Annotated in this window: 35 protein-coding genes, 1 rRNA gene and 3 riboswitches; of the genes, 7 read left to right on the plus strand and 29 right to left on the minus strand. The window is 38.9% G+C overall.

Annotated elements, in window-relative coordinates; translation table 11 throughout:
- The 6 genes from ACFTQ7_RS19040 to rihC form a co-directional block, all read right to left on the minus strand.
- Positions 1-1,146, minus strand: a 16S ribosomal RNA gene (locus ACFTQ7_RS19040); the annotation flags it as partial.
- Positions 1,147-1,696: 550 nt separating this feature from the next.
- Complete coding sequence (locus tag ACFTQ7_RS19045) at positions 1,697-3,001, minus strand: NCS2 family permease (RefSeq protein WP_386830394.1); 1,305 nt, start codon at positions 2,999-3,001, stop codon at positions 1,697-1,699.
- A 133-nt stretch (positions 3,002-3,134) separates the two neighbouring features.
- Positions 3,135-3,236: riboswitch (purine riboswitch) on the minus strand.
- Positions 3,237-3,479: 243 nt separating this feature from the next.
- A complete protein-coding gene (locus ACFTQ7_RS19050; RefSeq protein ID WP_386830395.1) occupies positions 3,480-4,148 on the minus strand; it encodes an MOSC domain-containing protein in 669 nt (222 codons plus the stop codon).
- Positions 4,149-4,585: 437 nt separating this feature from the next.
- Positions 4,586-5,512: a ribokinase gene (gene rbsK / locus ACFTQ7_RS19055; protein ID WP_386830396.1), complete on the minus strand. Its 927-nt coding sequence runs from the start codon at positions 5,510-5,512 to the stop codon at positions 4,586-4,588.
- Between the two features lie 65 nt (positions 5,513-5,577).
- Positions 5,578-6,936 carry a C4-dicarboxylate transporter DcuC gene (gene dcuC / locus ACFTQ7_RS19060; RefSeq protein ID WP_386830397.1) on the minus strand — a complete coding sequence of 453 codons (1,359 nt, stop codon included), beginning with the start codon at positions 6,934-6,936 and terminating at the stop codon, positions 5,578-5,580.
- Between the two features lie 27 nt (positions 6,937-6,963).
- Positions 6,964-7,887, minus strand: a complete 924-nt coding sequence (gene rihC, locus ACFTQ7_RS19065) for a ribonucleoside hydrolase RihC (RefSeq protein ID WP_386830398.1) — start codon at positions 7,885-7,887, stop codon at positions 6,964-6,966.
- A gap of 219 nt (positions 7,888-8,106) precedes the next feature.
- Between rihC and ACFTQ7_RS19070 the strand changes: the two genes are divergently transcribed.
- Complete coding sequence (locus tag ACFTQ7_RS19070; RefSeq protein ID WP_386830446.1) at positions 8,107-9,093, plus strand: LacI family DNA-binding transcriptional regulator; 987 nt, start codon at positions 8,107-8,109, stop codon at positions 9,091-9,093.
- 476 nt (positions 9,094-9,569) lie between these two features.
- Entirely contained in the window at positions 9,570-10,022 is a 453-nt protein-coding gene (locus ACFTQ7_RS19075) for a tyrosine-type recombinase/integrase (protein ID WP_386830399.1), read from the plus strand.
- Positions 10,023-10,121: 99 nt separating this feature from the next.
- Here the strand turns inward: ACFTQ7_RS19075 and guaA are convergent, their stop codons facing one another.
- The 12 genes from guaA to ACFTQ7_RS19135 all read right to left on the minus strand — a co-directional run bounded on the left by guaA (position 10,122) and on the right by ACFTQ7_RS19135 (position 23,910).
- Positions 10,122-11,672, minus strand: coding sequence for a glutamine-hydrolyzing GMP synthase (gene guaA, locus ACFTQ7_RS19080; RefSeq protein WP_386830400.1), 1,551 nt, complete (start codon positions 11,670-11,672; stop codon positions 10,122-10,124).
- Positions 11,673-11,823: 151 nt separating this feature from the next.
- Positions 11,824-11,925, minus strand: a riboswitch (purine riboswitch).
- A gap of 35 nt (positions 11,926-11,960) precedes the next feature.
- Positions 11,961-14,147 carry a transglutaminase TgpA family protein gene (locus ACFTQ7_RS19085; RefSeq protein WP_386830401.1) on the minus strand — a complete coding sequence of 729 codons (2,187 nt, stop codon included), beginning with the start codon at positions 14,145-14,147 and terminating at the stop codon, positions 11,961-11,963.
- A complete protein-coding gene (locus ACFTQ7_RS19090; RefSeq protein WP_386830402.1) occupies positions 14,144-15,325 on the minus strand; it encodes a DUF58 domain-containing protein in 1,182 nt (393 codons plus the stop codon). Before ACFTQ7_RS19090 ends, ACFTQ7_RS19085 begins: the two co-directional genes overlap by 4 nt.
- Positions 15,322-16,266 carry an AAA family ATPase gene (locus ACFTQ7_RS19095; protein WP_386830403.1) on the minus strand — a complete coding sequence of 315 codons (945 nt, stop codon included), beginning with the start codon at positions 16,264-16,266 and terminating at the stop codon, positions 15,322-15,324. The genes ACFTQ7_RS19090 and ACFTQ7_RS19095 overlap by 4 nt, the downstream gene beginning before the upstream one ends.
- Positions 16,267-16,502: 236 nt before the next feature.
- Entirely contained in the window at positions 16,503-17,183 is a 681-nt protein-coding gene (locus tag ACFTQ7_RS19100) for an ABC transporter ATP-binding protein (protein ID WP_349661923.1), read from the minus strand.
- 169 nt (positions 17,184-17,352) lie between these two features.
- A complete protein-coding gene (locus tag ACFTQ7_RS19105) occupies positions 17,353-18,165 on the minus strand; it encodes an ABC transporter permease (protein ID WP_386830447.1) in 813 nt (270 codons plus the stop codon).
- Positions 18,165-18,617 (minus strand): nitrous oxide reductase accessory protein NosL, encoded by a 453-nt coding sequence (locus tag ACFTQ7_RS19110; protein ID WP_386830404.1) that lies wholly within the window; start codon positions 18,615-18,617, stop codon positions 18,165-18,167. The genes ACFTQ7_RS19105 and ACFTQ7_RS19110 overlap by 1 nt, the downstream gene beginning before the upstream one ends.
- On the minus strand, positions 18,614-19,885 hold the full coding sequence (locus ACFTQ7_RS19115; protein ID WP_386830448.1) for a right-handed parallel beta-helix repeat-containing protein: 1,272 nt from the start codon (positions 19,883-19,885) through the stop codon (positions 18,614-18,616). The genes ACFTQ7_RS19110 and ACFTQ7_RS19115 overlap by 4 nt, the downstream gene beginning before the upstream one ends.
- 60 nt (positions 19,886-19,945) lie before the next feature.
- The gene (locus tag ACFTQ7_RS19120; protein WP_386830405.1) at positions 19,946-20,584 is read right to left on the minus strand and encodes a nitrous oxide reductase accessory protein NosL; all 639 of its coding nucleotides are present in this window, start codon (positions 20,582-20,584) and stop codon (positions 19,946-19,948) included.
- 377 nt (positions 20,585-20,961) lie between these two features.
- A complete protein-coding gene (locus tag ACFTQ7_RS19125; RefSeq protein WP_386830406.1) occupies positions 20,962-21,282 on the minus strand; it encodes an NAD synthetase in 321 nt (106 codons plus the stop codon).
- A 320-nt stretch (positions 21,283-21,602) separates the two neighbouring features.
- Entirely contained in the window at positions 21,603-22,427 is an 825-nt protein-coding gene (nadE, locus tag ACFTQ7_RS19130) for an ammonia-dependent NAD(+) synthetase (protein WP_386830407.1), read from the minus strand.
- Positions 22,428-22,449: 22 nt separating this feature from the next.
- Positions 22,450-23,910 carry a nicotinate phosphoribosyltransferase gene (locus tag ACFTQ7_RS19135; RefSeq protein WP_386830408.1) on the minus strand — a complete coding sequence of 487 codons (1,461 nt, stop codon included), beginning with the start codon at positions 23,908-23,910 and terminating at the stop codon, positions 22,450-22,452.
- A 312-nt stretch (positions 23,911-24,222) separates the two neighbouring features.
- Between ACFTQ7_RS19135 and ACFTQ7_RS19140 the strand changes: the two genes are divergently transcribed.
- Together ACFTQ7_RS19140 and ACFTQ7_RS19145 are read left to right on the plus strand one after the other, a co-directional pair.
- Positions 24,223-24,564, plus strand: a complete 342-nt coding sequence (locus ACFTQ7_RS19140; RefSeq protein ID WP_197142910.1) for a P-II family nitrogen regulator — start codon at positions 24,223-24,225, stop codon at positions 24,562-24,564.
- A 13-nt stretch (positions 24,565-24,577) separates the two neighbouring features.
- Positions 24,578-25,873 (plus strand): ammonium transporter, encoded by a 1,296-nt coding sequence (locus ACFTQ7_RS19145; protein ID WP_386830409.1) that lies wholly within the window; start codon positions 24,578-24,580, stop codon positions 25,871-25,873.
- 93 nt (positions 25,874-25,966) lie between these two features.
- On the opposite strand, the gene ACFTQ7_RS19150 is transcribed toward ACFTQ7_RS19145, so the two are convergent.
- Positions 25,967-26,467 carry a methylated-DNA--[protein]-cysteine S-methyltransferase gene (locus tag ACFTQ7_RS19150; RefSeq protein ID WP_386830410.1) on the minus strand — a complete coding sequence of 167 codons (501 nt, stop codon included), beginning with the start codon at positions 26,465-26,467 and terminating at the stop codon, positions 25,967-25,969.
- Positions 26,468-26,571: 104 nt separating this feature from the next.
- On the opposite strand from ACFTQ7_RS19150, the gene ACFTQ7_RS19155 reads away from it, so the two are divergent.
- From ACFTQ7_RS19155 to ACFTQ7_RS19165, 3 genes are all read left to right on the plus strand, one after another.
- Positions 26,572-27,303 carry an ABC transporter ATP-binding protein gene (locus tag ACFTQ7_RS19155; protein WP_386830411.1) on the plus strand — a complete coding sequence of 244 codons (732 nt, stop codon included), beginning with the start codon at positions 26,572-26,574 and terminating at the stop codon, positions 27,301-27,303.
- Positions 27,300-28,052, plus strand: a complete 753-nt coding sequence (locus tag ACFTQ7_RS19160) for an ABC transporter permease (RefSeq protein ID WP_349661933.1) — start codon at positions 27,300-27,302, stop codon at positions 28,050-28,052. Before ACFTQ7_RS19155 ends, ACFTQ7_RS19160 begins: the two co-directional genes overlap by 4 nt.
- Before the next feature lie 78 nt (positions 28,053-28,130).
- Complete coding sequence (locus tag ACFTQ7_RS19165; protein WP_386830412.1) at positions 28,131-29,105, plus strand: proline dehydrogenase family protein; 975 nt, start codon at positions 28,131-28,133, stop codon at positions 29,103-29,105.
- 125 nt (positions 29,106-29,230) lie between these two features.
- On the opposite strand, the gene ACFTQ7_RS19170 is transcribed toward ACFTQ7_RS19165, so the two are convergent.
- The 10 genes from ACFTQ7_RS19170 to ACFTQ7_RS19215 all read right to left on the minus strand — a co-directional run bounded on the left by ACFTQ7_RS19170 (position 29,231) and on the right by ACFTQ7_RS19215 (position 44,356).
- Entirely contained in the window at positions 29,231-29,785 is a 555-nt protein-coding gene (locus ACFTQ7_RS19170; protein ID WP_386830413.1) for a methyltransferase, read from the minus strand.
- Positions 29,786-29,980: 195 nt separating this feature from the next.
- Positions 29,981-30,592: a response regulator gene (locus ACFTQ7_RS19175; RefSeq protein WP_349661936.1), complete on the minus strand. Its 612-nt coding sequence runs from the start codon at positions 30,590-30,592 to the stop codon at positions 29,981-29,983.
- A 16-nt stretch (positions 30,593-30,608) separates the two neighbouring features.
- Positions 30,609-31,757: a sensor histidine kinase gene (locus ACFTQ7_RS19180; protein WP_483869441.1), complete on the minus strand. Its 1,149-nt coding sequence runs from the start codon at positions 31,755-31,757 to the stop codon at positions 30,609-30,611.
- 138 nt (positions 31,758-31,895) lie between these two features.
- On the minus strand, positions 31,896-32,927 hold the full coding sequence (gene desA / locus ACFTQ7_RS19185; RefSeq protein ID WP_386830414.1) for a Delta(5) desaturase DesA: 1,032 nt from the start codon (positions 32,925-32,927) through the stop codon (positions 31,896-31,898).
- A 413-nt stretch (positions 32,928-33,340) separates the two neighbouring features.
- The gene (locus ACFTQ7_RS19190; protein ID WP_386830450.1) at positions 33,341-33,841 is read right to left on the minus strand and encodes a GNAT family N-acetyltransferase; all 501 of its coding nucleotides are present in this window, start codon (positions 33,839-33,841) and stop codon (positions 33,341-33,343) included.
- 79 nt (positions 33,842-33,920) lie between these two features.
- Complete coding sequence (metH, locus tag ACFTQ7_RS19195; protein WP_386830415.1) at positions 33,921-37,352, minus strand: methionine synthase; 3,432 nt, start codon at positions 37,350-37,352, stop codon at positions 33,921-33,923.
- Entirely contained in the window at positions 37,345-39,192 is a 1,848-nt protein-coding gene (locus ACFTQ7_RS19200; RefSeq protein ID WP_386830416.1) for a bifunctional homocysteine S-methyltransferase/methylenetetrahydrofolate reductase, read from the minus strand. Before ACFTQ7_RS19200 ends, metH begins: the two co-directional genes overlap by 8 nt.
- A 96-nt stretch (positions 39,193-39,288) precedes the next feature.
- Positions 39,289-39,388, minus strand: a riboswitch (SAM riboswitch).
- A gap of 125 nt (positions 39,389-39,513) precedes the next feature.
- Entirely contained in the window at positions 39,514-40,902 is a 1,389-nt protein-coding gene (locus tag ACFTQ7_RS19205; protein ID WP_386830417.1) for a protoporphyrinogen oxidase, read from the minus strand.
- A 281-nt stretch (positions 40,903-41,183) separates the two neighbouring features.
- Entirely contained in the window at positions 41,184-42,473 is a 1,290-nt protein-coding gene (locus tag ACFTQ7_RS19210; protein WP_386830418.1) for a protoglobin domain-containing protein, read from the minus strand.
- Between the two features lie 596 nt (positions 42,474-43,069).
- Positions 43,070-44,356, minus strand: coding sequence for a sel1 repeat family protein (locus tag ACFTQ7_RS19215; RefSeq protein ID WP_386830419.1), 1,287 nt, complete (start codon positions 44,354-44,356; stop codon positions 43,070-43,072).
- Positions 44,357-44,463 lie beyond the last annotated feature (107 nt).

Raw genomic sequence — 44,463 nt, forward strand, 5'->3', positions numbered from 1 at the left:
AATGATGGCAACTAAGATCAAGGGTTGCGCTCGTTGCGGGACTTAACCCAACATCTCACGACACGAGCTGACGACAACCATGCACCACCTGTCACCGTTGTCCCCGAAGGGAAAACCATATCTCTACAGTGGTCAACGGGATGTCAAGACCTGGTAAGGTTCTTCGCGTTGCTTCGAATTAAACCACATGCTCCACCGCTTGTGCGGGCCCCCGTCAATTCCTTTGAGTTTCAGTCTTGCGACCGTACTCCCCAGGCGGAGTGCTTAATGCGTTAGCTGCAGCACTAAGGGGCGGAAACCCCCTAACACTTAGCACTCATCGTTTACGGCGTGGACTACCAGGGTATCTAATCCTGTTTGCTCCCCACGCTTTCGCGCCTCAGCGTCAGTTACAGACCAGAAAGTCGCCTTCGCCACTGGTGTTCCTCCAAATCTCTACGCATTTCACCGCTACACTTGGAATTCCACTTTCCTCTTCTGCACTCAAGTCCCCCAGTTTCCAATGACCCTCCACGGTTGAGCCGTGGGCTTTCACATCAGACTTAAAGGACCGCCTGCGCGCGCTTTACGCCCAATAATTCCGGACAACGCTTGCCACCTACGTATTACCGCGGCTGCTGGCACGTAGTTAGCCGTGGCTTTCTAATAAGGTACCGTCAAGGTACAGCCAGTTACTACTGTACTTGTTCTTCCCTTACAACAGAGTTTTACGATCCGAAAACCTTCTTCACTCACGCGGCGTTGCTCCATCAGGCTTTCGCCCATTGTGGAAGATTCCCTACTGCTGCCTCCCGTAGGAGTCTGGGCCGTGTCTCAGTCCCAGTGTGGCCGATCACCCTCTCAGGTCGGCTACGCATCGTCGCCTTGGTGAGCCGTTACCTCACCAACTAGCTAATGCGCCGCGGGCCCATCTTATAGCGACAGCCGAGACCGTCTTTCAGTATTTCACCATGAAGTGAAATAGATTATTCGGTATTAGCCCCGGTTTCCCGGAGTTATCCCAAACTATAAGGTAGGTTGCCCACGTGTTACTCACCCGTCCGCCGCTAACGTCAAAGGAGCAAGCTCCTTATCTGTTCGCTCGACTTGCATGTATTAGGCACGCCGCCAGCGTTCGTCCTGAGCCAGGATCAAACTCTCCATAAAAGAAATTTGATTAGCTCAAATTGTTTTGCTGGCATCATGTTTGATGTCCAAAATTTTGTTTCGTTCACTAACTCAAGGTTAGCTACTAAAAACTTTATTGATTACGTTTTGCTTGTTCAGTTTTCAAGGTTCATTTGTTTGTCGCATTTAAGTGACTTTCTATATTTTAACATGTTGTTAACTTTATGTCAACTATTTATGTTAATGTTTTGTTGTTGTTGTTGATGTTTCTTTCGTAACAACGCTTATAAATATATCACCTTAATAGTAAGTTTGCAAGCGGATTATTAAAGTAAAACTATTCTAATTAAATAAAAAAGGAGTTTCTTCTATAATATGTGAATCAACTTCAACTACATATGAAAGTGATATGCTTTACATTGACACTATAACCGCTGATCTCTCATATTAGTAGCTTCCCTTTTTCTAGTCATTAAAATCCTTTTATATTTTTATAGTTTTTAATTCTCCAATAAGAAAGCACCTACAATTGTTAGTTTCATTTCTAACAATTGTAGGTGCTTTTTATATTTCTATTGTGTATTTATAATTAGCGTACCCAGATAAAGTATGCAAGGAAGACAAAGAACAATCCGTACATCATAGGATGAATTTCTTTTTTACGACCCGCTAAAAGCATTGTTACTGGATAGAATACAAAACCTATAGCAATACCAGTAGCAATTGAGTAACCAAGAGGCATCATAATTACTGTAAAGAAAGCAGGTACTGCAATTTCGAATTTATCCCAATCAATTAAACGCAATGAGGATACCATCAAAACACCTACAATAACTAGAGCTGGTGCTGTTACCGCTGGAGTTACCACAGCAAGTAACGGTGAGAAGAATAACGCTATCAAGAACAGAATTGCCGTTACAACAGCAGAGAAACCTGAACGAGCACCTGCTGCTACACCAGAAGTTGACTCTACATACGCAGTAGTTGTTGATGTACCAAATAAAGAACCAATTGTTGTTGCAAGAGCATCCGCCATCAATGCACGGCTTGCACGTGGTAATTTATTATCTTTTACTAATCCCGCTTGTGTTGCAACTGCCATTAAAGTACCTGCTGTATCAAAGAAATCCACAAACAAGAATGTTAAGACAACAACTAAAAATTTAACGTTTAATAATGAATCGAAGTCATGAAAAATTGGATCTAAAGCTACCATAAATGTCGAATCCACGCTCGGAATAGCTGAAACAACCGCTGCAGGTGGATCAATCACACCAGTAATTATACCAACAATTGCTGTTATAACCATCCCTAAGAAAATACCAATACTGCGTAGTTTAATAATAAGAATAATTGAAAGGACAATCCCAAATACAGCTAGTAAAGTTGAACCAGTGAATGTTCCTAATGTAACTAATGTAGCTGGGCTATCTACGAGGATATCCGCTCCTTGTAACCCTACAAATGTTATAAACAAACCAATACCTGCCGAAACCGCATATTTAAGTTGGACCGGAATTGCATTAATTACTGTTTCACGAATACCCGTTAGTGAAAGAAAGATAAAGATAATCCCTGAGAAGAAAACACCTGTTAAACCAGTCTGCCAAGGAATACCGTAAGCTCCAACTACAGTGAAGGCAAAGAATGCGTTTAAGCCCATACCAGGAGCAAGGGAAATTGGGAATTTAGCGAATATACCCATAATCAGAGAACCGACTGCAGCTGCTAATGCTGTAGCTACGAATACAGCACCTTTATCCATCCCTGCATTTTCTAAGATGCCAGGGTTAACAGCTAAAATGTAAGCCATAGCAAGGAATGTAGTAATACCACCTATTATTTCGCGGCGATAATTAGTTCCTAATTCATCGAACATGAAATACTTTTTCATTTTAAAGAAATCCTCCGTATGGTCGTCTTCAATATCGAAAACAAAAAAGACACACTGACTACTCTACTAGTCGCATGTCTACGATACATTTCATCACCGTTATTGTGAGAAATTAATTTAGTGTCTATACATTAATATATATAACTAAAATCGTAGTCAAGTTATTTACGGTAACTTGGTAGAAACTCACGGGCCTTATCCCCGACATTATACGACGACTTATTTAATTTACAATCGTAATATATCATTTCATTTTTTAGATTTCAACCCTATTTCCGAACATTTTTTATAAATATCACGAGAAAGTTCGTGTAAATTTCTTATTTGACCTCTTTCAGTAGATGACACATTTTAAGAAATCGTTTAGGACTTAATGCTTTATCGATAGTTATAAAATAAAAAATCCCCTAGAATTCATTCGAATTCTTGAGGATTTTAATACAGTGACTGTAGGAGTTCTCCCTTGATCAACATATATTTAATTCATCACTTTACTTTGCAAGAGCTGAATCCTTTTTTCTAATTTTTGTTTCCAATCTTCCGCTAATGCATCAACCGCTTGAATTCGTTTCATCGCTAGTGCGTCTTTGTTTTTAAAATACACTTCGTTGCAATGCAAAACTGAAACACACGCAGAATGCTTTTCCACTAATTCAATTTTTGAATCTGCACGGATTGTCCCTTCTTCCAGTACACGTGCAAGAAAGCCCGTATAACCTGTTTCAATTAAACGTTTGAGTAATATGTTCGCCTCAGTATATTTATCAATCGTACTACATGGTACACGTCCTTGGGTAATTTGGATGACAGCATCACCTATTTTATAAATATCGCCAATACAAACATCCGCTTCTAACATATTCGTTACTGTTAAATTTTCACCGAATGCCGCTGTCGGCAATGGTTTACCCAGTTCCTGCTCCCATTGTATGTAATGCTCCGCAGGATATAAGCAAACAGCGCGGTCAGGACCACCATGATGTTTTTTATCTGCTACATCGTCCCCCTCAAATCCACGAGCGGACAAATAAACTTCTTCCACTTTTCTTTTTTCAATCCCTGTAATCATTGAGCGCCCATTACTATAATGCAATTCTTTTGGCATACCAATAGCAAGTGTATGTATCATCGCTATATTGTTTTCCATTTCCATCCCCCTAAACTAAACAACGACATTGAGTCCTATTTATATTTATTAGTTTACTATACCCAGGCTGCAATAAGTCGATCCATTTTCCACTCATTTGTTTAGTACCGTCGTTTAGCTTGCCTAGTGTAGAAGTTTCAAATTTTTCTTCTCCAATAATATACGGCGGGTTTGCATTATTCCAGAGATGCTGGTATGGAATAATGGCTCGCAAATTTCTGGATAAGCGAGATGTGAAACGCACGTGTCACCCCTTACATGGTGCGTGGATTGAAAAGTATGAGCCGATTGACGAGGCGTCCCAAACCATTCAAAAGCATGACAAATTGGCCGCTCATTTCCGTAGCCGGTGTGCACGAACACCGAGCCTCTGAAATGAGCGGCCTTATGGGCATGTCTGCTATATGCTATTCATTCTTGCATGCGATCCACTAACCTTAAGCTTGTATGTCTATTAGCTCATGAATATAGGGAATGGATTGGAATGCTCCTTTGCGCTGTACGACAATAGCTGAGAAGCGGTTGGCAAACTGCACGGCCTCAATAATGTTATCGAGCGGCTTATCGCTATAGGCATCTAACTGTGTGCAGAACGCACCAATAAAGCTGTCGCCTGCTGCTGTCGTATCAATGGCTTGTACACGCTGTGCAGGAATCGGTATGGAGCCATCTCGATGGCAGATTAGGATTCCTCGTTCGCCAAGCGTCACGATAACCGAGCCGACGCCTTGCTGTATTAGCTTGTAAGCCCCTTCACTTATCGATTCGTTGCTGTCGGTGTCGCAGCCTGTAATGATGTGCATCTCACTTTCATTCGGAATAAGAAAGTCTGTCAACTGCAGTAACGATGCCGGAATTTGTTTGGCAGGAGCAGGGTTCAGCACGGTAATCTTGCCCTTTGCTCTGGCTAGTGCGAATGCGTGCTCAATGACTGGAACAGGAACCTCGAACTGAGCAAGTATGATATCAGCATCTGCAATCATCTGTTCGGAATGATCGATATCGGCTGGCGTAAGCCCCATGTTAGAGCCTGAATTAACCACAATCATATTGCTCCCACTGCTACCAAGCAATATGATAGCTTCTCCTGTTGGCAAATTAGCGTCTACATAAATATGATCAGTGGAAACCCCTTCTTGCTGCAGGGTAGTCACTAATTGCCGTCCGAACTCATCTGCCCCGACTTTGCCGATAAAGTTTACTTCAGCCCCTAATCTTGCCGCTGACACCGCTTGGTTAAAGCCTTTTCCTCCTGGTCCTGTCAGCTTGCTTGTTGCCAATATAGTCTCTCCTTGGCTCGGAAGCGACTCAAGCAATAGACTTGTGTCCATGTTGATGCTCCCAAGCACGCCTATTTTCTTCATCTCTTATTCACTTCCTATCCTTACAACACAACTTGCCTATACTTTGCCTAACCTCTTAATAGATATTAAGAGAACATGATATATGACAAGACTAGCGTACTGATAATGCCTACGATGATCGGTACAGATGTACGCTTCACTACAGCAATAGGACTAACCTTGATGATGCTACATACGACGATAATACATGCAGCAACTGGTGAAATCGAACGCACAAGGTTAGCGATTAATTGCATCGGAATAGTGAGCATCGCGCCATTAATCCCTACATTCTCCGCAATGTCAGGCAGCATACCTACAGAAGCGTAGAATACGGCTAAGCCGCCACCGCTAATCAGACCAATCAGTGCTGTAACGCCAGAGAATGCGAACATGAGAATCATGCCTGCACCATTAATATCTTTGACCGAATCGGTCAGCATTTCTACAATTCCGAGAGTCTGCAAGCCATTGACGAGCAAGCTTGCAGCGACAAGCAACGCCACAACCATCGCAAGCCCGTTACCCATGCCATTGAAGAATACCATCAGATCTTCGAATACAGGCTGAGCCTTGCGCTTGCGCAGAAGCTCGATAATTACCGTAACAATCAGTGACAGGAACGTAATTTCGACGAGTCCAATCTCGATTGATGTAATAAAAATACCGAATACGGTAATGAGAATGAGCGGCAGCACAGGCAGAATTCCATAATAAGCTGGCGGCAAGTCATCACGCAATACTTGAAGTTTAGAGTCGTCAATTTCACCTGTATTCGGATTCTTCTTATCCATATATTTCTGCCAGAAGTAATGAGCAACCGTCATGAGCAGCAGTGTAGGAATGGAAATAGCAGCATGATACTTCAGCACATAATCCATTAAATCAATGCCTAGTGTCTGGGCAGCGATAACATTATCAGCCCCCAAAGGAGTAGGCATGATGGTTGCAGTTGTCGCAATAACAGCACCTGCTGTTAAGCTCGACATCCCGATGCGATTCAAGACGGGATACAAGGTAGCCATCAATAATACGGCGAGACTTGATGCGCTTGGCACAACAAGTGACAGCAAGTTCCCGACAATAAAGATGACTGGAACTAATACATACACAGATTTGATCTTCGACAATGGTTTCATCAAGGTTTGAACGGTTACTTCGTTAGCGCCAATATGCGTCATATAAGTAGAGAAGCCGAAGAGAACCATGATCGTCATCCCGATATTGCCAAGATTGCTAATAAAAATTGTTGTGATGGATTTGATGGGATCTAGCCAAACCGAGCCTGTCGTTTCATCTTCTGGCAAGATCGTATGTCCCATAAATGCCGCACCGTAAAGAAGCAGAATACCTCCGATGAATAAAGCGATGGTAGCGTTAATTTTCTTGTAAATCAGATAGCCCACCAACACGACTACGACTAGAGCGAATATAAGTTCTGTCAAATGGATTCTCCTCCTTAGAAATCTTAATTACCGCGCTGCTGCCAAGCACTTCACTGCCCACATCCGGAATGCCTCGACATCGATATCAAGACATACGGTTGTGTTAGGTGGTTGCTGATACCGGTTCTTCTGATCTACAATCGTTGTGCCTCTTGTATAAGCGCCTGCGGTCTCCACATCGACGAAGCACTTCTTCGTTGTAAACAGTTCAGGCTTGACCAGATAAGCAATCGCACACAAATCATGCATCTTAAGCCCTGTCTTCAAGCTTCCGCCACGATAATGCTGGAATAGGGAGTACATCATCTTGCCCGTCTCATTCTGATCGCGAATCGCGATGACATTGTCTGGAGTCAAAGTCGCTTTGCTTGTCACATCAAGTCCCACCATCGTAACATCGAGTCCTGAACTGAACACGATCTTGGCTGCTTCCGGGTCTGCAAAGATGTTGTATTCCGCTGTCTGGGTATGATTTCCACCGTTTGCTGAACCACCCATCAAGACAATCCGCTCGATCCTGAAATAGCACTCTGGATATAGTGATAACAGCAAAGCAATGTTCGTTAATGGACCAATCGGTACAAGTGTCACTTTCTCTTCGCTATTCATAAGCAGCTGCCTAATGGCATTTACGGCGTGCTCTTGATGGATGGCAGCTTTCGCTTCAGGGAATTCATACCCATCCATACCTGATTCGCCGTGAATCCGACTGCTATCCTCATATTCCGTACAAAGCGGCTTGCTTGCTCCTCTTGCAACAGGGGTGAACTTGTCGAAAAATTGGACGAGTTTGAGTGCGTTGTTCGTTGTTTTGTCAACATCTACATTGCCTGCGACTGTCGAAATCAGCTTAACTTCAAGCTCTTCATGATGTAATGCGACACCAATGGCAACGGCATCATCGATTCCTGGATCGGTGTCAATAATAATAGGAATTCTCTGTACAGTCATGCTTCTCAACATCCTCTCAAATGGATAATTAAACACACAGCAACCCATTCACATCCAATGTGTAACCGGTTACCTATTTGCCATCATCTTATCGCAGGAATGAAAGCGCTGTCAATCAGTATTTTTTTGTATTGACAATGACTATGTGCAATCGGTATCATAAATATATTTCGTACTCAACGCTGACGATACATTAGGGGTGAAAGGAGTTGAAGGATAATCGCAACGATACGAGATGTCGCTAAATTAGCAGAGGTATCCGTAGCGACAGTGTCTCGCGTCCTGAATCGCAAAGGATATGTGCATGCGGATACGGTACAAAGAGTGAATGACGCCATGAAGCTATTGAATTATACACCAAATGACATTGCAAGAAGCCTCTCCAAAAAGTCTTCCAAGACGATTGCCTTATTCATTCCGGATATTACGAACCCTTTCTTTAATGAACTCGCCCTTGCTGTGGAAAAAACCATGCAAAAATACCAGTACACAACGATTCTATGCAATACGAATGATTCTCCTAAACTGGAAAGACAGTATATTCAGTCATTAAAGCACAAGTATATCGATGGATTTATTATGGCATCCAATACGTTATCTGTTGAGGAGATTGAGCAGCTTCAGATTCCGATGGTTTCAGTCGATCGTATCAGCTCTCCTGCTGTGCCTACGGTATCCTCACAAAATCGCAAGGGTGCCCGCTTAGCTGTGGAAGCTTTGCTTAATCAAGGCTGTACAAAGATTGCCCATTTTAGAGGACCCAAAGGGCTATGGATTGCGGATGAACGCTGTCAGGGCTATCTTGATCTGGTAGAGGAGCTTCCCTGGTTTACAACAAAGCTGATTGTCGATGGCAATTTCCAGCTTAAAGGGGCTGTGGAGGCTGCTAATCAGCTTTTTGACAAGTATCCTGATATAGACGGAGTATTTGCAGGCAATGATCTGATAGCGATCGGCGTGCTACGCGCGATGCAGGAGCGAAGTATTCATGTACCTGATCAGGTGCAAATTATCGGTTACGATGGCATTCCACTTACAGAGATGGTATACCCGGAGCTGAGTACAGTATTACAGCCAATCTATGAGATGGGGGAGCTTGCTGCGCAAATTCTGATCAATAAAATTGAACAGGAGCCGCTTGTTGCAACGCATCATCAGTTGGAAGTTAAGCTTGTTCAACGTGGCACAACACGACATAAGCACTAAGCAAAATATGACGTAAGGCTGACGATGATTATTTTTCTTAAAGAGCAGTGTTGTACCTCTAAAAAACACCCTGTCCCTGTCAACAAGGCACAGGGTGGTATGCGTTAACAAACCGATCGGAGAACGGTACAGTTGCCATTGAGCGTATACGAAGGTTTACGGGGAGCAAGATGCATATAATGTCAAAAAGAATTGAAGAAACTTCTTTCCTTAAGCATAGATTCACGAAAAAATGGGACTTCTAAAAAAACTCATGAAAATCCACAAACTTTAGATAGCTATGAATAATTCAGGATACATATTCACTCACTTTAAAAACTCCATTTCTTTAATGCAACTGTACAAAAGAGTTAATGTCTATATCCCCCTAACCTTAATTTTTATTTTACTGCTCCCCCATAAAATGCGCGATGCCCCTTGGGTAGTCTATTCGCAGAGTAATAATACCAATAATAACCTTTCTTTGGTTTACAATTTTGTTTATCTACTCCATTTATAGGAGTACCCTTAGCAAGTTTTCCAGCAATCGAGTAATCGCAATAGATGACAATACCCTAGAACATTTAAGACAGTGGAAAGAAATACAAGATAAAAATATACCTTCAAAATATGTTGGATTACCTACTAACAAACACGCACCAAAGCATATTATTGACAGACATTCAAAATTAGCTAATGTACACTGTACTAAAACTCACGCACTCCGCCACTCTCACGCTTCATTATTAATCTCTATTGAAGAAAATGCTTTGATAATCAGAGATAGGTTAGAGCATGAAGATATCCAAACCACCCTAGGAGCATACGGGCATTTATACCCAAACACAAATAAAGATGTTGCTAGAAAACTAACAAATGTTATCCAAATATCTGAATCAAATATTGAGAGAAAATTCATTTCCAACCAACACGTCCGAAATCATGAGTAAATCAATATAAAATTATTTGGATTGGTTGCAAAATGGTTGCACTTGAACATAAAAAAAAGCCAGAAACCCTGTTAAATAAAGGATTTCCAGCTTATTTTCTTATTCCCACTCGATAGTTGCTGGTGGCTTAGATGTAATATCATACAGTACGCGGTTAACGTGTTTTACTTCGTTTACTAGGCGGACAGAGATTTTCTCTAATACATCCCAAGGAATGCGTGCCCAGTCAGAAGTCATACCGTCGATAGATGTTACCGCACGGATACCGATTGCATAGTCATACGTACGTGCATCGCCCATTACGCCAACTGAACGGATGTCCGGTAATACCGTGAAGTATTGCCAGATGTCGCGATCAAGACCAGCTTTTGCGATTTCCTCACGTAGGATGAAATCAGCTTCGCGTACGATTTCTAGTTTTTCTTCTGTTACTTCACCAAGTACACGGATTCCTAGACCAGGACCTGGGAATGGTTGACGCCAAACGATTTTTTCGTCAAGACCAAGCTCTAAACCTAATGCGCGCACTTCGTCTTTAAATAATGTGTTAAGTGGCTCAATTAATTTGAATTGCATGTCTTCTGGAAGACCACCAACGTTATGGTGTGATTTAATAGTTTGTGCAGTTGATGTTCCAGATTCAATGATATCTGTGTAAAGCGTACCTTGTGCTAGGAAGTCCATTCCTTCAAGTTTAGCTGCTTCTTCATCGAATACGTAAATAAATTCGTTACCGATAATTTTACGTTTTTGTTCTGGATCAGAAACGCCTGCAAGTTTATCCATGAAACGTTGACGTGCATCAATTTTAATAAGATTCATGTCGAAGTCTTCTGTGAATGTTTTCATAACTTGCTCAACTTCACCTTTACGGTTTAAGTTGTGGTCAACGAACATACAAGTTAGTTGGTCGCCAATTGCTTTATGAATTAGAACAGCAACAACTGATGAGTCTACACCGCCTGAAAGTGCACATAATACTTTTTTGTCGCCTACTGTTTCGCGGATTTTTGCGATTTCAAGTTCAATGAAGTTTGCCATTGACCAATCGCCTTTTGCTCCACAAATATCGAATACGAACTGACGTAATAAGTCGTTACCGTATACAGAGTGACGTACTTCTGGGTGGAATTGTACTGCATATAGTTGACGTTCTACATTTGCCATTGCAGAGATAGGGCAAGCAGCACTTGTTGCGATTACTTCAAAACCAGCAGGTACCTCTGTTACATGGTCACCGTGGCTCATCCAAACGATTTGTTCAGTTGGTAAGTCACCGAATAACTTGTTTGAAGCTGTTACTTTAATTTCTGCTTTACCATATTCACGTGTTTCAGCACCTTCAACTTTACCGCCTTGCGTATGTGCCATTAATTGCATACCATAGCAAATACCTAGAATTGGTAAGCCTAATTCAAAAATAGCTGGGTCTACATGGAATGCATTCTCGTCATAAACTGAGTTTGGACCACCTGAAAAGATAATACCTGATGCATTCATATTTTTAATTTCTTCTGCTGTAATCGTATGAGGATGTAACTCACTGAAAACACCAAATTCACGGATACGACGCGTAATCAATTGGTTAAATTGGCTACCAAAATCAAGAACGACGATTTTTTCTTGCTCTAATAAAGGGCTAGCTGACAATATTTCCACCTCTTCTACTATTTTTAAAGGACTTTTCATATGTTCAAAGAAAAACGCGTATGAAAGTAAAAACTTCCTACGCGTTCATAAGCTCTTGATTTATAAAGGCGAATGCGTAGCAAAGAAAAGTGATTTACTAACCTTCTCACCTAACCAAAACATCCACCTTCATAGAGAAATCATTTATGGTGATCTCGTAGAAACATCCGAACCTTATTATCGAACTTATATGAAAGCAATCCTAATCATATATAATTTTTTTCATTTTACTCTTTGTACCCATCAAAATCAACTGATAGTGCGATTGATTAAATTTTCCCAACTTTCTTTCAGTTTCACAAAATCAACCTCTTGTTTATCCTTGCCATAAATATGTTGTTCATACACAGCGGTCAGTTTCTGCATCGCTCCTGTCTCTAACGCTTCATCAACTCGTTCAGCAAATGCACGTAATGTTTCGCCATCTTTCCGGCGTAAGCCAATACGAGATAATTGCTTCGTTAAAACCTGGTAAGATGCATCAAAATTTGCCCAGTCCGCTTCTTTTTTACGAAATACTCGTACTTGCATTTTAGGTATCCACGTTTTACGTTGCATAAACAAAGCGATACTAGCGATAATCATCAAAATGACTAGAGCAATCCATACGTAAATATGCTTTTTCATCCATGTCCACACAGAATCAAAGCTAAATGATGTTGAGTTAGAAGTTTCTTTCTTCGGCTCTTGCTCTTCCTTCTTTGGTTGCTCTTGCTTTTTTTCTGGCTCCAGTACTTGCTCCTGCTGAGGAGTATCTTGCTCAATATCATAATCGATATTCACATTTCCTGAAAATCCAATTGTCGGTTCAAACTCCATCCACCCTGTTCCAGGTATATACGCTTCCACCCAAGAGTGTGCATTATCATTGGTAATTTGATACTCTTGTAAACCATCTGATATTCGACCAGGATTACCAGGTGCAAAGCCTTTCACCCAGCGTGCAGGTATCCCTGCCGAACGGAGGAGCACAACCATTGATGTTGAGAAATTATCACAGTAGCCGATTTTAGTATCGAATAAAAACTGATCAACATAGTCCTGACCCTCAGCAGGGATGGCTACTTCTTTTTTATCGTATCTAAAGCCATGAGATGAAAAATACTTTTCAACTGCTTTTATTTGATCATAGACCGAAGCTTTACCCTGTGTGATTTCTTGCGCTAAATTCCCTACACGTTGTGGAAGTGTGTCTGGCAATTGTAAAAACCGGTCAAAGGACGGATCTACTGTTTTTAGCGTGGATGGGTCTGCCATTTGGAGCTGTTCCATGCTAAATACTGGCTCACTATAAGAGATCGTATAGTTAGATAATAATTTTGACTCGCCATTCTGTTGTTCTATTGCTATTTTTTCAGTGTGTTCATCTTGAATAAAGAGCGGTGAATCCTGGGTAGAAACAGATATCATGCCATATGTTTGAATTAAAAAAGGCATCGGAACAGCAATGTCCATTTGAACCTGTCGCTCAGTTTCAGGGGATCCAACTTGTAATGAAGTTTGGATAGGAGTATTGGTCTCGTAGACATTTTTTCCAAAGTTCCCCTCAGAAAGAATCCAGCCCTTCGAAGTATAAGTATCCTTTGTATCGATACGCCAATAATGACGATCACGGGTAGATGCCGTAAATATTAGTGTATTATCACCTTGGAACGGTCCCCCTAATTGGCTATCGTCTTCGCTGTAACCAACTGTTTTTTCGCCTGTTCCAATGCCATCTTGCCCTGCCACCCCCTTAATAAAAGGGACTGGATCAGCCCAAGTTGGCCCTGTCTTAGGTAAATAGAATGCCACTCCACTAACAAGCATTACCGAAACAACCATCGGAATAACCAGCTTCCATTTTCCTATGAAATTGCTCTCTGCATCTGTTTGAAGCCATAAGCGCTTAACAAAAAGCAAGCCTGTCATTATTAATCCAAGCACAATAACTTTAACAATTGCCACCTTTCCATCATAGTCACTAAATGTATCTAGTGTGGCAATAAAGAATACTGTTAAAGCAAAGAAATAGAATATATTTTTTCGCACGGTTATCCAGTGGTGTATCAGGTATATTAACATCCAAATAAGCGCAACGAAGAGCACCGTTCTAAATGAATCCGATACTTTTCCAAAATCGCCCGAAAGGAAGGCAGTCATATTCCATTTCCATTCATGCATTAAAAACGGTATTGTCTGTCCAGAAAAAAAGGGACTTTCACTATAAACAAACACTATAAACCAAGTAATATAACCAAATTTCACCAATCCCGACAGTATTGGGTGCACTTGAAATAAACTGAGTACCAATGATAAACCGATGAACACTAAAAATAAATGAAACACTCCTGTATTTGTTAGCTGCATTACAGGAATAAGCCATTCACGTAAAATTAGAAAAATAATTACGTATGCTATTGCTAATTCGATAAAATTTCCTAGTGATTTTTTCACGGCTTCATCACCTCCGTGAACAAATGGTAATAATCTGTTGGATTTACATGTACAACTTGAATTTGCCTATAACGCTTTGCCAAATTTGTTTGCATAGGCGGCTCCTCCGCTACTACAAAACAAATACAGCTTTTCACCATATTGGCAAGAGAATGTATTAATTCATCTGATACTTCATTCGTAATATATAGTAATGTTGCAACATGCTTAAACAATTGCTGATCTCGAAATTGGAATTTGACAGTTTCAGCAGGTTTTATAGCAGCTAAATGGTGCATTACTTGATCTAGCTGCTTATTACCTTGAATAATCGGAAACACCTTCGTGTTAAAACCAGCTGAAACAAACGAAATATCTCCACGTTCTTTGACAATGGTTTGTAGCATCGATGCTACAAGCTCAATTTTTTCTTCAAATAAGGAAGACTTTCCGGCATGGAGTAATAGCATTAACTCCTGTGATTGTCGATCTTCAAATTCTTTAGATTGCAACGTTTGTGTTTTCGCAAATGATTTCCAGTGAATCCACGAAAAACGGTCACCTGGAACATACTCACGTAAACCAACAGCCATTGATGTATCCTTAACAATTGAATAAGGTGACATCATTGTACCAACATCAAATTTTGTTTGAAGCGCGGCATACCTCATTTCGCGTACTCTCGGGTATACTAAAATGACTTGTTCCTTGTCTGCCACAACTCGCTTTTTTGCCCAGCCAAAAAAATCACAGAAAACAATATTAACACCTAAGTAACGATGCTCGCCACGGGACATATTTCCCAGCACATAATTCCAGCTAAATTTTTTCCTGAAGCCAACGAACTTAATGGTATTCGTTCCTTGTACCCTTGATTGAATAAGGACTTCACTGTTTACAAGTTCCTCCATCATCATATAAGCAAACGGAAAGCGTGTTTTTCGCTCTACCGTAATTGTTACCTTAGCAGATTGTCCACTCTCTACGCGAGAGGGCTCAATTTTGCGTTCCACCAGTAAAATATCTTCTTTCACTAGTAAGAAAATAAGTGCGTATAACAAAAACGGACTAACTGTAAAAAATACAAACCAACTGACAAACCCACCTTGGAACATGGCATAACAAAACGTTATGATCATTAACAAAGAAACTAAAAGGAAATGTTTACTTTTCTCTATTAAGGCTTGCCATTTTTTCATTGCTCTGCAAACCTCTTTGTTGGCACAGGTACTTTCGCAATAATTCGCTCAATAATTTCTTCTGCCGTTACGTTATCATAGCGAGCATCTGGCTTTAATATTAAACGATGGCTAAAGACAAATGGTGTTAAATATTGAACATCATCAGGAGTAACAAAACTACGCCCTTTTATAAATGCATACGCTTGTGAAGCCTTCATTAAAGCAATCGTTGCACGAGGACTTACTCCTAAATGTACATAGTTATTTTCCCTCGTTTGAGTCGCCAATTCGACCATATAGTTTTTGACTGAATCCTCAACATACACACCCTGTACAAGCTCCTGCAATTCAATTAATTGCGCAACTGTTAGTACTGCTTCAATTTTTTCAATCGGTTTACCATGCTCAGCACGACGAAGAATCTCCACTTCTTGCCCTCTTGAAGGATAGCCCATTTTTATTTTTAGTAAGAAACGATCTAACTGTGCTTCTGGTAACGGATATGTCCCTTCATGCTCAATTGGATTTTGAGTGGCCATTACGAAAAATGGTTGGTTGATTGTTAAGGTTTTACCATCAATAGTAACAGATGCTTCCTCCATCCCCTCAAGTAAAGCAGATTGCGTTTTTGGAGATGTACGGTTAATTTCATCCGCTAAAATTACATCTCCCATGATCGGACCAGGTCGAAATTCGAATTCCAGCGTTTTCGGATTATAAATCGACACCCCTACAACATCTGACGGTAATAAATCCGGTGTAAATTGAATCCTTTTAAATTGTGCCTCAAATGTTTTTGCCAGTGCTCGAACCATCATTGTTTTACCGACACCTGGTACGTCCTCAAGTAAGATATGTCCCTTTGCTAGCAGGGCTACTATGCTAAGCTCTGCAACCTCTCTTTTGCCAATCATTACTTTTTCTATATTTTCTAATACATTTTGTATTTGTGAATTCATAAATTAAAAAACCTCCTATTTCACCCGACAATTATTCGAATTGTATGATAACTTACTTAAGAATAACGAAATATGTTTAGTAACACAATTATATGAGACGTTCATCTATTGCTTTACCACTATAGTTCGGCACTTAGCGAGAAAAGTAATAATACTTCAGCATGAAAAAGAAGGCCTGCCTGAATACAATCAAAGCAAACCTATCTTTTAGTATAACGTCATTATCTATCAGAATGTTACAGATTTAATTTTTTTAACCATAAATTCTCTAACGAAGATGAATTTTCTTGTAAAAGTATTTCCTCTAATTCACCAGAAATAAGTATGTTCCCTTCGTGTAAAACCAACACATCGTCCGCTACTTCTTCCGCAAAAGACAGTAAATGCGTAGAAAATATGACCGTGCAGCTCCTTGCTTTTTCCTCTAGCATCATTTTTTTCAGCTCTGCAATCCAGAAAGGATCGAGCCCATTAGTCGGCTCATCTAAAATAAGCAAAGAGCCTTCACCGAGTAAACTTTGAGCGAGATTAAGCCTTTGCCGCATCCCCTTCGAGAAATGCTTCACTTTTTGCTTTCGAACATCCCATAAAGCAACGCGGCTTAGTACTTCCTCCTGTTCATTTTTACCAATCTTCTTTAAAGAGGCAAGTAGTTGCAAAATTTCTGCTGCTGTTAACATAGATGGAAAGTCCACATCATCAGGCATGTATCGAATGGCTTGTGGTTTATGCCATATTATTTCTCCTGATTTTTGCTTTTCCTGTCCAGTTAGCAGGCGAATTAAAGTACTCTTACCAGCGCCATTTCCCCCTACAAGCGCTAAAATACGCCCCGTTTGTAAAGAAAAGGAGGCTTCATGAAGACCTCTATTATTATCATAGATATTCGATAACTTCTTTGTTTCTAATAGCATCATCTTCTATCCCCTTTCTATCAATTATGCCGCGGCATAATTGCGTCCAGAATCGGCTTTGTGCTTAGGCCTGCATGATGCAGGTCAGTTAGCCGTTATCGCATGGATGCGATGGTTTTAGGCTAACATCCCCAAAGAACTCCTTTCAATTCTGTGACATCCGCCGGAGGCTTTAACTTCTTTCACTGAAAGAAGTTAAAAGTAAGTTAGTGTAAGCTAACGGACATACTACCCAAAGCAATGTCACAGCTATGTATACTGCATAACCTAGTGGCGACGAATAAAACTGCGTTACTTTATAAAATGCTGGCCCAAGAACACTCGCCTGATCTGTAAAAATAAAGTATCCAAAGCGTAGCCACTCCACAGGATTAATATGTATCGCTATAATCGTCAGTTTTTGAAGAGTATGACCAGCCACAACAGTTCCGATAGCCATTAAAGCGTAAGAGATAAGCAATAAAAAAACGGACCAAAGAACAAGTGACAACGACAGTGCAAATAATCTTGTTTTTGCAAAGGCTCCTACTGCAATGCCCAATGACACAAAAATGAAAATGCATAGCAAAGTTAGAACAATGAAGATAAGTGGCAAACGCACTCCTCCAAGAAAACCACCCATCGCTAATATTACGCCAAACGCCACGGCCACGACTAATAGAAAAGCAAGCACAGAGGCAATATACTTTCCTGCAATATATTGCCTACGTGTCATTGGATATGTCTTTAATAAAGAAAACCATCCTGATTCCACATCACCAGCTACACTCATACTACCGATCGTTAATATAAACAGCGGCAATAAAAACAACAATACATTTAAAAAGGAGGCTGTCTGTCGTGTAAAACCGTCTACATCTGGTAATGCCATTTGCTGAATGACAATGATAGCTGTAAACACGAACGTGAAAAGTAAGCCTACAAGTTGCATCCATCGACTTCTGAGCATTTGCTTTAATTCTAGTTTAATAAGCATACTATTCATCAATTATGGATCCCCCATTTAAAATCATGTAAATCCTTATAGGCTAGTAGCCGGCCTTCTCCCTCTGTCTTCATCCATTCCTGTGCCGATTCCTTCGAATCGAATGCAACTACCCCATAATTCATCGGTGTCCAATAATCTTTGTTGTACACATAAATAGCGTTAAAAACGTCAATCCATTCATTTTTTGCCGCATCTTTAATAAAGGCTGCTCCAACCTCATCTTCCCCGTTCGCTTTCAAATATTCCATAAGGCAACCAATATCATCAAAAATTTCATAATCGCCATTTTTCAAAGCAATCTGGCCAGCATATGCATTATGAACGATACTCATATTACAAATTTTACATACATCAGTTTCACTAACTATTTCACGAGGCTCATATGTTTTTTCACTACATCCCACCAATACACCACAACATAGCAATACACTCATCAGCCATTTTTTCATTCTGTGATCCCTCTTTTCCATAGCCATAAACTACTTAGTGCCAAGAATAAACCTACTAGCATTTGTACCACGCTCATCTTGTTCTTCTCTTGCAAATGCTTCATCGCCAATTTCGGCGTATGATCAACAAGCATATTCTTTTCAGTTTTATTAATTTGCTGATCCAAAGATGTCAGTAAAAGGACGCTCGGAGATGCTACAAAATATTGGTAAACAGGCTGGCGTACCATCCATTGACCAAAGCTTGACACAGCCACATATGGAATATCACCGATGCCATTGTCTTTTAAATCAATCCCTGAGTAATCATCATAATAATTATTTTTCAGTTGAAAGCCTTGCTGATCGGAGCGCGCCGTTAAAATATTCCCTGTAAAGTTATTACTACTAGCCAATGTGTCGTTACTGACCTTTGTACCTTCAAGGGCAGTTTGGTTCATCTGAAAATCATTTGTTTCAATTTGGATAGTTGAACTTTTCTGCATCGCAACACCCGTCCGATTATTTTTGATTGTATTATGTTTAATTTTTGCTTGCTTCACATCATACAGCAGCATACCGTAGCCATTAAAATCAAAATGATTAGCTATTGTATTATTTTCAAGGAGAATGTCTGTTGTCATCATTATCATAAGGCCAGTCACATTGTGAACATATGTATTAAAAAGTGCTTTGGCATCACTTGTATACATAAAATGCGTACCATAACGACTGCTCGTCACCTTATTACGTTGAACAACAATACGCTTTACCTCCTCTACATAAATTCCATCCTGCACTTGCTCAATAGTATTGCCTTCGATCGTAATGTCCTCACTTTTAAAAACAGCCAACCCATTACCTTTTTGGGAATAATGATCCTCGATACCAGTCACATTGATTTCCTGTATGCGCACATGTTTGGAGCGTTGTATATGAACACCTGTATGAACATCTTTCATTTGTAACTTACGTAGCTCAAGTCCATCTACATTACTAACAACGATTGCTTTACTTTTTCCTGATAACGTTATATTTTCCACACTGACATTAGTAGTGTTTTCAATTCGAAGTGCTGGTTTGTCACTTTCACCGATTAGTTCAGTTCCCTCTTCGCCTTGTAGTTTTATCGGTTTTGTCACAATAAAATTACCTCGGTAACGACCAGCAGGAATATGAACGACCTCCCCTGGCTTTGCGACATTAATCGCCTCCTGTACATCGAAATCAGCGTACACTGTCTGACTCATGAATAGAAAAAATAATAAGGCCAACCCTATTTTTTTCACCAATCCTTACCTCCCAGTTCAACACGAAAAGACTAGAGGGATCCCCCCTAGTCCATTCGGTTAATGACTATGACCGTCTTGATTCTTTTCTTCTATATGCATGGAGTCAGATTCACCTTTGGCCTCTTTTTCAGCTTTTTCTTTCATTTTCTTTTCACGACGCTCTAATGCATCGTCTTTAATTTTTTGTAATTCCTCTACATGTGCAGTTGGATTGTCAGCGATATATTTGTCTGCATCATCTTTATCTTTGAAATAAACATATCCCCAATTCATCGGAGATTTTAGGTCTGTTTTGACGATAGTTGCATCATCAACCTTTACCCAATCTTTTGTATTAAAATCACGTACAAATTTTTCGTTCTTTTCATTATTTGCAACCTCGGCATTTACTAAACAGCCGATGTCATCATAAAAGGTAACTGTTCCATCCTCTTTTATTGCTTGAGTAGAGAATTCCCCCATATCTTCGTCCTTCATATATACTTTCATATTACACATTTCACACATTGTATCTTCTTTTGGCTCTTGCAAACGTTGATCCACTAAAGAAGCGACTTGCGTAGATTTATCCTTTGCTTCTGCCTCATTTGCCGTGATATCTTGCTTCGTTTCTTCTTTCTTCACTTGATCTTTGTCTGTACCACAAGCCGCGAGTAAAAGTGATGCAGCTAGTACTGGTAACCATATTTTTTTCACAATTGCTTCCCCCAATTTCGTTTTTCTATTACTAATAATTACTTTACAGATAAGTTGTGAAATAAGTTAAAAATCACTGTGAAGTATTGGAAAAATTATCTTGAATATTCATTGAACGTCTCGACTTCAAATATTTTGAATGAAACATATATACTTTCTATTTTTTATAATGCTATCGGCAAAACAAGGGGGTGATTTCCGTTCCGGCTGGGCGCTTTGTTGTTTCTTGGTCTACAGAAAAGTGAGTAGCCTGGAACAGAAGTCACCCTATTCAAAGTGCCTCACAATTCATAAAGATTTTATTGACACTACTTTGGTTTTCAATATAAAAAAACTCCCTACATCCTGAATGATGTAGAGAGTTTGAATTTATGATGTTATATAGAAGAACGGTAACTATTGAGAAACTTCTTTTGCTTGCTGACCAGACTTAGCTTTACAGCAGTTTCATTTAATCCATTACGTATTTGTAAATCGTAAGCATTGTCCACAAAACTAGCCGCTACTTTATTGGGACGTTGCTGCTGGATTTGTTTATTGTTACTTAAATGCTTTTTATCTTTATTCTTTAGCAAACTGTTTTTAAACTGTTTCTTCGGATTTTGTCCGAAATTATGGCTTAAATCCCCAGCATGTAAATACTGTTGTTCGTTACGAAATATACTACTAGTCGTCGAACTTACTCTAGAAGTCCTCATAAATAATTACCCTCCTTTACTTTTTATCAACTTTGTAGGTATATATATCGACATTATATGCTCGAACTTAATAATACAGAACCAAATTGCTTTAAAAAATAGAAAAGAGCTATAAGAAAAAATATTTTCCACTCTTTCTCATAACTCTTTTCCTAAATATTTATATATCAATCAAAGCGTAGCGTCAGCAACAAATGTTTTAACTGTGCGAAAGCGTAGCGTCAGCAACAAATGTTTTAACTGTGCGAAAGCGAAGCGTCAGCAAAAAAGCGCCCAGCCGGAACGGAAATCAACCCCCACGCTATGGTGATAGCTATATATTACTTCCAAAAATCATCGAATATTGTAATTGGCATATGGCGTTTGTGCTGTGAACGTAAATAATGTCCTTCTAATGTTTCACGAGCTTCTTCAGGGATAGCCTTACCCTCTAAATAATCATCAATTTGGTCATACGTTAAACCAAGCGCTACTTCATCTGGTAATGAAGGACGATCTTCCTCTAAGTCAGCAGTTGGTATTTTTAAATATAAGTGATCTGGGCAATCAAGTGCAGCTAACAACTGCTTACCCTGACGCTTGTTGAGACGGAAGATAGGCATTAAATCTGCACCGCCATCCCCAAATTTTGTGTAAAAACCTGTAATTGCCTCCGCAGCATGATCTGTCCCAAGCACAACAGCATTATTCATAGCAGCGATAGAATATTGCACCTTCATTCGCTCACGTGCCTTTTCATTCCCTTTTGCAAAATCGCTTAGTTCAATACCTGCATTCATTAATGCTCTAACACTTGCATCGACTGCATCTTTAATGTTTACTGTAAAAGTTTTCGTAGGTTTGATATAGTCAATCGCATCTTGACAGTCCTTTTCATCTGCTTGCACACCATATGGTAAGCGAACAGCCCAAAATGAGTACTTCGCTTCTCCCATTTCGGCATTTAATTCGTCAACCGCAAGCTGCGCTAATTTCCCAGTTAATGTGGAGTCTTGACCACCTGATATTCCGAGAACAAACCCCTTTACAAAACTATAGCGACGCGCATATCCCTTTAAAAAATCAATGGATTTGCGAATCTCTTCCTGCGCATCAACAGTAGGTAATACACGTAATTCCTTTATGATTTCTTGTTGTAATGTCATTTTGTCCTTCACTCCTTACGCTTTACAATCGATTGACCATTTCACTTACTTCTTCAATATTGCGCATTTTATTATTCCAGCATTTTTGGCTTAAATCGACTGGGTATTCCTCAGGATTCATAGCACGTTTATATTCATCCCATAACAGTTCTAAATTATCTGCTGCATAATCGCGCATTTCTTCCAAAGTAGGATTTTGATAATGTATTTCGCCATTTTTAATCACTTGTTGATGTAGGTTTTTAGCTTCAAAGTTTGTAACAAATTTTGATACGAATGTATGAACAGGATGGAACATTTTAATGCGTTCCTCTGATTGAGGATTTTCATCGTGCATCGTAATGTAATCTCCCTCTGCCTTGCCATTCTTTTTATCAATAATGCGAAATACATTTTTAAGACCTGGCGTCGTTACCTTTTCAGCATTCGCAGAAATTTTAATCGTATCTTCTAATTGCCCATCGTTATTTTCAATAGCGACCATTTTATAAACAGCCCCTAAAGCTGGTTGGTCATATGCAGTAATGAGCTTCGTACCAATTCCCCACACATCAACTTTTGCACCTTGAGCCTTTAAGTTTAAGATCGTGTATTCATCTAAGTCATTTGATACGATAATTTTAGCGTTCTGGAAGCCTGCCTCATCTAACATACGACGTGCTTCTTTTGACAAGAAAGCTATATCTCCACTGTCTAATCGAATTCCAATAAAATTAATTTTGTCTCCAAGTTCTTTAGCCACTTGGATTGCTGTTGGCACACCCGATTTTAACGTATTGTAAGTGTCTACAAGGAATACGCAATCACGATGACGTTTTGCATAGGAGTGAAATGCATCATAATCATTTTTATAAGCCTGTACAAGTGCATGTGCATGTGTACCTGATACCGGTATATTAAAGAGTTTACCTGCTCGCACATTGCTAGTTGAAGCAAAACCACCAATAAACGCCGCACGCGTTCCCCAAATTGCTGCGTCCATCTCCTGAGCGCGTCGAGTACCGAACTCCATCGCCACTTCATTTTTTATAATTTGTTTAATACGACTAGCCTTTGTTGCAATTAAGGTTTGGTAATTCACAATGTTAAGTAATGCGGTTTCAATTAGTTGCGCTTCCACTAACGGCGCTTCAATGCGGATAATTGGTTCATTAGCGAAAACAGTTTCTCCTTCCACCATAGAATACATATCCCCTGTAAAACGAATATTTTTTAAATACTCGATAAAATCCTCTTTATAACCAACCTCTTCACGCAAATACGCTATGTCTGAATCACTGAAGCGAAAATCACGTAAATACTCAAGAATTCTCTCTAATCCCGCAAAAATTGCATAACCATTGCCAAAAGGTAATTTTCTAAAATATAGTTCGAAAACTGCTTTTCTATTATGTATACCATCAGCCCAATACGATTCTGCCATATTGATTTGGTACAAGTCGGTGTGTAGCGCTAAGCTGTCATCTGCATAGTTTGATCTCACAAGAAACCCCTTCTTCCGCTTTGATAATTAGTCCTAGTATACACTATATACCCAAATTCTTGCGTATTACATTCTCCAACTTTAATGTTAGGTTTCCTCACACTAATAATCAGAAAATTTAGAAACGTTCACATTTTAGACACGCTTTTTAGTACCGCTTTCATTCCCCTTTTAAAAACATTTTCAGCAAACTATTACGAAAGACGAAATATTACATGTAATGAAACATAACATGAATGTTCAAATAATTATTGCGCCGTTTTTCATAGCGTTTTAACATGTAAATTAAATTTACTCAAGGAGCTGATATTGATGAAAAAAATAGAAGCAATCATCCGTCCCGAAGTTTTCGGCTCGGTTAGGGACGGACTTGCACAGGAAGGAATTGCAGGGCTCAGTGTTTCAGAAATTGCTGGCTGCGGTCGTCAATTAGGACGTACAGGGTTATTTCGTGGAAATACCTACGAAATTGAATTTTTGCCAAAGTTGAAATTAGAAATGATTGTTGATGACGAAAAAGTAGATCCTATTGTTGAAGTTTTATTGCGTAAGGCAGCAACTGGCAAGGTTGGAGATGGTAAAATCTTCGTTTATCCAATAGAACAAGCAATTCGTATCCGGACAAAAGAAGTCGGATCAATTGCAGTAGAATAAGGGGGCGATATATATGGATGAAATAACATTATCTATAAATTTAGTTTGGATGATGCTCGGTACAATTTTAGTCTTCTTTATGCATGCAGGATTTGCGATGGTTGAAGCTGGCTTTACACGCTCAAAAAACGCGGTCAATATTATTATGAAAAACTTCCTAACTATTTCACTTGGTGGCATTGTCTATTTTCTCTGTGGTTACGCTATTATGTTTGGTGATTCAGTTGGCGGTATCTTCGGTACAAGTGGCTTTGCCTTAAATGGTGTAGATAATCTCTCCTTCTTTATTTTCCAAACGATGTTTGCAGCAACTGGAGCAACAATTTTATCTGGAGCAGTGGCAGAACGTACTAATATTTTTGCTTATATCGGCGTAATTATTCTCATGTCGTTACTTGTTTATCCTGTTGTTGGTCATTGGGTTTGGAGTGGGCATGGATGGTTAACAAATCTTGGTTTTATCGACTTCGCTGGATCTACCGTTGTACATTTAACAGGTGCAGTTGCAGCATTTGTAGCTGCGGTAATGGTCGGTCCTCGTCTCGGTAAATATGAAAATGGTCGTGTCAACGTTATTACAGGACATAGTATTCCATTAGGAGCTTTAGGCGTATTTTTACTTTGGTTTGGTTGGTTTGGCTTCAATGGTGCTTCAACATTAGTTGCCGATCCTAAACTTGTTCCAAGCGTAATTGCAAATACATTTTTCTCTGCTGCTGCTGGAGTTGTGGTTACAGCCCTTTATACAAAATTTCGATATGGTCATATCGATGGCTCACTCACATTAAACGGTGCTTTAGCAGGACTTGTAAGTATTACCGCTGGTGCAGCTAATGTTAGTATTGTGGGTTCACTCATTATCGGATTAATCGCTGCTCCATTATTGGTCGAGGGCGTCCGTTTCATTGAATGGAAGTTAAAAGTCGATGATCCTGTTGGTGCAATCGCCGTCCATGGTATCTGTGGTATTTGGGGTACTCTAGCAGTTGGCTTGTTTGATATTGGTGGTCAAGGATTATTTTATGGAGGAGGTATCGACCAATTAGGAGTGCAAGCCATTGGGGTTATTGCTACCATTGCTTGGGTTAGCGTTTCAGTAGCAGCTGGTTTACTTGTTCTAAAAGCATTTGTGCCATTACGAGTTTCTGCTGAAGATGAAGTCACTGGCCTAGATGTCATCGAACACGGTGCTCCGGCTTATGAGTTTCAGGATATTTTCAAGGGCTCTTCAGTACGAGGAGAATCATTTGCTCATCGTTTAACTCATTTCGGTAAAGCAAATAACAATGTCCAAGAAGAACATGTATAGTATTTATTGAACTTCGTCTTCTTTAATATAAAAAACAAGAATCTGCAATCTCTTCGGCAAACTGTTTCCCCAAAGATTATGCAGATTCTTGTTTTATGCTCTCTCTAGCTCTAGTAAAAATTCTTTCATAGCAAGCCCACTACGGAAGCCTGTTAGTTTCCCATCTTTGCCAATCACACGATGACAAGGAATAATCGCTAATATTGGATTGGCGCCGATTGCACTGCCTACAGCTCTTACTGCTTTCGGATTACCGATACGGTGTGCAATATGTGAGTATGTTGTAGTTGTACCATATGGTAGCTCCTTCAAAGCATCCCATACTGCTAGTTGAAACGGCGTCCCTTTAACATGTATCGGTAGATCAAACTCAGTAAGTTCCTTATTGAAATAAGCAGATAATTGCTTAACATATTGCTGTACCTTTTCTTTATTCTCTTCAAAACGATAGCCTTTAAACGGCTTTTTCGCCCATACTTCCACCTCTTCGAATGGTGCATTTGGTGTTCCGATATATACTAGTCCATCATCTGAGGCAATGATATACATAGTGCCTTGTGCATATGTTAAAGTATCTACATATAATATATCCACTCTCTATCCCCCTTAACTTTATTACCCAATGTTAAATAACTTTAGCTTCCCTTTGTTTCATGCTACAGTTATTTTACCTATTAGTATAAAGGAGTTTTAACTTTATGAATACGTCATATGAGCCTGCCATTCACTTTCAACAGGTCAGCTTTTCAGCGAATGACAAGACAATCTTACAATCAATTACTGGGTCATTTCCTAAAGGAAAAATCACTACATTAGTCGGCCCTTCCGGTGCTGGTAAAACAACTCTACTTAAATTGTGCAATGGATTATTATCACCTACTGATGGTCAAATATTAATTGATAATCAAAACATTTCTACATATGAACCAACCGCTTTAAGAAGACATGTGAGCATGGCTCTTCAAGCGGCCCCTATGATAGAAGGATCTGCATTTGATAATCTTGCACTCCCTCGTTTGTTACAAGGAGAAAAGCTTACAGAGCAGGAAGCGATCCGATATTTACATGATGTCGGACTTGACCAAAGCTTTTTACAACGCCCTACGAATAAATTATCAGGTGGACAACGACAAAAAGTTTCTATTGCTAGAACACTTATTAATCATTCCTCCATTTTATTGCTAGATGAAATCACATCTGCACTAGACCGACAATCCGTGCAAGAAATTGAGACGCTTATTGCTACAATCAATAAAAAGTTTAATGTCACAATAATTTGGATTACTCATAATTTACAGCAAGCACTAACAATCGGCCACTATACATGGGTCATGATGGATGGGGAACTAATTGAAACTGGACAAAGCTCCTTACTTCACGCACCTAAAAATCCACGTGTCGCTGAATTTGTACAGGGGGTGATTGAATGACATATACTTCGCTTTCCTTAACGTTAATTTTTGTGTTAATTCCACTTCTACTATCAAAAACCTTAAAGCTAGGACTTGAAAAAGATACGCTCATCGCTACTATTCGTTCTATTATTCAACTACTTGCCGTCGGTTACATTTTAAAATTTGTCTTCGATGCTCAAAGCTATATTTATATTTTCCTCATGATTGCATTAATGATTTTAGTAGCAACACTCAATGCTCGTAAAAAAGGGAAAGGCATTAAAGGAATTACATGGAAAATAGCACTAACTCTCCTTACTGTTGAATGTGTTACACAAGGGGTATTACTTGGTTTTGATATTGTACCATCAACAGCGCAGTATATTATTCCAATTAGCGGCATGATGATTGGTAATTCAATGGTATTATCAGTTCTATTTTTAAATCGTTTTACATCAGAAATTGCAAGTCATCAGAACGAAATCGAGTTAATATTATCGCTTGGCGGCACACCAAAACAGGCTATTCAACGACAGCTAATGCATGCGATAAAAGCAAGTATGATTCCTACGATCGAAAGCCAAAAAACAATTGGTCTTGTTCAATTACCAGGTATGATGAGTGGCCAAATAATCGGTGGAGCAGACCCTATTCAAGCGGTGCAATTCCAACTATTAATCATTTTCGCCCTGCTAACCGCAGCGACATTATCAAGCATAATGATTGGTTTTTTAAGTTATCCTGCACTTTTTAATGAACGCATGCAAGTTATTGAAACGAAATAATCGTTATATTAAAAACAATATATATTTTCTAAATTATGTTATAATAAAAAGAAAAATGCAGCAGTGAGGAGAATGACCATGTTATTACGCGATTTTTTCATCCACCTATCTGAGAACCAACTATTAAATAATACTGCAAAAAAATACGGCCTAAAATTAGGAGCACAAAGTGTAGTAGCTGGTACAAATATTGAAGAAACGATTGCTAGTATCAAAGAGCTAAACGCTCATAATATCTCTTGTACAGTAGATAATTTAGGAGAATTTGTTTCAACCGAAGAAGAAGCAACAAAAGCTAAAGAACAAATCCTTGCTGTTATTGAAGCTATTCACGAGAATAGCGTTGATGCGCATATTTCGTTAAAGCCATCTCAATTAGGTTTAGATATTGATGTTGATTTTTGCTACGATAACTTATATGAAATTGTAGAAAAAGCAGCAGCATATGATATATTCGTAAACTTTGACATGGAAGACTATGATCGTTTACAAACATCTTTCGATATGGTTGAAGAGCTTTCCAAAACGTTTAATAATGTGGGTACTGTTATCCAATCTTATTTTTACCGCGCAAAGGACGATATTGAAAAATTCAAGGACTATCGCCTTCGTATCGTAAAAGGTGCTTACAAGGAGCCTGTAGAGGTTGCTTTCCAAGATAAATTAGATATTGATTTAAATTTCATTGAGTTAATTGAATATCATTTACTACATGGTAAATTTACGTCCATCGCAACACATGACCATAATGTTATCGCACACGTAAAACGCTTTGTAGAAGACAATAATATTCCACTTGATAAATTCGAGTTCCAAATGCTTTACGGCTTCCGTACAGATCTGCAAAAAGAGCTTGCAAAAGAAGGCTATAACTTCTGTGTATATGTACCATTCGGCGAAGATTGGTACGGCTATTTTATGCGCCGTTTAGCGGAGCGTCCTCAAAATCTTAATCTTGTTACAAAACAAGTATTTACGAAAAAAACGAACACAGTCCTTGCAGTAGCAGCAGGTGCATTCGTTCTTGGACGTTTAACAAAACGTAAAAAATAAAGATTCCAATAAAGAAGCCAGAAGCTTAATCGAATAAGCTTCTGGCTTTAGTTGTGGATTTTCAAACTCTGCGTGTCATAAAAATAACCAGTGGGGATGACCCCCCCACTGATTAAAGTTTTATATTATTCAACATGTAAAGCAATAGTTGAAACAATTGCTTCAGCTGCATGTTCCCATTTACCATCAATAAAACTACCTAATTTTTGCCCAAGTTCTTGTATCATTTCGAGCGTAACCGGGATATCATTCTTTTGTGCTAATGTAGCAAGAAATGGAGCAGATAAACTCGTCCAACCTCCACGGTCAATTTTAATCTCTACTTGCTTAACTTCTCCATTTTCTATATCAATACGGTAGTATAACTGATCATCCGGACGCCAGCTTAAGTGATGGGAAATCTGCCCATTTACAACTGTTAGATCATTCTTTTTCGAAATAGAAGCTGGTTTTACATTAAATTCATGACCTAGTACATTTAATTTTTTAATTTCAGGACCGACTAATGCCGCTTGAACAGCTAGATCCATATTACTTTGTAGTGAGGTAGATGTCTCCGTTTCAACTACTGGATCAACCATATCGTTGCTTGCAGCAAAGACGGCTGAAGGATATGCGCTAGTAAAGACAAATGTTGTTGCTAATAATGCTGTTGAAGTAACTTTCATAATTTTTCCCATAATTATTTCCACCCTTCCCATTAAAACAATCGTGTTTTACTAAATATTATCATTAATAGTCAAAATATACAATATGCTAATATATTTTTTATATGACAAAAGGCACCGAATTTAAATAATTCAATGCCTTTTGTCTATTTTTAATCCAAACACTTTCTTAGGTATAAGGATATTCATGATAGGTTCTTAAGCTACTTACTTATTCCACCCTTTTTCCTTAAAACGAGCGATGGCTTCAATACGATTTCCAACATTTAATTTTTCTAAAATAGTGGAGATATAGTTGCGGACAGTTCCTGCCGATAAAAACAATTCTGCAGCAATTTCTTTTGTCGTCTTGCCCTCTGCAACGAGTGTCAGTACCTGGCTCTCGCGGTCAGTTAAAGGATTTTCACTATCATCCTCATAGACAAAATCAACGAGTTCAGGCGCATATATTCTTTTGCCATCCATAATTGTGCGAATGGCACTGGCCAATTCTTCTATTGGACTATCCTTTAGTAAATAGCCACGAACACTGGCTTTTCTTGCACGCTCAAAATAACCTGGCCTTGCAAATGTCGTTAATATAATCACTTTACAATTAGAACCTGTGGCATGCAGTTCCTCGGCAGCATCCAATCCAGTTTTTACTGGCATTTCAATATCCATAATACAAATATCAGGCTGATGCTCTTCAACAAGCGCCAATGCTTCCTCACCATTTTTTGCTAAGCCGACGACCTCCATATCATCCTCCATACTAAGTAATGAACGGAGTGCGCCTAATAGCATACCCTGATCTTCAGCAATTACAATTCGTATCATGTCACAGTCCTCATTTCTATATGTTCTTCAGATTTTCTTTGACCTTCTGATGCGTAATCGCAACTGGAATCGACACTGTTAATGTAGTGCCCTCTTCACTTTCGATTTTAAAAGAACCGTTTATAAACTCTAACCGTTCTCGCATTCCCTTTAATCCGTTACCCGTTTTCCAAGCTTGCTTTTTGGTGATTCCTTGCCCATTATCACGAACAACTAAATATATTTCCTTAAAATTTTGATGGAAGGCGATTTCGCATTTTGTAGCACCACTATGTTTAACGACATTATTGACTGCCTCTTTTAAGCACATCGATAATACATTTTCTACAAGCGTTGGAACCTGCAATGCATCTTTATCACCATCAAATACAAACTCCATTTCAGCAGCCTTTAATATTTGGGCAATACGCATAAGTTCGTCCTCAAACCTAGCCGTTCGCATACCTGATACTAATTCACGTACTTCTTTTAATGCAATACTCGCCGTTTGACGAATATCCTTAATCTCTGTTAGAGCCTGCTGTGGATCACGTTCAATTAATCTTGAAGCTAAGTCGCTTTTTAAGCCTATCATCGATAACTTTTGACCAAGAGTATCATGTAAATCCCGAGCAATACGTTGGCGTTCTTCAAAAACAATTAACTCAGCTATTCGTTCATTAGCAGTCTCAAGCTGACCCTCTAAATTTTCGCGTTTATTTTTTGAATAAATCGTAAGCGGGAGAAGCACAACCGCTAAAATTGTTAAAACAACAAATGGTAGTTGTGATAAAAATAAGTGTAGCTCAACGAAGAAGCCAACACCTGTAGAAATAACCGTAAAACCGATATGTAGACCGTATATAATATAGAAGCCAACCGGTTTACGAAGATTTCCAATGAAGAAAGCTGTGAAAATTGATAAATACACATAGCCATACAATATCGTCATAACGATATTAATAACCATTTCAAAGCTAATCCACATATAAACAAGACCGTTTTTCGAATTCATGGAAAACCGATAGAAAATAAAATATAGCATTAAAAATGTAATACCAACAGATATTTCTATATAGGATGATTTTTTAAAAATGAAGAAAAACGGTAGGAAACAGAAAATAATCCATAAATATATACTGAGCACTGGACTATTCGGAATAATACTTTGCCATTTCCTCAACATAATCTCACGCTCTTTCCTACTTTTCCCTCATTATAACAAGAAAATTTATTTTATGCCTGCACATGATATTTACTGAGCTTGTTGTACAATGTTTACGTAAAACAGCCATCCCTTAGAAGAGATGGCTGAAAAATTCTACTAAGCAGCTAAACTGCCTCTTTCTTTTCGCTTAATTATTTCATTAACGTCTTTAAAGGTTACAAACTTGCCTTGCTCTTCATCATACAACTTGTAGCGTAATGATTCTAAGCTTGTACGTAACGTAATTGTCGTTGCAGTGTGTAATGGCGGTATGTCATTATGCGCCTTTTCAAGATTATAGTTCGGTACACGTGGAGCTAAATGGTGTACATGGTGGAAACCAATATTGCCTGTAACCCATTGTAATAGCTTTGGTAATTTATAATACGAGCTACCTTCGACAGCAGCCTTTACATAATCCCATTCTGAGTCATGCTCAAAATAAGAATCTTCATACGTATGTTGGATAAAAAATAACCAAATGCCAAGAGAAGCAGCCACAAACAATGTTACTCCATGCACTAATAAAAATGCTTGCCATCCCATAAAGAAAATTAAGGCTGCACAGATTCCTGCCATGACTACATTTGTTAAATACGTGTTAATACGTTCTTTCTGTTTAGCATCACTTCGATTACGACGGTTTAAAATGAACACCATAAACAATGGACCTAAGCCAAACATTACAAATGGATTACGGTAAAAACGATACCATAAACGTTGCCCTTTAGATGCTTGTAAAAATTCTTCCACTGTCATCATATCAATATCACCAATACCACGCTTATCTAAGTTCGAGCTAGTTGCGTGGTGAATTGTATGCTCACGTTTCCATTTTTCATATGGGAATGATGTTAACACCCCAGTTACAAAACCAACCCAGTCGTTTGCTTTTTTATTTTTGAAAAATGAACCGTGTGTACAATCATGGAAAATAATAAAAGTTCGTACGACAAATCCAGCAGAAATTACACTTAACCCAGCTGTTAACCATGGTGAAACATCCACTAACATATAGCCAGCTACCCAAAGAGCAATTAAAGGTATAATCGTATTAACCATTTGGAAGATACTTTTAGCCGTATCAGATTTCGCAAATGGTGCTACGTCTTGGCGCAGTTTTTTTGTTTTTTCTTTATCTGTTGCCATTATATTTACTCCCTCTTTTCCTTTTTTTCTTATGACCTCATCATAAAACAAGAGTACAATCATGCAACAGAAGCAAACATCATAAAAAGGATATGACATTTGTCATATCCTTTTGTAATGTGTTTAGGAATAAATATAAATTAATATGGCTCATCACTATAAAGTGGAGTTAATTTCCGTTCCGGCTGGGCGCTTTCCTGGGGGGCGTCCGATGAGCCGCTTGGGCCAACATGATGTTGGTCACGAAGGTGTTATCACAGGACGTGATGTTTTTAGCCTTCGTTCCTTTATTGCTGATCCCCGTGGAGTCGCCCAGCCTACACTCCAATCAACCTATTATATAACCCGTATATTCATCTTCAATCATTAGTATAAGCAGACAAGCTGAGAAGATATGTCATGTCGAATACTTTCTATACTTTTGGTTCAGTTAACTGTAACTGATAAAATGCAAGATCTAGCCATTGATCAAATTTATAGCCTGCATTTTTAATTGTACCTACATATTCAAAGCCTAGTTTTTCATGTACTTTAATGCTTCCGATATTTTCACCATCAATGCCCGCTACGAGTGTTTTCACATCTTGCTCTTTAGCAATTCGGATAAGCTCATGCATTAATTGGATAGCTATCCCCTTTTGATAATGATCTTTATGCACATATACAGAGTGCTCCATTGTGTGCTTATAGCCTGGATATGGACGGAACTGACTATATGTTGCAAAGCCGGCTACTGTGCCATTTACGTCAAAGACTAGCAGTGGATTACCGATTGTTTGCTGCTCCTTGAACCATCTTCTTTTTTCTTCTAACGATTGAGTTTCATATCGATAAACGGCTTTGCTCGTTAAAATAATGTCATTGTAAATATCTAAAACACCAGGTAAATCTTTTTCTTCCATTAATCGAATCATCATGCTCACGTCCTACTTCAATTATGCCGAGGCTTTAACCTTAACCTCTTTACATAAAGTTATACCACTTTTCCTAGCATTACACATTAAAATACCGAGCATCTGGATGTGCAAAGACTATTGCTGAAACAGAAGCTTCAGGCTCCATCATAAAGCCTTCCGTTAAATGCACACCAATGTCTTCTGGTTTTAATAAGCCAAACAATTTCTCTTGATCTTCTAAGTTCGGACATGCAGGATAGCCAAATGAAAAACGCTGCCCTTGATATTTTGCTGCGAAACGATCACGCATTGTAAAATCTGTCGCATCCGGGAAGCCCCATTGATCACGAATTTCTTGGTGCATACGCTCCGCAAAGCCTTCCGCAAGCTCAAGTGCTGTAGATTGTAATGCATGACTTTCAAGGAATTTTCCTTCATCTTTTAGCTGACGAGCCTTCGTCATAACCCCTTGTCCAGCTGTTACTACCATTAAAGAAATATAGTCCATTTCACCACTTTCAACTGTTTTCAGGAAATCTGCAAGACATAAAAACGGTTCAACTTGCTGACGTGGGAAGGTAAATCGTTCAATTTCTGTTTTGCTATCTGCTGGATCATAAACAACGACATCATCCCCATCGGCTTGTGCAGGGAAAAACTGATACACACCCGAAGGCTTCAATAAATCACTTTGTAAATAATCGTCGACTAAATCTTTTAACTCTGTTGCCCTTGCATCGCCAGCATCAAGCAACTGCTGTACTTGACCTTTTAAGCCTAGGTGATGTCCAAGTAATGTCCGCATATTAACATATGGATATAAATGCGAAACAGCATACTCTCTCTTTACATGGCGTCGCAAATCAGCCGGAAGAAAGACAGAAGCTTCCTTTACCGTGCGTACAGGCTTAACAGTTACTTCTTTAGCCGGGCGAGCCGCTCTTTTTTCGTCTGCCTCTAAGCGTTTTTTGCGAGATTCCTCAATTTCAACTAAGAAATCAGTACGTGTATCTGTCCCCATTAACCGATTTACTTGCTCTAATCCTTGCATCGCATCCTTTGAATAAATGACAGGACCATTATATTCGCCGGCAATTTTTGTTTCAGTAAAGCGACGAGATAATGCCGCTCCCCCTACTAAAATAGGGACATCAATACCCGCTTCCTTGAAATCTTGAGCTGTAATAACCATTTGCTGTGCTGATTTTACAAGTAAGCCTGAAAGCCCGATGAAATCTGGCTTCTCCTTACGAATCGTTTCTATTAACTGAGCAGGTGTTACTTTAATGCCAAGATCAATTACCTTATAGCCATTATTACTTAAAATAATATCGACAAGGTTTTTCCCAATATCATGCACATCGCCTTTTACAGTAGCGAGTACCATTTTCCCCTTGCCAGCACTCTCTTCATTTTTCTCCATGAATTGCTCTAAATGTGACACTGCTGCCTTCATAACCCCTGCTGATTGTAACACCTCTGCTACGATGAGCTGATTATCGTTAAATAAACGGCCAACCTCTGCCATTCCGTCCATTAATGGGCCATTAATAATATCAAGCGGTGTTTCGAAAATTTCACGAGCAGCATCTAGATCCTCAATAAGCCCTTCCTTTGTACCTTCTAAAATATAGTAAGCTAAGCGACCTTCTACTGTTTTCGGAATATCTGCCTCTGTTTTTTCCTTCTTTTTATCACGATAGAAATCCGTGAAAACAGCTAATGTTTCATCATTTGTATGGAAGAGTAAATCATTGGCTAGCTTAATTTCCTCCTCAGGAATGGATGCATAACGTTCTAGCTTCTCCGTATTCACAATTGCATAATCTAATCCAGCCTGTGTACAGTGATATAAATATACGGCATTTAATACTTCACGACCTACTGGTGGTAATCCGAACGAAATATTACTTACACCAAGCACCGTTAATGTACGTGGCATTTTTTCTTTAATCAGGCGAATTCCTTCTACCGTTTCAAGTGCTGAACCAATATACTGCTCATCTCCCGTTCCTACTGGGAACATTAATGGGTCAAAAATAATATCTTCAGGAGCAATACCCCACTTTTCTGTTAACAATTTATAGGAACGTTCAGCAATCTCAAGCTTACGCTGTCGATCAACCGCCATGCCTTGCTCATCAATTGTCCCCACTACTAAAGAGGCACCATATTTTTTCACTAGCGGTAAAACTGCGTCAAAACGCTCCTCGCCATCCTCTAGGTTTATAGAGTTAATAATGGCTTTCCCTTGAGAAAACTTAAGTGCTTCCTCAATTACTTTTTCATCTGTCGAGTCAATTACAAGAGGTACTTTTACTTTTTTTACAACCTCCTGCATAAAGCCACGTATATCTTCTAGTTCATCGCGGTCAGGGTTTGCTAAACAAATATCGATAACATGTGCTCCATTTTTCACTTGGGCACGCGCGATTTCTGCAGCTTCCTCAAACTTCCCGTCAATAATTAAATTTTTAAACTTACGAGAACCGATTACATTCGTCCGTTCTCCAATAAATAACGGACGCATAGAATCGTCATACACCAATGGCTCGATACCAGAAACTACATGACCATGTGTGGCATCTGGTAATTGACGAGGCTTTTGGTCCTTTAGCACTTCTCTAATAGCAGCAATATGTGCTGGAGTTGTACCACAGCAGCCTCCTACAATATTTAGCCATCCCTTTTCCGCAAAGCCTTTTAGCTTTTGTGACAGCGAATCAGGTGACTCATGGTAGCAGCCTTCCTCGTCAGGTAAGCCTGCATTCGGGTAACAGCTAATATAGCCTGTTGAAAGCTCTGCTAGTGAACGGATATGATCCGTCATAAACTCTGGTCCAGTTGCACAGTTTAAGCCAACTGATAATGGCTTAATATGCTCGATGGAAATGTAAAAAGCATCAATTGTTTGACCAGCCAATGTTGTTCCCATCGGTTCAATTGTTCCTGATATCATCACAGGTAGCTCTTTTTCAGTTGCCGTAAAAGCACGAGATACCCCTAATGTTCCTGCCTTAACATTCAACATATCCTGACTAGTTTCTAGCAACAGAACGTCGGCTCCGGCTTCGATTAATGCCTTGGCCTGAACATAGAAGTTTTCCTCTATTTCATCAAATGTAATACCACCTGTAACTGACAAGGTTTTTGTGGTTGGTCCCATAGCCCCCGCTACAAAACGTGGCCAATCCGATGTAGAAAACTCATCTACTACTTTGCGTGCAATTTCCACAGCACGTGTATTGATTTCTTCTGCCTTCGCACCAAGATCATATTCATTTAATACGAGTGGTGTGCTTCCAAATGTATTTGTACAAATAATATCTGCTCCAGCTTCTAAATATTTTCTATGAACTTTTTCAAGCACATCTGGTCTAGTTAGCACGAGATTTTCATTACAGCCATCATATTCCTCGCCGCCAAAATCCTCTGCTGATAAATTCTCATTTTGTAGCATTGTACCCATTGCGCCATCAAGAATTAAAATTCGTTTCTCTAGTTGTTCTTCAATCAAGTGCTTAGCCATTTATACTTACCCCTTTTTTCTGTTCATCCAATTGCTCAATAAATTTCATCAATTCTAGTGTCATGTCATAGCGTAAAAATGGTGTGATGAGGTAAATACCATTGAAATATTCCGCTGCTACTTCTACTAATTCCTTGGCAATTGCAATCCCTTCTAGTGTTGCGCGTTCTTTATCATCGCCACATGCCTTCATACGGGCTAACACATCATCGGATAGTTTGATGCCTGGCACTTCATGATGTAAAAACTCCGCACTTTTATAGCTCGTTACTGGCATAATGCCAATATAAATTGGTGTTTCTAAATGCTTTGTCGCCTCGTATATTTCCACGATTTTTCCCTTTGTATAAACAGGCTGCGAAATAAAATAATCTGCCCCATATTCAATTTTCTTCTCTAATCGAGATACCGCGCGATCTAGTACACGTACATTAGGATTAAAGGCAGCCGCTACAGAGAAATTCGCCTTTTTACGAAGTGGTTTCCCCGAGAACGATACACCTTCATTTAACTGTTTTATTAATTGGATTAGCTCCATTGAAGATACGTCATAAACGCTTGTGGCCCCTGGGAAATCGCCCACCTTCGTCGGATCTCCAGTCACTGCTAAAATATCGTGAATACCTAGTGCATTTAATCCCATTAAATGTGATTGAAGTCCAATTAAATTACGATCTCGGCATGTTATATGAGTTAACGGTCGTACCCCGTGTGTTTCTTTCAGTAAGGCACCCATTGCGACATTACTAATCCTTGGAGAAGCAAGTGAATTATCTGCCATCATGACTACATCTGCGCCCGCCTCATATATTTTTCTTGCTCCCGCAATAAAGCCTTCAATTTCTAAATGTCTTGGTGTATCTAATTCCACTATAACTGAGCGTTCACGTTTTACTTTTACATGTAATGGTTCGTAATTTGCTGGCTCAGCCTCACGGACAATCTCTACTTTTTCTGGCTTTGCATACTTTTCTTCGATTGGAGATAACTCCTCTAAGTACTTTTTCGCTGCAGCAATATGCTTTGGTGTCGTACCACAGCAACCACCAATTAAACGTACCCCCTGATCACGAAGCTCTACAGCTGCTCGACCAAAATAATCTGCCTCCGACTCATAAACGACACGGCCATCCTCTACATCAAGAAGAGAAGCATTCGGATACGCTGACATAAATGCTTTCTTAGGAAGCTCCACACCTTCAAATGCTTGTATTGTATGGTGAGGACCTAAGCGACAGTTAACACCTACGAGATCAGCACCTAGCGCTTCAAGTTCATGTAAAGCGTTATTTAAGCTCATTCCATTTTGTAAAATTCCTGGTTCGTGCATAGAAACTTGAGCAATAATCGGTAATTTCGTTTTAGCTCGTAGCATTGCTAAAGTCGCTGTTAACTCTTCAAAATCATAATATGTCTCAAGTAAAAGGCCATCTGGATTTCCTGCAAGTAAAACAGTTGCCTGCTCATTAACTGTTGCTAAAATTTCCTTTAACGTTGCGTCGCTTTTTCGAATACCACGGATTCCCCCAATAGTACCTAAGACAAATTGTCCACCATCTGCCGCTGCTCGTTTTGCAATCGTTATAGCAGCTTCATTAAACTGCTGCACACGAGATTCTAATCCATAGCGGGCTAATTTTATGGCATTAGCTCCGTAAGTGTTCGTTTGAATAATATCGGCACCTGCCGCTATATACTCTCTATGAATCTTTTCAATTAATTCAGGTCTTTGTATATTCATTTCCTCGTGGCAATACTCCAAGCCATAGCCATATAAAACTGTACCAATTGCACCATCTGCTGTAAGAACATGCGTTTTTAACCTTTCAAGCAATCCCATAAAACTAGCCTCTCTTCCTTTATTTGTAAAAATTAAAATGCAAAAAGCCTTCTTTTACATAAAAAGAAGGCTTTAACGTTTCGTCATTGTTTTTCCTTCTCATCTTCGACACTACGGTCCTCTGGATTTAGCACCTGACAATAAGTTGGTTGCTGAAGCTTCATAGGGCCAGTCCCTCAGCTTCTCTTGATAAGAATGTTGTATGAATTTTTTAAATAATTAAAAGAATCATATCGTTTACGAACGATTGAGTCAAGACTATTTCACAGAACAGAGGTAAAATCTCACGAAAAATACCATATTTTGATTTAAATCAAACAATTACGATAGTTTTTCAGCAAGCTTCTCACCAATTTTTTTACCATTTTGAATACACGCACCTATGCCCACTCCGAAATAAGAGCAACCCGCTATTGATAAATTCGGATAGTTTTTCTCAAGCTCTTGTACGAGACCTTGCAACGCTTCACGATGTGCCAAATCATACTTTGGCATTTGGTCGATCCATTTTGTCACGTCCACAATTGTTGGTGTTTCCCCAATCCCCAAGCTTTTTCTTACATCCTCTAGAGCAACCGCTGCTAACTCTTCATCTGACATCAAACGCAATCTCTCATACTCAGGGTTAATGCTCTTATAAAAAAGTCGTACAAGTAATTTTCCTTCTGCTGACGTGTGTTTCCACTTGCGACTTGTCCATGTTGCTGCATTACAAATAACATCTGAATTATGTGACACAATATAGCCTGTTCCATCCGCGGGTAATCTATTATCTGGTACATCAAACCCTAAGTAAATCGTAATGGCGGATGCAGTATTGAATTGTTCAAAATAGCCGTTCAAAGATTCATCCTGCAATAAGCTTTGTACCGCTTCATTTGGCAGTGCCATGACAACATGATTTGCTTCAATTATTTTACCGTTTGCTAATGTAACGGAGTACTGATTCTCCTGCTTTTTAACACTTATAGTGGCAATCCCTTTTATAATTTCTACATCCGTTAATGTTTCTTCAAGTCGATCAATTAATGACGATAAACCATTTTTAAATGAAATAAATTTTTTATTGGCAGCTTTCAAAAATTGTTCCCTGTTTGCATCAAAGCCTTTAATAATACTACCGTAATCGTTTTTGTAATCGATTAAATACGGTAAAGTGGAAGCAATTGAAAGTTGATTTAAATCTCCCGAGTATACACCTGCAAGTACGGGCGCTATTTGGTTTTGAACAAGCTCCTCACCTAAATAGTACGTTAAAAATTCCCCAATCGAACTTTCCTTTGTAAACTCTTCATTTGGCATGGTTAAATCCTTTATTGCTTCTTTTTTACCTTTCTCTGATACAAGCGTGCTTTCCTCTAGAGATTGTAAGCTCATAGGAATACCAAACGTTGAATCTGCTGGGATAGCATGTAGCTCATTATTTGTGTAAATATACGAAACACCCGTTTCGTTATACACAAGATTTTGTTCAAAATTAAGTTCTTCTACTAACTCCATAACACCTTTATGACGCGCTACTATAGAATCTGCTCCTGTTTCCATGATAAAGCCTTGTTCATATGCAGAGTGAAGCTTACCACCAAGGTATGTATTTTTTTCAACGAGTACAAGCTTTACATTTAAGTTTTTCTCCTGAACTTGGCGTTGTAAATAATGCATCGTACACAAACCCGTAATTCCGCCACCTAATACAACAACTGTTTTCATATTAACCGCCCCTATTTTTAGTTCTTTATTTCAGTATAAACTTTTTTTATCGAAAATTACGTTAAACCCTTTACAAATTTAGCAAAAATGGAGCTATCCAGCGCAAAGGATAGCTCCATTTTTTTCTATGTTCAATTAGTATATATTGAATTTAACAGCATATTTTCACCGGTATCTTTTATCTACCTAGCGGATCGTATATATAAACAGTTGATATAGTGTTATTATACACTACAGTGTAAAGCATCTTTATTTTTCTTTGTCTCTTGCTTTTCACTTCATTAATTTAAATTTTGTGCAAAGCTAGCTAGTTCTTCAGCGGAATTTTTCACTTCATTAAAAGCAATACCTAATTGACTTAGTACTTCTACTATTGCTTGTACTTCTTTTTCCATCTGTCCATTTTGTTCTTTGGCTTCGGTCATAGCGTCCAATATATTAGTAAATTGACCTTCCGTTTGAACCATGTTTTCCTCACCAGAAGTAACCTCTTCTTGAATACTACTAAGCGAGTGAACAAGTTTATCAGTCCGCTCATTCGTTTTATGTAATAAAGTCGCAACCGATGTGACAGATTCCTTTGTTTGAATCGATAGTTTTCTCACTTCATCTGCAACAACACTAAAGCCTTTACCCGCTTCTCCAGCGCGAGCCGCTTCTATTGCCGCATTTAAAGCTAACAAGTTCGTTTGATTAGCAATATTTGTCACAACATTCATAATCGATTCCATTTCCCTTGACATATCTGCCAACTGTGTAATATTTTCCGCTATACCATCAAGCGAGTTAATAATATTACTCATATTTTGCGATTGATTCTTTAATCGTTCACGACCTTCTAATGCCTGACTCTCAGCCATAGTCGACACTTGAAGTGATTTTTTTGCCAGTCGTTTAATTTCATCCGATTGTTCACTTAAACGATGAAACGAGTTGTTTGTTTCCAATGATATTGTGGCAAGACCTTCCGAAGACGCTACGATTTTTTTCTCTATTACTTCTTTTCTACGTTCTATTTTTTCATGAAGTTGCTCAATGGTATGCTCAAAAGCCTCTAAAACTAACTGTTGCTCAAAATTAGATATTTTTGAGATAGCCCTAATTGTATTAAGTTGATCCATTGGATGATGAACATGTTCTTCAACTAAGTCAATAAATGATGCCGTTAAATCTTGAAAAGCACAAATATACCATTGTGTTTTAAGCCCGATATGTACATGTACTTTAGCAATTTTAACTCTTCTTTGATAAAAATCATCATCAATCGTACCATTAAACATTTCAATAATATGACGTCTTAAAGTAATTTTCAGCTTCTCTACAGAACTATGTTTATTAATAATATCTACTAGAGTACGTTCAGTTACAATCATTTCATAAAATCGATTAACAATGTTATCAATATTGCCTTCTACAAAAGGTTGAAAGGCTTTTAAATATTGTAAATCCCGCTTCGTCAATTTAAGCAAATCAATTTGCTTTTTTATTGAATTGCGATTCGCTATATCCATTTTTACAATGTATTGCTCTAAATCTAACGCCGTTGTCTTTCTCTGTTTTTGAAAAATCACACATTTACCCTCTTTCATGCCGTGTACTTTTAAAAGCTGAGAAAAATTTAATTCCATTCACTTAAAAATAAAAAAACATCACCATAACGTAGAGTTGATTTCCATTCGGGCTAGGCGCCTTCCTGTGGAATTGTCATCCCTAACTTTTAGTGAGAACACCCTCAGTATTACTTATGACTCTGTCCCTTTGTTAAATCAACTAAAAATGGTAACTTTATAATTAGCTATCGCTACTAACTACCTTTCAAAATCCCTCATATACCTTATACATTTTATAAATAGCTGTCAATTTTTATAATTACATTTTTTGCCATTAATTGAACAAAAAGTACCTGTTGTCTTACTTATTATCTAAAACAGCAAAAAAGCTACCACAATACTTTTAGGTAGCCAATTGACATCATCTCTGTTTTTTTTATGCTTATTTTTCCTTTGTTTTAGTTCGAGGTAATACCACTTTATTATATTGATATTTTAACGGCCAATCACAACTGATAATATATAACTATTCATAGAAACGGAACTAAAACTTAATACCTATATCATAAAGGGTAATAATTGAATCTAAAAACCTATTACTTTTTAATAAAAAATACTTACTTCCCTTTCAATTCTTGCAGTAAAATTGCCGCTTCCGCACTTCCTGCATCTGCTGCAAGTCCATACCATTTTATAGCCTCTTTAATATTTCTAGCTATTCCTTCCCCTTTATTGTATATGTGCCCTAGTTGTAATTTTGCTTCCGAATCACCTTGAAGGGCGGCCTGTTTAAACCAATGAATACCTTTTTCAATATTCCGTATACCTGTTAACCCTTGGCTCCAAATAAAGCCCAAATCATAAAAGGCATCGACATGATATTGCTTTGCTGCTCTTTCATACCAATATAATCCACGGTTCACATCTTTCGGTTGCCCTAACCGACCCTCTAGATAGATTCCTCCAAGCCTATATTGTGCCTCAACATAGCCTACTTCAGCAGATTTTTTATAATAGCTACAAGCTTGCTCCTCATCTTTGTCGACTCCTAATCCCTGCTCGTATATAATTCCGAGTGTAAACATGGCCTCTGCCACACCATGTTGTGCGGCAAATTCGAACCACTTCTTCGCAAGTACCAAATTTTCTGGCACTCCCTCACCGTTAAAATACATATCCGCTAAATTATTCGCGGCATCCGGATGCCCTTGCTTTGCTGCAGCCTCGTAAAGCGAAAAAGCCATGTTATAGTTTTCTTCTACACCTATACCTTCAAAGAGAAAATTACCTAGAGCATATTGTGCATCAGCATTATCTTGTGATGCTGCTAACTCGAACCACTTCACAGACTTTTCTGGTTGGAAATATGTCCCGTCGATTGCACTATAATAATCACCAAGTTGAAACTGTGCATCCGAATCCTGTTCCTCGATGGCATCTTTGTATAAGTCAATGATTACTTCATGATCAAGAACTTCTTCGTCAAATGCTTCAACTTGCTCATTTTGATGAATAAAATACCATTCCAATATATCAAGTACATCATCAACAACTTCAACGCAATTAGCTAACTTCTCCAATGAAGAAATTTGCCAAATGAAAATATAGATAGGGAGTGGAATTGCTTCACGCAGTAAATCATCATATTCAGCTAAAAGCGTTAGCACATTCTCCTGTACTGACTGTGTCTGTTCTGGATGTATAATTTGTAAATGTCGTTGTTGTTGTTTTTTCAATAGTCCCTGCACAACTTGATATACAATTTTGTGCAAGGCTGCTAACTGTACTTCTTTGACTGCTATCAAATCGATATTTTGCGCAAAACACGTATCTTGTGTTTGCGCGAGCTTTTGTAGGGACCCTATTCGCTCTTTATTTTTTTTTGCTAAAAATTGCCCATACATTCGTTTCCCCCCTCGCACACTACTATCAATTTCGCCTTGGCATAATTGTTGCTGTCGCTACGTTACCACTGCGCTTTCGCACAGAAAACATTTGTTGCTGTCGTACG

The organism is Lysinibacillus sp. NPDC056959 (assembly GCF_042674095.1).
In the GTDB taxonomy this organism is placed as follows: domain Bacteria; phylum Bacillota; class Bacilli; order Bacillales_A; family Planococcaceae; genus Lysinibacillus; species Lysinibacillus zambalensis.

Bases quoted from the DNA above. Each gene is read 5' to 3' on its own strand.
- ACFTQ7_RS19045 (WP_386830394.1), bottom strand. From the start codon at position 3,001: ATGAAAAAGTATTTCATGTTCGATGAATTAGGAACTAATTATCGCCGC.
- ACFTQ7_RS19050 (WP_386830395.1), bottom strand. From the start codon at position 4,148: ATGGAAAACAATATAGCGATGATACATACACTTGCTATTGGTATGCCA.
- rbsK (WP_386830396.1), bottom strand. From the start codon at position 5,512: ATGAAGAAAATAGGCGTGCTTGGGAGCATCAACATGGACACAAGTCTA.
- rihC (WP_386830398.1), bottom strand. From the start codon at position 7,887: ATGACTGTACAGAGAATTCCTATTATTATTGACACCGATCCAGGAATC.
- ACFTQ7_RS19090 (WP_386830402.1), bottom strand. From the start codon at position 15,325: ATGAAAAAATGGCAAGCCTTAATAGAGAAAAGTAAACATTTCCTTTTA.
- ACFTQ7_RS19095 (WP_386830403.1), bottom strand. From the start codon at position 16,266: ATGAATTCACAAATACAAAATGTATTAGAAAATATAGAAAAAGTAATG.
- ACFTQ7_RS19100 (WP_349661923.1), bottom strand. From the start codon at position 17,183: ATGATGCTATTAGAAACAAAGAAGTTATCGAATATCTATGATAATAAT.
- ACFTQ7_RS19105 (WP_386830447.1), bottom strand. From the start codon at position 18,165: ATGAATAGTATGCTTATTAAACTAGAATTAAAGCAAATGCTCAGAAGT.
- ACFTQ7_RS19110 (WP_386830404.1), bottom strand. From the start codon at position 18,617: ATGAAAAAATGGCTGATGAGTGTATTGCTATGTTGTGGTGTATTGGTG.
- ACFTQ7_RS19125 (WP_386830406.1), bottom strand. From the start codon at position 21,282: ATGAGGACTTCTAGAGTAAGTTCGACGACTAGTAGTATATTTCGTAAC.
- nadE (WP_386830407.1), bottom strand. From the start codon at position 22,427: ATGACATTACAACAAGAAATCATAAAGGAATTACGTGTATTACCTACT.
- ACFTQ7_RS19140 (WP_197142910.1), top strand. From the start codon at position 24,223: ATGAAAAAAATAGAAGCAATCATCCGTCCCGAAGTTTTCGGCTCGGTT.
- ACFTQ7_RS19145 (WP_386830409.1), top strand. From the start codon at position 24,578: ATGGATGAAATAACATTATCTATAAATTTAGTTTGGATGATGCTCGGT.
- ACFTQ7_RS19155 (WP_386830411.1), top strand. From the start codon at position 26,572: ATGAATACGTCATATGAGCCTGCCATTCACTTTCAACAGGTCAGCTTT.
- ACFTQ7_RS19160 (WP_349661933.1), top strand. From the start codon at position 27,300: ATGACATATACTTCGCTTTCCTTAACGTTAATTTTTGTGTTAATTCCA.
- ACFTQ7_RS19165 (WP_386830412.1), top strand. From the start codon at position 28,131: ATGTTATTACGCGATTTTTTCATCCACCTATCTGAGAACCAACTATTA.
- ACFTQ7_RS19170 (WP_386830413.1), bottom strand. From the start codon at position 29,785: ATGGGAAAAATTATGAAAGTTACTTCAACAGCATTATTAGCAACAACA.
- ACFTQ7_RS19175 (WP_349661936.1), bottom strand. From the start codon at position 30,592: ATGATACGAATTGTAATTGCTGAAGATCAGGGTATGCTATTAGGCGCA.
- ACFTQ7_RS19180 (WP_483869441.1), bottom strand. From the start codon at position 31,757: ATGTTGAGGAAATGGCAAAGTATTATTCCGAATAGTCCAGTGCTCAGT.
- desA (WP_386830414.1), bottom strand. From the start codon at position 32,927: ATGGCAACAGATAAAGAAAAAACAAAAAAACTGCGCCAAGACGTAGCA.
- ACFTQ7_RS19190 (WP_386830450.1), bottom strand. From the start codon at position 33,841: ATGATTCGATTAATGGAAGAAAAAGATTTACCTGGTGTTTTAGATATT.
- metH (WP_386830415.1), bottom strand. From the start codon at position 37,352: ATGGCTAAGCACTTGATTGAAGAACAACTAGAGAAACGAATTTTAATT.
- ACFTQ7_RS19200 (WP_386830416.1), bottom strand. From the start codon at position 39,192: ATGGGATTGCTTGAAAGGTTAAAAACGCATGTTCTTACAGCAGATGGT.
- ACFTQ7_RS19205 (WP_386830417.1), bottom strand. From the start codon at position 40,902: ATGAAAACAGTTGTTGTATTAGGTGGCGGAATTACGGGTTTGTGTACG.
- ACFTQ7_RS19215 (WP_386830419.1), bottom strand. From the start codon at position 44,356: ATGTATGGGCAATTTTTAGCAAAAAAAAATAAAGAGCGAATAGGGTCC.